The organism is Carnobacterium sp. ISL-102 (assembly GCF_018612935.1).
GTDB classification, from domain to species: domain Bacteria; phylum Bacillota; class Bacilli; order Lactobacillales; family Carnobacteriaceae; genus Carnobacterium_B; species Carnobacterium_B alterfunditum.
This window is the reverse complement of the sequence record NZ_JAGGRF010000006.1, coordinates 1-55,262: the sequence shown is the minus strand read 5'-3', so window position 1 is coordinate 55,262 and position 55,262 is coordinate 1. Positions and strand designations below refer to the sequence as shown.

Sequence of the window (55,262 nt, the reverse complement as noted above, 5' to 3'; positions counted from 1 at the left end):
GCGATACTTCTCAATCATTGTTAGAATATGACCAAATTGATAAGGATCATATGCAATTACTTTTACATTTAATTCATGGTTGAACACAAAGTTTTCTAGCCAATCATAAACAGCATCATAATCAATAACGCCACTCTCTAATGCAGTTATTTCACATTCGCCCTTTTCTGATAAACGAATATAATCTACACCGTCACGTTTGATTTTGGTATCTAGCCCATATTTAGTTGCAATAAAAGAATAACTATCGGAATACCAGTAACCATCCATCCTAACTAACCAACTAATAGACATAAGGTCACTTGAACGGCCTACATCAACACCAAACCAAGTATCTTTACCTGTAATATCTGGAGCTTTCTCTACAAAACCAGTCTGCCATTGATTACCAGACATATAGGATTCTTCACTAGCTTGCCGCCACATATTGAAATTTTTAATCAATATCTTGTTTAGTTCGCCAGTTTCTTTACCAACACGCAATCTTTTTCTAAGATAGGTCATTACTTTATTGTAAAGAGATTCAACTTCTAAAATAGGATTACTCTTTATCCAGGTTTTCTCATCTTCTACTTCTTTTTCTGAATCCTGTTCAGCAATAAAAGCAAAATACTCTTCATCCTCTATTTCTCCATTTAATATCTTATCTGCTCGTGGATACTCTATAGTATGCATTGGAGCATTCAAGTTATTACCTGCAGTAGAAATGATTAAGATTAATGGATTATCTAGTTGTCCTTGACCTGATTCAAGTAGTTCAATCATTTCTGTAGTTTTAGAAGCAGCATACTCATCTAGTATTCCAAGATAAGGTTCAAAACCATCGACCGCTCCTGTTTCTTTTGAAAGAGGCATTACATATGATTCGTCGTCTAAGTTTTTTAGTTCTTCACGAACTCGCTTAGTCATTTTCCGTATGTCTTCATACTTTCCTCGTAACGCATCTAGTTGTTTCCTTGCCATTTCAAAAGCAATCTTTGCTTGCTTCTTATCATTTGCTGTACAAAATATCTGTCTACTAAACGCTGGATTTTGACCAAACAACAATTCATAAAGAATGATACCAGCGACCAATATTGTTTTACCTGACTTACGAGCCATGCTAATAAATGCTTTTTTAAATCTCCTTAGTGACTGATCCTTCTTATGTTTCCATCCATAGATATTTCCAATAATGAATTTTTGGAATAATGCTAATGGGTAAGGTTCTCCTGTTTTAACATCGGGAAGTATTTCTAAAAACCCTACTACCTTTTTAGGGTGATCAGGTACATATGTGAATGGAAAGCTATCATCCGACATCTTCAACAAGTCTCTCAAATGTCTCCGACTTGCTTTTATAACTTTTAAACTTGCTAAAAGCTTTCCATCTAAAACCATTCTTGCATATAGATAAGTGGGATCCCTTAAACTTTTAGGAATGTCATTATAATTAATTTCTGTTTCTAACACATACACATGCTCCTTTTAAGATTTATTTGACAAATAATTTTTAACGTCCTCTATAGATTCTTTAGTAAAGCCTAAATCGTAACTTATAGTGATTATTCCGTTTTTAATATCTTGAAAATCTTGAACAAACTCTTTCTTATTAATTTCTAACATTGGAGCAATATCTAAAAACTCTTTTGTGATCATTCCTACTTCATTAATTGCAACAATATTAAAATGGTAAAAGATCAATGTTTGAATTTTCAAATCAATTTCTCGAGATATTTTTTTTGCTTCTTCATCAATATTTCCTCTAAAGTTCATTTCTTCATCTCCTATCCAAACATGTCCTTAAGAGTTTGTTTCTTTTCTTCTTTTTGCGGTACATGAATTCTCATCCGACTATCAACATTTAATCCTAAGTTGCTGGCACATCTTATTAAATTGCTACTTGCATCATTCATAACTCCAACAGCAGGGTTCTTTTTGGACTTATCAATGTAATTAACTAATTCTCTTTGACAATTCCCATTACTGTCCTCTGATTCATTCATGTAACTAGCAGTCATAAAAATACCATTTTCATTCACATCTTTTTCAGCTTCTCGGTAAAGTGAGTACCATGTACAATACAATTCTAAAGTTGCTCTATCCAAGTTTTTTACAGGGAGGGTACTAAGACCTTCCCATACTCTTTCATACTCGTACCTAGCAATAGGATTTAGGTGTCGAGGAGCTGACTTTTGTAATTCATCCAAACCGCCTGAAGCTTGTTCCTGCAACTTTTTTCGTTCTGCAATCTCATTTTTTGTAAAGTTCTTTTTATTGTTTTCAACGACTTTGAATTTCCGTCCAGACATCCTTTTCCACCTCCTTAAAAATCTTCAAAAAGGGAATTTTGGTCACGGAAAGGAGCAGCGTTATTTTTAAAACCAAAAACCATGGCCGTTAAAAAGAAAAGGGGGTACTTGTCCCCAATTTCGCCCCATATACGTTAAAATTCCCCACTTTGAAAATAGATATTTTATAGATTATATTTCTTTTTATCTTCTTTTGTCTTGATTGCATGACAATCAAAGCATAATGGTTGAGTATTGGACCACTCAAGCCTCTTAGACCAGTCCACTCTTACTGGTATGATGTGGTCAGCAAGCGTTGCATCTCCCTCACATCTACGACACACATAGTATTCCTCGTTAAGTGTTTGCTTACTTAAGTTCTTCCAAGCTCTTGAGTTATAGAACTTGATGATCTCTGGTTGATACTTATACCTTGTCTTATTGTAGTCGCTGTACTCTTCCTTACGGGAATCATGATCAACCAACACTCTGCGTCCATTGACTACTACTAAGCGCTGGGGCTTCATTGTGCTACCTTATCTAGGTAGGCAGTTAACAGAGCACGTTGTACTTGAAGTACACCCTCAACTCCTAATGAATCTATATCAATGTTAAACTTATCCGCAAGCATCTTCTTATTAGCACCTTCATGCAGTATTGCTCTCATAGTGCTGAATAACAATGCAGCAACTTCATCAGTAGTTAATCCATACATAGAGAAGATAGATAAGAATAGATCTTGCAGTTGATCTAAGTCTTTCTCTTCGCGGATAGACTTCAACAGCTCTAGGTATTCATGCTGAGTTGGTTGTTTCTTATTAGGCTTAGTTTGTTTCGGCTTACGATCTTGTGGTTGTTTCATACCACTACCTCCTTTCACTTAAATATAAATAGTCCATTTGCATCTTAGAAGCAAAAAGACACTCACATAAGTGAATGTCCTTTAACATATGAATAGGATATTGCGGAATCGAACCGCAACGTTTGAATCTCGTAGCCTTTTATCCTACTTGCTCAAGAGAGACATATCGAATAATTAAATGGAATAATGTGATTTCCTACGCTCTCTTAACGATACAATTATACCACCTCATTCATGGAGAACTCGGGCGAACTCGGGCATCTTTTGATGATTGTCTATCAAACTCTACAATAATCTCACATCTCCAACGGTACAAAGTCTTTACATCTACGTTCAACTTAGCAGCGCAACGCTTAGGATGACCTCTATAGTGGCCCTTCCTGTTTATGTAGAACTCCATCATAGCTTCTTGTAGGTGCTCAGGAAGCACAGCAAAGGTTCTTTCAATCGTTTGTCCAATCATAACGTACTCATTTAGATCATCATTCTCATCAATTTTAATTAGTGTTCTCAATGCCCCATCCGTATCTCCTCCAGATGATTTACCTCCACCAACATTACCATCATTCAGTTGATAAGGATGACGAATAGATAACTCTATCAACTTTGCTTCTTTTAAATACCATTTGTATTTAGATAGTTTAACCTCAAGCTCTTTGAATTTGTCAGTCAATACAGTCACCTCTTATTTTTTAGTTTCATATACTGCTCTTGATTCATCAATATCCCTAAGACGTGCTGCTTACTTGCAAATGCTTTGTGTCCAATTGATTCTGCTTCTTGATAGTGATCATTGCATAGGCACATCAATTCATGTCTACCTTCTACTTTCTTTGCTCCTGTAGTGCTTACCTGATAAACCATACCCGGCTTCCAACAAACAGCACACTTTCTTTCGTATAAACATTTAATCAATTGATGCTTAAGGTCCTCAGCTAACTCAACTGGAGGATCAGATAAAGGTACGCCGTATTCTAAACAGAAATTTAAAAGGAAAGTAATGAATTCACTTGCTATAGTTACTGTACAGCTACCTGTTAACTCACTGGTGCTGAAGTCATCAATTCCTTTCAAATCGCAGAATATCAATTTCATATCTTCTTTAATCGATTCAACATCATAAGTATTTTTTATCCCGCTTGTGCTCTTCACTATGTCGGATAAAATAGCATGTATCTTCTTTCTTTGTTGAGCAGTGATGATTCGGTTGTCAAATAATGTAAACTCACCATACAGCTCTCCTATTCCGTTCGTATAACGTTCTAATTGATAACCAATAATAGATTCATCTAGAGTTATCATAATTTCTTGTTGGCCTTCTTTGTTAAATCGAGTAGCTGTTACTTTAGCTAGGATGTTCTTTGCATTTTCCACTTTCGTTTCCATTACCTGCACCTCACTTTAAAACGGTAAATCATCATCACTCACATCAATTGGCTGCCCTGATTGTTCAAATGGATCCCTGTTACTTGATGCATCAATATTAGTTGATTGATTCGATTTTGGTTCATCGCCATATTTATTATTAGAATAACTATTAGATTGATTATTAGTTTGATTAGATGATTGTTGATTATAATCCTTGTTCTTTGCTTCAAGTACAGAGAATGAACCAAGTACGACTTCTGTTACATATACCCTTTGTCCTTGTTGATTGTCATAGCTTCTTGATTGAATAGTACCTTCAATTCCAACTAAAGAACCTTTATGTGTGAAGTTTGCCATATTTTCGGCTGCTTTGCGCCATATAACACAATTGATGAAGTCTGCATCACGCTTGCCCTCTTGATTAGTGAAGGCTCTGTTTACTGCCATAGTAAAGGTTGCTACTGCTGTTCCATTTGATGTGTACCTTAAGTCTAAATCTTTTGTTAATCTTCCAACTAATACCACATTATTAATCATTTATGTCCTCCTACTTTTACGTTTCTTTTTGCTTCCTAGTTAATTACTGCTTCACTATTCAAGACTATTTAAAACCAGACCCTTCATATTCAGCAAAGTACTCATTTATGTACTTACCACAATCAACGCAATAGAGGTAACGTTTCTCACCTTAGATGTTATGAAACAATCCTGCCTCTTGGACAAACCATTGCGTATTTTTATGTTTACAGAAGTATTGACCAATTTTTCCTTTTAAATTTATACCTATTGCTTGGGCTGCTTCTTTTTCATTTATCATTCATCCCCACCCCATCCTTCATCTTTATTTATTAAATCTAATTGCCATTTATAACCATGAGCTAGGTTTTGTGATTCAACTAATTCATTTCTGACATCATCTAATTCAATTACTTTTTTCTCTAAAGCATACTCACTCGAGTTTATAACAAAGGTTTGGCGCGTATTTTCTATTAAAAGGTAAATAATTGACCCCAGCATTATTATTACAAGCATTGCTGGGAGTATAGAGAATAAACTGTTTATGACTTTTTTTTTCATCAATTAGCCTCCAGGAATTCGATTAACTCTCTTGCTGCATCTTCAGTTAATTCGGTTTTATATTCTTCATTATCAAAGAATTTAACGAGTACTTGACGTGTTTTTGGTTGTTCAATTGAGTGATTTTCATTGGATACCTCTTCTGCAAATGCCCAGTAACGTTCATCAATCGCTTTGATTTCTTTTTCAGTGAATAAATAAACATCAGGGTATTCATTTTCTATGAATTCTTTTTCACTCCAATCGATTGAATAATTTCCGCCTTCTTCATCATTCTTTTCTAAATACATTTCTCTACTACTTCTTATTGCTTTAGCAAATTTAACTCTATACAGCTTCTCTGGTTCTGGTTCAATGGTATGACCATCAAACTGCGGAATCACTGGTATTTTTGGTTCGTCTAATTGGTCGATTATATCTAGGACGATATTATATACATCTTCTGCATATAATTCTCTAGCCATATTTCTTTCTTTTTTCACAACGGTTTTCAACCATTCTTTATCCTTTTTCATTTTATTTCTCCTCCAATTCAGCAACCCGGTGTCTCACTTCTGCAAACATTGACCCTAATTGCATTAAAGCTCGAACTGGAGCTTGTTCAATAGATATCTCCCATTGTTTTAAACATTTTTTCAAAAATTCTTTTTCTGTTTCTTCTCCAGTAAAGTTAACAAATTCCATTTATTTACCCTCCTTACCTTTTACAAATCTTTTAGCAAATCTTAACTGTTGATGGATATATGGATCATCTTCTTTACCACCTGGAGCCATCCAGTCCATGCATCGTTGATTAACATCTTTTAATACTTCAAGAGGTAGCAAATGAGCTATACTTGCTATTTCTTCTAATGCTGTCATTTTGATTCCTCCTAAAATAAATTAATCTGTTTAACATCCATGTCATAAATTAGGTCAATCCATTCGAAAATTGTTTACTTGCTGCGCGTAGTATGATTACATTTTTCTATCTGTGTTGAACGAATGAACAGTTTTTTATGCTGTCCATCATCAAACTTTACATCCCATCCATATTGTCGACGTTCCATACTGTTTGCCAAATCTACAACTTTAAGTATTTCTTCATAGCTGTATGTTTGTTTTTTATCATTGACTAAAATGTTTTTAGCATCGCCAATTTTTTGCGTTTTAAATGTCCAATTTTCATTAAGTAGTACTGTATCGAAATTATGATTCATTCCTCATCATCCTCCAATAGAGTGGCTACCATTCGATTTCCTTTATTCCTTTTTTTATGTGTTTGAGAAGCATAGAAATAAATAGTTTTAGAATCGACGTGCAATTCTTCACCACATTCTTTTGCAGTCCCCATTGTTAGTAGGTCTTCCCCTTTGTATACCGCATATTGTTTCATCAATTTTTCCAGTTCATATTAGCTTTGTACTCCCACTCAAACCCACCACTAGTTTTTTGTTTCTTTTTTGCCGCTGCAGTAATAGTACTTGGGTTTATTCCTAATGCTTTTGCAGCTTCTCTAATTGATGCATATTCATTGATGACTAAACCATTTTTGATTTGTAAAACACTTTTACGCATATGAGCGTTATCTCTTTTTATAGGTTCTATTTTCGTAAACTCTTCACCTGAATACTTCCATCTGTAACCCATTGATGAATTGGATAATTTTCTTAAACAATGGCCTATTCCTGATTTTGGTTTATCAAAATGATTGTTTGCTGCAGTAATCGATTCAAAAGAACCAATATATGTACCATCCATGGTCCATTGTTCAACCCGTCTTTTTGATATAATTTTTACTTTCTCTTTCGAAATAGAGTGGTGATTAGCAGTTTGATTTGGTTTAGTATGCGTTCTTTTTAAAAGTTTTTTATAAATCTTTATTTTTTTACCATCTTTGCTCATATTTTTAAATTGAACGACCGTCTTTTCTCTTTTACCAATTTCAACTACAGCACTTAAATCATAAATAATATCAATTTTTGCTTTGAACGTTCCTTTCGAGGTAGTACATTCTACTACGTCGCCTACAGTAACGTCAGCTACTTCAATTTTTCTATCAACATTTATATGTGTATTTTGCATTGGCCATCCTCCTGATAATCAATTTATGGTATTCCATATAGCATGTTTAAATACTTTGATTTCGCCTTTTGGTGTGATTCTAAAATAATCTGTCGATCCAAATTCGTTTTTAGCATCCATTTGAAGCTCATCATCAATTGCATAAGATGTTACCGGAGTATAGATATTAAGTATTAGATGATCTGTTAGCGTCTCTTTCATTTCTTTTACTGATAAAACCATTATTCTATCTCCTTCAGCTACATCAATTAATTCAATTCCTTCTTGTTTGATTTATAAATAAAATTGATGGTACCATTTTCAAATTTCACTTTGTATTCTTGTAAATCACTTTCTTTTAAGTGTTTACGACCATATAGTTCTTTCATATCTCGCCAATTGACCCAAGGTACGCGATAGAAATTTTTGAAGTTAAAGCTCACCAGGATAAAGCAAACAGCTCCGAATTTGTCGTAACTTCTCAGATTATCAATTTGTTCTATGGAAAGTCGTCCATAAGGCAATGTTGCTGTATCTGTATGTTTTGCTTCAAACATGACTGATTTACCGCCCATCAGGATGCCTTTGTAATCTGCTTGTGCTTGTTTTACAAAGACTGCGATAAATTTACCTGGTTGATTTGGTACTTGTCTTAATGGCTTCATTGGCTCAGGTGTCTTTTGAATATCTGCTATTCCTAATCTTCTATAACGTTCTAATGCTGCATCAATGTATGATTCGAATGCGGCTCCTTTTGCTTTTGATTGACGGCCTTTTATGACTCGTTTAGGATTTTTGAATTTAGTTAATGCTGCATGGGCCGTTGGATCCGGATAATGTTTTGCATTGAATCTATCTATACTCATTTGATTACCTCTCAATTTCTAAGATTTTTTTGATTTAATTATTCTTACAAGGATCAAGTTGTGTGTTTTACAATAATCATCTTCAAGTATTCTTGTGAAGTGGTGGACTGCGCCATCTAAAGAGCAATAATAAACATATTTCATGGTTATCTATTGCCTGCAATAGGACTTTTAAAACTTTGAATTTTCTTTAAGCGTTCCTCAAATTCTTTTTTATCTTCTTCACTCATCGGAGTCTCTTTAATTTTTTTATTTTCATCTTTTGCCCAATCAGGTAATGTTTCTTTTCTTAATGGTGCTTTGTTAAATTTATTTATAGATACTGCTTTCTTAGCTTGAACCTCAGCTTCACGTTTCTTTTCTAAAGCATCAATATCTTCAATTGATTTAACACCTTTGACTTCCCAGTTTTTTAAGATTGTATTTACATATGCGTATTTTCTAACTCCTTGATCGCTTGCAACTTCAATTGCTTTAACAATGATTGATTCATTACCTTCAAAGTCTGTTACCCAATGTTCTAATTTCTCAATTGTCAAAGGTGGAATCATACCAAATCCGGTTTGTTCCCAGGTAGTGATGAAATTTGGCTGTTTTTCTGAAGCGGGTTGTTGTTGTTTATTTATAGAACTGTTATTAATAGAACTGTTATTATTAAGACTGTTATTATTAGTCACGTCATTATCCATGCATGGGCTATCCATCGTTGGGTTATCCATGCATGGGTTTTGACGTGTTGGTTCAACCATCACGTCATTTTGAAGTGTTGGTTGATAATTAATAACACTATTAATCGTATACACATTACTACCCCAAGCACCTTTATTAGTGCGTTCTCGCTTAACTTCAATGTACCCTTTTTCAATCAAAACCTTCTTGTGCTTATGAAATCTGTTCTCCCCTATATCTAGGTCTGAACAAATTAAACTTACACTTGGAAATGCTGATGATCCGTTACCTGCATAAGAGCTTATGTAAGCATATATAGCCTTTGCTTCTACAGTTAGGTCCTTATCCTTCATGACTAGTTTAGGTATGATTCCATAACCTAGAGATAGCACTCCTTCAGTTCTTAGTTTGTCTTCCATTTTTATTTCCTCCTTTTAAATTAACCAAACTAAAATCAAAATTACTAAGCTAAAAAGTGATCCTAATGCGAATAAGCCGTACCAAAACTTGCTTACTTCATCTACTTCTTCTGTACCCCAAAAGTACATGTTGCTTGCGATAATCAGCTTTTTAATGATCTGCATGTTCATTCGATTCCCACCCTTTGTCAATAGTTTCTAATATTTCTTCTGCTAGCTGTACTTGTTGACTTTTATACTCTTTATTTGAGAAGGCCATTCTATGAATTTGAACGACCTTCATACATGTGCTTTCTACTTTTAGCAAAGTGCCTAACATCTTTTGTTCTGACTTTAGTAAAAAGTTATTTGCTTGTTTGATTTTATCCGTTTGTTTGCTCATATTAGGTTCCTTTCAAACTGAATATTTAATACCTCTTTTTTTGCCCGCCCGGCAGTTAATTAAATTTAGTGTTTTTTCGAATCCACTCTTCTACTTGCCTTTTTGGATACCGTCTACCGTTCTTTCCAAACTCAACGAAAGGAAAACCTTTCTTGTATAAAAAGAACTCATCAGCGGTTTTGGTATCACATTTAAGGATTCTTTCACATAAATCTTTCTTAGTTAGCAACTCATCATCACTGTATTTAGTTTCAATTGAATTTTTAATTTGAGGTAATGACACTTCCAAGAACTTACTAGCCATCCATTCAAAGAATTTGTTGGTAGACATGGAATCAAATTGAATTTGCATATCATCCCTCCTCTGGTTTATCTTCAGTTCTAAATTCATCTAAACTAATTTCTAATGCATCTGCTATCTTACAAACTGTGCTGAATCTTAAATCATTTGCTCTTCCACTCTTTAGTTCGTAAAGAGTATTTTGAGCAATATTAGCCTTTTTTGTCAGTTCATAAATAGTTAAATTTTTTTCTTTTATATGATTGTCTATTTTTTCCCACAAATTCATAGTTCTACCTCCAAAAACCACTATATATAGTGGTCACTTTATTGATTACTACAATATAATGTGGTATATTGTTTTTGTAAGGAACGTCTTCGCCAAAATTGATTCCTTCCAATATATTTAAAATCAAAATGAAAAGTGGTGAATAAAATTATGGGAAAGAACCAACATGTAGTACCTGATCCTAATGGTGGTTGGAATGTTCGAGGTGAAAATAACTCTAAAGCCACAAAACATACTGAAACTAAAGCTGAAGCTGTAAATCAAGCTAGAGAAATCAGTAAAAATCAAAACTCTGAATTACTTATACATGGTAAAAACGGACAAATTCAAAGTAGAGATAGTTACGGCAATGATCCATTTCCACCAAAAGGATAGTGCTATATTTAAGCAAAAACTTAATGAAAGGAGATTTTAATTCATGGTTCAAGTTCCTTATGTTGAAAGTACAGGTACGGTTTCTGTAAAAGTCCATTTAAAGAATGCTGCAGATGTTTTTTTAGTAAATCAATCTAATTTCCAAAAATATAAATCTGGTCAACGTTTTCAATATTCTGGTGGTCATTACACTCAGACCCCTGTTGTTATTACTGCAAATGGCATTGGCAGATTTTATTTAGTTGTTAAAAATGGTGGTGAATATCGCTACAGCTTCTTTTAAATTTGAAAGGCTACTAACGAAAGTTAGTTAGTCTTTTTTAATTTCTGCGTTATCCTCCATGTATGAATAAACTTTTTGCATCAGTTCTTTTGTATTAGTAATTGTCAATCCATTTTCCTTTACTAATTCAATTATGTTCTCGATCAACACATTATCTACATTTGTTGTAACTACTTTTTTCTCCATTTAAATGCCCTCCTTTGCTATTGGAAAGGCCTCTACATTTTCTAAGTTATGGATAAGCATCCTTGTTGCTGTTGAAGGATCCCAATTATCAATCAAGTCCATCACATCATCAAAATGCTTTTCTCTTAATTGGGACCTTGTTCTTACTCCAGATACCTCAGCTACCGCTTTATTCAAATCTTTATAAAGTAAAGCTGCTTGCTCTCTATTCATGGTCCAATTTCTTTCCTTACCTACTTGTCTAACCTTTTGAGAAATACGTCTACCAATGTAGTTGTACTTACCTGGATCAATTGATACATTTTCTTCCAAATTTACAACTCTATTTTTAACGTCTTCCACTTCTTCTTTATTCTGCGTTGTTGCTTCAAACATTAATTTCAAAGCTATGAATGGATCTTTTGGAATTTGAATCTGATTACTTTTAATGTGATCTTCCATTTGATCAAATGCATCAATATAATCTGATTTAAAAGTCAATGCTTTTTTACCGTTATATCCCATTGCCAAAAGCACAAAACCTTTTCTGTTCATGTAGTAAACTTTTCTATCACGATTGTAATAATCTGGTTCTAAACCTTCAAAAAACATAAGTCCAAAATTGGGCATATCTTTTTCCAATTCTCTTATATCTCTCATGACATGTTTATGGTCTTTTTCAAAATCTTCAGCAATTTTTACTGAAGTAGTTACCGCTTTGTGGTTCTTCATAATTACTAAATTATTCATGCTATTTTCCTTTCTCTATTTTTATTTACTGCTCCTAGTTACTTACAATAACTTGAAGCATTTTTTTATTTTTTGAAATTTTACTGCTACTTTTCTTACCTGAATTTATTTTTTGTATAACTTTAAGTTGACTTAGAGTTAAAAAAAATATGATCTTTAGAAATGTCGTAGATTTGACTAAATGCATCTGCATATTTAATAGGAGTTTCTTCGGGTTTTTTTTCAAAATAAGCCACACGTTGTCTGGTGACTTTCTCATTTAATATGTCATCAAGCTTTTCTGCAGTTTCTTTTTGGGTTAGCTTTGCATTAATCCTTGCAGCTTCCAAAGTTATTCTCAGCATTATTATCACCTCCATATATATAATAATAATATAACTTACAGTTATAGTCAACAACTTTATATAACTTCTTTTTAACTTTTTGTTGTAATATTAACACTTTGGGTTATACTAATCATATATTATAATTCTTACAAGGGGCGACAATATGACTAACGAAATAGAAACTAAAATACCACAACAAATCACCTTGCTGCGTTCAAGATTTGGATGGACGCAGCAAGAATTAGCGGATAGAATTGGGTTTTCTAAACAGACCATCTCTAACTGGGAAACGGGATTAAAAGTACCACGTATGGGTGCTATTCAAAGAATGTCTGATTTATTTGGTGTTTCTATAAGTTTTATTATCGATGGAGATGATATTACTCCAGATTGGGCAGATGAAAACGATATTTTGGATCTAAAAGAAATGCTAGAAAATAATGTTAATATGGCTTATGGAGGCGAAGAATTAACTGACGAAGAAAAACAAAGAGTGAAAGATGTTTTAACAGGTATATTTTGGGAGAAAAATAAACAAAGAAAGGATAAATAATTTATGGATCACCGATATGCACAAATTATCAAAGAGTTATACTTAAAATGTGGTTCATATAATCCCTTTGTTATATCCAACGCTTTAAATATTGAAATTAAATACGTCCCTTTTGGAAAAAGTCCCCTTGGTCAAGTTGCTTATGTATATGAATCGCCAATTATACTTCTAAACGAATATTTGAGCGAAAGTAACGAAAGATTTTTTGTATGCGCTCACGAGTTATATCATGCTTTAGAACACACATCCTTATCCAGTTATTACATTTCAAATAGGGTTGCTAAAAGTAAAATGGAATCGGAAGCTAATTCTTTTGCTACATTTATTTTGTTTAATGAATTCATAGAAATCAATTCATCTCTGCCTGCATCATTTGATGAACTCAAAAATTCTTATGGTTTTCCTGAAAGTTCTAAAATGATATTAGGTATATGAAGCAAAATAAGATTTATTTACGCTTAAAAAAATTTCAATACATAGTAATTAGGAGGAATTAAAATGACGAAGTTTAAATTATTGGCTATAGTTGGTTTGAGTGGTGTTTTTTTAGTTGCATGTGGTGTGGATAATTCAGAGGAAGCTGCACAGAAAACATCAATTGCAACATTAGTTGAAACTACAAGTTCGGTAGAAACAGACCCTAATTTAGTAATTGATGGACCTTTGTTAAAAGTTGGACAGTACATAAATGATGAATCCTATGGAAAATTACAACTCGAAAAAATAGCTAGTCCTGGTAATCAAGTAGAAGTTGCTACTGGAGTTTTTGTAACGGTTAGTGAAATAAAAATTATAAACTTCACCAACATTCCGGAAATTGCACAAGAAGATGCTAGTATTTCATATGGGTTTGAAGGAAATCAAGGTTATGACTTACAAGTGGTTTATTCTATCGAAAATAAAAATGATTTTGAAGTAAGTAATACTATTATTGATAAAATTGTTTTATCTGATGGGGAACAAATTTCAAAAGAATCTTATACAGAAGATGAAGAATTTTATCTTGAGGCAGGTAGCAAAGCATCTGATCAGTTATCACATTTCTCTATCCCTCATGCTAATGTTGATTCTATTAAATTTTATTTTGAAATAGCAAATGCTGAGTCGTATGCTCCTTTAGAATCTGAACCAATAGAAGTAAGTTTTAAATAAATTAAACATAAATATTTTCATGATATTAATATTTTAAACAAAAGGAGTGATCATATGCCTGATAAAAAAATAATACCTTTTGACATAACAAAAAAATACAAAACTTATGATGACTTATCAAATGATGATTATCGCGAAGTAGGCGGTATTGTTGCACCCTTTTTTGATTCTATATATGTAGATAAGTATGATAATACTATAGGTAAAACTAAGTCTGGCATAGAAGTATTAATACCTACAAGTAAAAAATAGGCAGAATAAAATTCTGAATCTAATTAGGTTAATTATTGCATGTCGTTTTATTACATGAATAAGAAAATATATTCAGAATAAAAAAAGAACACTCCCCTACTTTCGACGGTTAGTTATGTGTCCAATACTAAGAAAACTTCATACAGTTAAATATTTAAGAAAATACCTTTATCAATATTTAATTGCTTTAAATAATAAAATAATCAGTAGAAAATATTCTTTAATTAGTAGATTTTTTTATTAAACATCGATATGTCAACATTATTTCAATATTTTAATCGGTAGAAATAAAAACGCTAAGGGGTTATAACATGTCTGAAGAAAGAAAATTTTCATTAAAAAAAGAAGGAAAACATATTGAATATAAAGAAGGGAAAAACGCCTTACCTAAAGATTTTTGGGAGACATACTCCGCCTTTGCGAATACAGATGGAGGCATCGTAGTTTTAGGTATAGCAGAAGGAGAAAGAGGGCATTTCGAAATTATAGGCGTTAATAATGAAGATAAGATTTTATCAGAACTATTTACAAGTTTAAATAATAAACAAAAAGTAAACTTTAACTGCATAAATGAAGATAACGTTAATGTTAAAATTTTCAATGGTAAAAAAGTAATTGAAATAGTTGTTCCACAAGCCCCTCAGAATAAGAAACCTATATACATTAACCAAAATATAAAGAAAACATATATGCGCGAATACGAAACTGATCGACATGCATCTGAAGAGGAATTAAAATATATGATTAGAAATTCTAAAGATGACCTTGATAATGAGTTGCTGGACAACTATGGTATAAAAGATCTAAGTAGAACTTCAATTGAAGAATATAGAAGAATATTAATTGGAGAAGATGAAAATTCGCGTTTTATTGAAATGCCTATTGAAGACTTACTAATTGAAGTAGGTGCCTATAAAAAAGATAGAAATAGTTCTTCAGGAGAATACAAATTGTCTGTAGGTGGGTTGTTATTTTTTGGGAAATATAATTCCATAACAGATTTAATACCCCATTTTCATTTAGATTACCAAAATAAAGCTATGTCTAGTGATAGATGGATTGATAGAGTTGCTACAGGTGACCCTTCCTACCCTAATATAAATGTTTTCGATTTCTTTAGAATTGTACTTCAAAAATTAAAGATAACACTTTCTGAAGAGTTTCATCTAGATAGCGATTTATCAAGATCAAGCGTAACTAGTGATTTTGAAATAGCGCTACGAGAAAGTTTAGCAAATGCTCTAATTCACGCTGATTACAATCACAATGAGGCTATAAAAATTGAAACATATGAAGGATACTATCTATTCTCTAATCCAGGTAATATGAAAATTTCTATTGAAGAATTTGTACGAGGTGGTGATTCAAAACCAAGAAATAATACTATTGTTACCTTATTTAGACGAGTAGGCTTATGCGAGAGAGCTGGTTCTGGTGGTCCTAAGATATTTCAAGCAGCTCAAAAAAACAAATTAAAGCTCCCTGATATAAAAATAGATCCTTATAAAACAACTATACGATTATGGAAACTTGATATAGCAGATTCTCATCCCAATCTAGGTGAAAATGAAAAGAAAATTTTAAGATTCGTACTTAAAAATTTACTGTCTGTTTCAAGTTCACAGATACGAGAAAATTTAGATATTTCAAAATATTACTTTGATCAAGCTATCAAAACATTAATAGAAAATGATTTAATTGAACAAGACGGAAAAGGTAGATCAACTAAATATTCACTTAAGCAGTCTACATCAGAATATATTGCTCAACTGCAACATGCATACAAACAATTAGAAGAGTATTATGTAAATAAATAAAAAAAGCACCACTCTCCCCGACCAAAGTTTGAGTGGTGCAAAGATTATGAGCCTCTACTAAAGGTCTTTTTGTCTTAAATTTATATTAGCATAAAAAAGAAGTTGAAACCATCCTCTTTTTGTAAGCCCCGCCCGGCGATCGAAAGGAGAATAAAAATGGTAAAAACTATTAAAACAAAACATCAAAATATTTTTAGATACGAAACAAAAAAAGGAATTAAATATCAAATACGCTTCAGTACTTTAATAAATGGAGAAAAGAAAGAATTCTCAAAAGCTGGTTTAAATAGTATAACAGAAGCAAAGTCATTTTATAATGATTGGATTTATAAAATTGAAAATGATTTATTAGATGATTTAAGGTCTATCAAAAAGTTTACCTTGAACGAATATTACGAAAAAATGAAAGAGTTTAAATTAGCAGCATCTCTTTGGAACGCTAATACGCTAGAAACAAACGACTATAGGTTCAATAAAGTAGTTGAACCATTTGGAAATAAAAAGCTATCTGAAATCACAAGAATTGATTACCAAAACTGGATCAATGATCAATATAAAGAACATGATTATAGTCAGGAAACAATATCTGGATTTCATAGAGTCTTTATGTCTGTATTAAATGATGCAGTCGCTGAAGATTACTTAGATAAAAATAGGTTACTCAAGGTCAACTTAAAAAAAGAGAGCTATACTCCTAAGAAAAAAATCGTAAATATTGAAGATTACTATACGTTCATGGAGACTGCTAGAAAAATTCTTTCTAAAGACAAATATACTATGATTTATCTGGGAACTTATGGCGCACGACGTGGTGAAATATATGGGATAAAATTAAACGCCATTCACTTCTTTGAAAGAGATGGTGTTGAAATTGCTCAAGTTGATCTATTTACTTCTAGAACCAAGAAATACAAAGAAGGTAATAAACCTAAATCTGAAAAGGGCGAACGAATAATCATAGTAGATTCATATGGATCCTTGTTGTTGAAGACTCAAATTGATTACGCTAAAGAAATTAAGAGAAATTTGAATACTATAATGCATCAAGATGACTTTATTTTTATTGATGCAGAAACAGGTAAGCCTGTCCACATGGATAAAATGAATGATGCAATGAAAATCGTAGCAAAAAAGTGTGGTATTAAGATGCACCCACATATGCTTAGACATTTATTCGCTAGTGCTTCAGATATCGTTGGAGTTGAAGGAGAATCGCTTAGGGATTTTATGGGCCATGAAGATGAAGCAATGACGAAACATTACACTCACGCTACTAAAGAATCTGCTATTAAAGTAATGGAGCAAACTTCTTCAATATTACACCCAAATAGATATTAATTTTCTAAGTCGGAACTTTATCGTAACTTTTTCAAAATAAAAGACATCTAAGAAGATTAGAACTCCTTAGATGTCTCGTAAACCTTGATATATCAATGCGGCCGAGAAGACTCGAACTTCCACGGGAGAAACTCCCACCAGCCCCTCAAGCTGACGCGTCTACCATTCCGCCACGGCCGCCTTTTAACAACAACTATTATTATATCAACGTTTTGAAAGATTGTAAAGATTATCTGATAATCCATATTTAAAAAAAGTCCAAAAAAATTCCGAGCCTCATTTTTTTATGAGAGGATATATTACTATAAAAGGATTGAAGTTATATTTGTTGGGTTTATGAAGCTCTCCATTCTATGACTAAAAACGAAATCTCCTTCTTGTTTGAACTGGGATCCATCAAAGGATAACCATTCTACTATTTAATTGTTTTCAATAGGTACTTTTACCTTCCGAAAGCTTTCTATTGCTTTATGCTTTATGGTATGATTAAAGGTAACTACTATGCTTTTTTAAGAATGCTATAAAGGCATGAAGAATATAAATTCATCGACAGAACTAGGTATTAAGGTTTAAAAAACGAGTTATAGAAAGGTGATAAAATTGAATTTCAAAGAATTTGAAGAATTTTTAAACGCTAATTTGGGAAGTAAAAGTATCTTTTTTGAAAAAGCTATGGAAGACCAGATAAGAAGAAACGCCAGAAGAGCTCCCGCAAAAAGATGGAATGAAGCAAAATTAGAGCGAGCTGTTGACAAAATGTGGACGGACATGGCTACAAGTATTTACAATAAGTTTAAAATATCAATCAAAACTAATTCATCTGACCCTTATCAATCTTGGATCGACTTTATTGAAAAAAATGAAGCTTTAGAAAACTTAGATGAAATGATGACCGAGTTAGAATTTGGATAAACGCTCATACTGGAATAATTTATTCCATGAGGCTTGGACATACGTCCAAGCCTATTTGCCTATCTAGCTATTCATTCTAAAGATACTTCTAAAAGTAGCCTCGTCAGCATAAAAATGTAAAACTATACAACAAAAATAGACCCTAAATATTTTATGATTCAAATATTTAGGGTCTATAATTTTTGGTGTCAACAGTTCAGTTTGATCACTCACTTGAAATTTCTGTCGGAATAGGAGTTGCTTGTAGCCATGTAAAGAATCCAATGCGAATTACAAATCCTTAACGCTTTAGCGATTAAGCTTTGTTTGAGGCTTGGAAGCCTGGAAGACTTGCTTTTTAGGCTTCAGGCGTTTCCATGGCTCTCCACAAGCAAATCCGTTATTCCAGAAGAAATTTTCTTTTAAAACACCAACACCATGTATTGAATAATCGATATATAACAAAAAAAGTATCTGTTTATCAGTTTCCTGATAAACAGATACTTTTTCCTATTCTCGGCTGGTTATATCCCAACCTTATCATTTTATTCGTTTTAAGATAATAGGGTTACATCATGCCGCCCATGCCAGGATCCATTCCCATTCCGCCCATTGGAGCGTCAGGTTTTGGTTGGTTTGCAACAACTGCTTCAGTTGTTAACAATAGAGCTGCAACACTTGCTGCATTTTGTAAAGCAGAACGAGTTACTTTAGTTGGGTCAATAATACCAGCATCGATCATATTTACCCACTCATCAGTAGCCGCGTTATACCCTACGCCCAAATCAACGCCTTTTAATTTCTCAACAATTACTGAACCTTCAAGACCAGCATTTGTGACGATTTGACGAACAGGCTCTTCAAGAGCACGTAAAACAATTTTCACACCAGTCGCTTCATCGCCAGTTGCTTCAATTTCTGAAACTTTACGTTGAACATTGATTAAGGCAGTTCCACCACCTGAAACAATTCCTTCTTCAATAGCTGCGCGAGCTGCATTTAGAGCATCTTCAATACGTAATTTAAGTTCTTTCAGTTCTGTTTCAGTAGCAGCTCCAACTTTGATAACAGCTACTCCACCAGAAAGCTTAGCTAAACGTTCTTGTAATTTTTCTTTGTCAAATTCTGAAGTTGTTTCAGCTGCTTGAGCTTTAAGTAAAGCTACACGATGTGAAATGGTTTCAGTTGAGCCGGCACCTTCAACAATCGTAGTAGCATCTTTTGTCACAACTACTTTACTTGCATGTCCTAATTGTTCAATAGTTGTATCTTTTAATTCTAGACCTAGGTCTTCAGTGATAACTGTTCCGCCAGTTACAATAGCAATGTCTTCAAGCATCGCTTTACGACGATCGCCGAAACCTGGAGCTTTAACAGCTACAACATTAAATGTTCCACGCAATTTATTTAAGACTAATGTAGGAAGTGCTTCTCCATCAACATCATCAGCGATAACTAATAATGGACGTCCTTGTTGTAAGATTTGTTCTAATAATGGAAGAATTTCTTGAATATTAGAGATTTTTTTATCAGTGATCAAAATATATGGGTTTTCTAAGTTAGCTTCCATTTTGTCGTTATCTGTTACCATATATTGTGATAGGTAACCACGATCAAATTGCATTCCTTCAACTACGCTTAGTTCTGTTTCGATCCCTTTAGATTCTTCAATCGTAATAACACCGTCTGTTCCAACGCGTTCCATTGCTTCTGCGATCAATTCACCTGTTTCGGTATTTCCTGAAGAAATAGCAGCAATTTGAGCAATCGATTCTTTTGAATCTACTTGTTTAGAAATAGCAAACAATTCTTCTACCGCAACTTTTGTAGCCAATTCGATCCCACGACGAATCCCAACAGGGTTTGCTCCAGCCGTTACGTTTTTTAAGCCTTCACGAACGATTGCTTGAGTCAATACAGTCGCTGTTGTTGTTCCGTCTCCAGCAATATCATTTGTTTTAGAAGCCACTTCTGAAACAAGTTGTGCTCCCATATTTTCAAAATGATCTTCTAATTCAATTTCTTTTGCGATCGTAACGCCATCATTTGTGATCAATGGTGAGCCATAAGATTTTTCTAAAACAACGTTTCTTCCTTTAGGTCCTAATGTTACTTTAACAATATCAGCTAAAATGTCTACGCCACGTAACATTGATGCACGAGCGTCTTCAGAAAATTTAATATCTTTTGCCATTTTTTCCTTCACCTCATTAATTTAGTTTGTTCAAGTTTTTGCTTATTTTATTTAATCTATGACTGCTACGATATCGTGTTCTTTTACCACTAAATATTCTTTCCCGTCATATTTCACTTCTGTTCCAGCATATTTTTCAAATAGCACAGTATCTCCTACTTTTACTGACACTGCTACTGTTGAGCCGTTTTCTAAAATACGACCTTCCCCAACAGCTATGACTGATCCTGTTTGAGGTTTTTCTTGCGCTGAACCCGGTAAAACAATACCGCTGATTGTTTTTTCCTCTTCCTTAGCAACTTCAATAATGACACGATCTCCTAATGGTTTTAACACGTAAATCCCTCCGTCTAAATTATTTCTTCCATTTTAGCACTCAGACAATCCAAGTGCTAAACTACTTCTTTATAATAACAAATATAGAAAAGAATGCAAGAATTTTCATCTCACTTCTAATTCCTTTTTGATCACATCATTTTTATCGAAAAGGATTTTTTGTCTTCTATATGTTGTATTCCTTTTATGGTATACTATAAAGCGAAGTTATTTTCAGTTTAGTTAAATTTGAGTTGGTTCCTATTATTTTATTAGTGAGCTTTCTATCGTGTACTGATAAAATTATTTACTAAACTATGTAAAAATGAGAATCATTTATTTCGAAAAAAGAAGGTTTTGATCACAATGAAAAAAATAGTCAGTCACACATCGATTTCAATGCTATTGTTTTATCTGATAGCACAATTTCTACCAGTGCTCATCATTTCGGCAGCTCCAAAAAATCTTCAAACAGAAGCTTCGATTTATGGAACGATAATCAGTTTTTCTTTAGGAGCAGTTGCTATGCTTTTACTGAATCGGAAATCCAACATAAAAAATTCGTTGACCTCAAGTCCATCCTTACCCTTAAAAAGTGTTTTTTACTGGGGGATCGTTGTTGGGATACCTTTGGTACTTTTAACGCAATATTTTGCAAATATCATTGAGATTTTGGTATTGGGACTTCCAATCGATTCTACTAATACGCAAAATATTCTTTTGATTGTAGAAAGCTATCCTATCTATATGATCATTGTTTCTATTATGGGACCGATCATGGAAGAATTTGTTTTTAGAAAAGTGATTTTTGGTTTCCTATACGATATTACAGGTGGAATAGGTGCTGCGGTGATCAGTTCGCTTACCTTTGCTTTTATGCACTTTGATGGACATATTTTACTCTATTCTGCTATGTCTTTCGTTTTTTGTTTTCTATATAGTAAGACAAAAAATATTGCTACCCCAATTATTACCCATATTGCTATGAACACACTAGTTATGTTAGTGACCTTCTTTTGATGGATCACTAAATATTAGAAAGGAATTTTTAATTGATAAAAAATCGTAATTTTATAACACAAATCATCATTACCTACTTGATGTCGGGAGTTTTCATCTGGTTTGCTATTGATTCTGTAGGTAACTCTGGTTGGACATTTTTCTCTGTACTTTATGTCCTATTTTCTACAAGTTACTTTATTAGGGCTTCAAAAATACTTGAAGTTTACTATAAACTAAAAAAAGGAAACAAACCTTAAAAAGTTTGTTTCCTTTTTCATTCAACTATTCTTTTGTTGACTCGTAATGATCCAAGAAGTAAATCAACGTTTGAAGTTCATTTGTTAGATCAACATTTTGTACCCTTACAGTATCTGGTACAGAAATTCTAAATGGAGTAAAGTTTAAAATGCCTCTAACATTTGCTTCAACTAATCGGTCAGCTGTTGCTTGCGCTACAGTTGATGGAATAGTAATAATAACAACTTCAATTTGTTGAACTTTTAATTGTTCGATCATATCGTCCATGTGATAAATAGGTACACCACTTAAAATGGTTCCAACGATTTCTTCATTTATATCAAAAGCTGCACTGATACGCATGTTATTGCTTTGATGGAAGTTGTAGTTTAATAAAGCACGACCTAAGTTCCCTACTCCAATAAGAGCAACATTCGTTAACTGGTCTTGTTTAAGTGTTTTACTAAAAAAATTCATCAAATCTTCAACGTCATATCCGTATCCTCTTTTTCCTAAAGCCCCAAAATAAGAGAAATCTCTTCGAATCGTTGCACTATCAACTTTGATAGCTTCACTTAATTCAGTTGAAGAAACACGTACCTTTCCGGAATCGTATAAGAATCGCAAATAGCGATAATAAATAGGCAATCGTCTAGCTGTTGCATTGGGTATTTTCTTTTCTACCATTCTTTTTTTCCTCCATCGGTCACTTGTTTTTTCACAAACAATTCGTTATATTTTTTTCTTCACAATCTTTTTCTAACTGACTTTTTTATTATATCATTTTTTCGGTATAATACTAGCACTTTTTTTTAATTCTATGCATTTCAATATACTTACTAATAGTTATATTGTAAAAATTCACAAGAACCTTTGTGAATCAGCTTCTTAATAGTTAGCTTTTAATGGATTGTAATTTCCCTCGACCTAAATCTATGCTAAACTAATACTGAGAATGATGAAATGAGGACCAAGACTATGATTCTATTACAAGCACAACATGTTGCCCGCCATTTTGGAGCAGATGTGTTGTTCGAAAATATATATTTAGAAATCCAAGAAAGCTCTCGTATCGCTTTAGTTGGACGAAACGGCACAGGTAAATCAACTCTTTTAAAAATGATTGCGGATATAGAACAACCTGACGCAGGAAAAATCGTTAAAGGAAAACAAGTTAGTATTGGCTATTTAGCTCAAAATACTGGTTTGACTTCTGAAAGAACCATTTGGGATGAAATGTTAACCGTTTTTGAATCGGTCATTCAACTTGAAAGAGACTTGCATACTATTGAAAAACAGCTTGGAGACCCTGAGCTGCTTTCTAATGAAGAGTTATACCATGCAGCCTTAAACCGCTATGACCATATCCAAAATCGTTTTCGTGAGGAAAACGGCTTTGGGTATCAAGCTGAGATCCGTTCTGTTTTACATGGTTTTCGTTTTTATGAAGCCGATTATACTAAACATATCAGTCAACTTTCTGGTGGTCAAAAAACGCGATTAGCTTTAGCAAAATTACTATTAGAAAAAAAAGACTTATTGATTCTAGATGAGCCTACTAACCATTTGGATATCGAAACATTGAGTTGGCTCGAGATCTATCTACAATCTTATGATGGCGCATTACTGATTGTTTCCCATGACCGTTATTTTCTAGACAAGGTCGTAAATGAAGTTTATGAGATCAGCCGTAAAAAAATCTCCCATTATAAAGGAAACTATTCAAAATATTTGGATTTAAAGGCTGCACAACTGGAACAAGAATGGAAAGAATTCGAAAAGCAACAAGGCGAAATAGCCAAGTTAGAAGATTTCGTCAGCCGTAATTTAGTGCGTGCTTCAACAACTAAACGTGCCCAAAGCAGACGTAAACAATTAGAAAAAATAGACCGTATCGGGAAACCTCAAGGAGACGAAAAATCAGCCCATTTTTCTTTTAAAGCAGAAAAAGAGAGCGGTAATGCTGTTTTGACCTTATCTAACGGTGCAATCGGTTATGACGATACTATTTTATCTAGCCCTGTTAATTTAGATGTTCGAAAATATGACTCTATTGCATTAGTCGGACCAAACGGGATTGGAAAATCTACATTATTGAAGTCACTTATTGGACAACTTCCATTGATCCAAGGTGAGAAGCACATTGGTACAAACGTATTACTGGGTTATTATGATCAAGAACAATCTGATTTAAATTCAACAAAATCAGTTTTAGCAGAACTTTGGGACGATCATTCAACTACTCCTGAAAAAGATATTCGTTCTATTTTAGGCAGTTTCTTATTTTCAGGCGAAGACGTAGAAAAAGCTGTTTCTTCATTGAGTGGTGGAGAAAAAGCGCGCCTAGCTTTAGCTAAACTAGCAATGAATAAGGATAATTTCCTCGTTTTAGATGAGCCTACGAATCATTTGGATATTGATAGTAAAGAAGTTTTAGAAAATGCCTTGATCGATTTTGATGGGACGCTGTTATTTGTTTCTCATGACCGTTACTTCATTAATCGAATCGCGACAACTGTCGTTGAGCTCTCTGAAAATGGCAGTACTCTTTATTTAGGTGATTATGACTATTATCTTGAAAAGAAAGCTGAACAAGAAGAACTTCGTTTATTGGCTGAAGCTGAGACCTCTAAAAAGTCTAAAGTTGAATTGCCTCCAACGATTAAAGCAAATCGAGAAACCAACAAAGCTGAACAAAAAATGCTTCGTCAGTTAACACGTCGTATTGAATCGATCGAATCGGAAATGGAGGTTCTTGAGACTGCCATTACGAACTACGAAACCCAATTAATCGATCCAGAGGTATTTGGAGACCATCTGCGTGTGCAAGAACTGAACGAAGAGATGACGGTTGCTCAAGAAAAATTCGATAATTTAGTGAATGAATGGGAAGAAAAAAGCTTGAAATTAGAAGAATTACAATAATTTAAAAAAGCAAAAAGGAAATTGGATCATTATCCCAATTTCCTTTTTTTTAATGGCTGTATAATTTTTAGTGTTGATAGACTTAATCTAATGGCATTACTTACCCCGAAATTCATGGAGGAATAGGATTGCTTGTAGCCATGTAGAGGATTCAATGAGAATTACACACCGTTGCCGCTTCAGCGATTACGGTGTGTTTGAAGCTTGAGAGCCTGAAGAATTTCTCTTTAGACTTCAGGCGTTCCCATGGCTCTCCACAAGCAAATCCGTCCATTCCAGAAGAATTTTTTTTGAAGCATCCATACCATTTGTTGTAGCACCTTTTTAATTAAATGTTAGACCAGGCTTAGCATTCAATGCATAATCTGTGAATTGATTTTTTTGATATTGGATGGATGCAGCTGCTCCAATCATAGCTGCATTATCCCCGCAAAACGCTAAAGGCGGAATAACTAATTCCACATCTGGCAATTCTTCAGCCATTACTTTCGTTAGAGTATCACGCAAACCTTTATTTGCAGCTACTCCCCCAGCTAAAAGCAACTGCTTCACTTTGAATTCTTTAGCCGCTCTAAGCGTTTTTGAAACTAAAACTTCAATGACACTTGCTTGAAAACTAGTTGCTAAGTTGATGTCATTTAGCGGTTCTCCCTTTTGGTTTGCGTTATGAACCGTATTGATAAAAGAACTTTTTAGTCCGCTAAAACTAAAATCATAATTATCTTCTTTCATCATAGCTCTTGGAAAATGATATGTATCTTCTCCAAGTTGAGCCATCTCATCAATTTTCTTCCCGCCAGGATAAGCTAAACCTAATACTCGTCCGATTTTATCGTAGGCTTCTCCTGCTGCATCATCTCTGGTTTCTCCAATGATCGTGTAATCTCCATCTTCTTTCATATAAACTAATTCAGTGTGTCCTCCACTAACAACAAGTGCTATCAGTGGGAAAACAAGCGGTTTGATCAAACGATTAGCATAAATGTGTCCTGCCATGTGATCAACAGCGATCAATGGCAATTGGTGTGCATAAGCAACAGCTTTAGCTGCATTAACGCCTATTAAGAGAGCTCCCACTAGGCCAGGTCCTTGTGTAACGGCTACTGCTGAAAGTTCTTTATAACTAACGCTCGCTTCAGTCATAGCTTCCTCAATGCATTGGGTGATTTGTTCTACGTGATGGCGACTGGCAATCTCAGGTACTACACCGCCAAAACGCATATGGCTCTTTATTTGTGATGCAACAATATTTGAATGAACGGTCGTCCCATCTTCAACCACGGCAACGCTGGTTTCATCACAACTAGATTCAACAGCTAAAATTAAATTTCTTTTTATAGACATACTTTCACTCTTTCTTTAATAGACTCTTTTTACATACTTAATTGCATGATCAAGGCATTTTCTATTGGATCATGGTAATAATTTTTACGAACAGCAATCGTTTTAAAACCTGCTTTTTCATAAACGGTAACTGCAGCCTTATTCTGCTCTCGCACTTCTAAAAAAATCATTTTAACTTCTTTGTCTTTTAAAAACGCTATAAATGACTGTAAAAACAATTGACCGATCCCTTGGTTATTAAATGCCTTCAGAATGCCAAATGTTGTTATTTCTACTTCATCAAAAAGCTGTGTATATCCTATAAAACCAACTTTTTTTCCTTGTTGTAGAACGATCCCGTATTCACTGTAGGTTTCTGTTAATTCACTCTTATACGTTTCAACAGGCCAAGGACTTCCGTTTGGATAACTATTCTCAGCTAATTGAAACAATTCATGTTCGGTTAATCGTGTACTTTGATTGAACAAAAAAACAGCTTTTTCATTTTTATACTGCTCGTTCATTAGTTGATCTGTCATAAAATTTTACTCATTTCCAGTGCATCTTCTAAATCACCAGTATAGTAGTCTTTTTTTATCTTTTCTTTTTGAAACCCTAACCTGTCATAGAGGCGTTGGGCCTTCTCATTTGAGATACGAACCTCTAAATTAATTTTTTGCATGCCTTCATGTTGAGAAATTTTTTGCAATTCTGTGATCAAGAAAGTAGCGACACCTCGCTCTTGGCAGCTCGGAATGACAGCTACATTTGTGATATGTGCTTCTTCTTCGACTAACCAGGCACCAATAAACCCGATAGCCTTATCAGACTCTCGAACGATCAAATAAATAGCTCGGGTGTTGTTTTTTATTTCATCTTCTAATGCTTTTTTATTCCAAGGCGTTTTACCATTATAGCAAAGTGATTCGATCTTTAGAATATCTGCAATATCGGATACTGTGCCGATCGATGCCTTCAAAAAAGAACCATCACTTAATTGAATAGTTTCTCTTTCTAATCTTGATCGTTCAGCTAAATTTTTGCTAAACTCAGGTTGACTAAGTAAATCAATTTCTTCATTTCTAAACCACTGCTTAAATTTTTTCAACATAAGCTTCCTCCAGTTGATCTGGGTGTTCTTTACGCCAATTTTCCTCCGCTTCTGCTAATTTCAAATAATCAGGAGTAAACGTGTGAGCATCGACAGGCTCTTCCTTTAGGCCTAACAAACCTAATACACTAGCTTTTGGAAGGTGATCCTTTAATGGAGCTTCATACACCCGGTTCATTAGATAACGTTCAAATGTATCTTTATATAAGAAACGATCTTCTCCAATCAATTCGAATGTTCCTTCTTTATTGCTTAAATATTCAGCCCATTGTTCTGCAGAAATATGTTTGTCTGCTTCTATTTGAATCAATTCTCCATTTTGCCATTGATACAAACCAGTATAAATATTTTTACGGCGGGCATCAAATAAAGGCACCAAATAATGTGGTAAAGCTTCGCAATTCCCAGCTAACATTTTCAAACTAGAGATTCCTACTAGTTCGATCCCAAGCGTCCAAGCTAACGTTTTGGCGATCGTTACTCCAATTCGTAACCCTGTATATGATCCAGGTCCTTTAGCTACTACTATCCGATCTAGCTCACTGGGTTGCCATTGAACATCTTTCATTAATTCGTCAATCGCAGGCATTAAGCGTTCGCTGTGATTGCGTTTGATATTTGTTGTGATTTCCCCTATAACTTTTTCTTGATCTAATACTGCAATACTCATTGCTTGATTAGATGTATCTATTGCCAATACCTTCATGAAACGGCTCCTTTTTTATACGACTAGTCCATTATAATAATTTTATTTTAGCACATATTTCGTAAAAACTTAAATCTCTAATTTTTGGCTAGTATTTTGAAAGCGTATTAGTTGATTTTCCGTTTTCAAAAAGTTATGCTTCACTTGTAATATAATTTCTATTTAATTTCCAAATACTAAATCGTTCTGATGAACTATTTAGAAAAACACTATTGCTACCGCAAAAAAATTATTCTTATAGGAGGAATTGAACATGGAAAAAAATGATGGAATAAAAGATAAAGCTAAAGGCATGAAAGATAAGGTCGTTGGTGAAGCTAAAGATTCTTATGGTGACGTTACAAACGATCGCAGCAAACAAGCTGAAGGTAAAGCTCAAAAAGCTAAAGGCGAAGTTGAAAAAAAGGTCGGCGAAGCAAAACACGACTTTAATGACAAGAACGACAAATAATTATTAATTCTGTTTCCCCCAAAGGGTACTGCTAACGTGGTATCCTTTTTTAACTTAGCTACTTTAATTTCATTAAGGAGGTTCTAGCATGGCTAAAATTTTGATTACTGGAGCTGCAGGAAGGATCGGCAGAGTATTAACGACTCATTTAAAAAAAGAACATCAACTAACCTTAGTCGATATTGCTTTTTCTGATTCTGATAAAGAACTTGTAAAAGGTACCGTAACAAAAAAATTGGATTTATCTGTTTTAGAAAATTGGAAAGATCTATTGAATGAGATTGAATACGTCATCCATTTAGCTGGCGATCCTAGTCCCGAAGCAAAATTTTATGACAGTCTTTTAGATTTGAATTATAAAATTCCGCATAACCTTTATCTGGAAGCTTCAAAAAATAATTTCATCAAACGCATTATTTTTGCCAGTTCGATCCACGCTGTCGATGCTTATCCACAAAATGTGCAAGTTGCTACAACTGATCCGGTCCGGCCCGCAGATCTCTACGGTGTATCTAAAGTTTACTTAGAAGGGTTAGCCAGTCATTACGCTTTTACAACTGGATTAGAATCGATTGGTATTCGAATTGGTGCCTTTAGAGATGATGATATTCCTGCAAAAGATGACCCTGGAGCAATGTCAGATTACTTATCGAGCAGAGATATGTGCCATCTCGTTGACTGCTGTTTAAGAGCAACCTTGAAACAACCTTTCTTACTAGTCAATGGTGTTTCAAATAACACTTTCCCGCGTTTAGATATCGATCAAGCTAGAGTAGATATTGGCTATCAACCTAAAGATGACGGCTTTAAAATGTACGGATATTTTAAGCAAGATTAATATCTCTCGGTAAAGGAAAAGTCTTCGTCCTCATTTAAAGAAAACGATTGTTTAACCAATTTAGTCACCTGTCCCTCAAACAAAGTATGATCGCTAAAGCTCTGTCATTCACATTGAACCCTTTTCACGGCTACAAATAACCCCCCTTCCTACAACAACTTACAAGTAAGCGAGTAGACCAATCTATTTTTGGTATAAAAAACAGGTGTAGATGAATTTCTTCATCCACACCTGTTATTATACAATTAGAGAAAAAAGTCATTTTCTTTTTAGTTTTTCGGTTCACTCGAATCACTTTCTCGAATCATTTTCACCTCATAAATGGCCTTTATAATGATGGCTGCCGCTGCTCCTACTAGTGCTCCTATAGGTCCAAAAATCAGCATACATACAGCCGTTGAGATAAATGTATAAAGCGGACTTACACCAATCTCTCTTCCTGTAACAAACGGCTCAGCGATTTGGCGAATCACAGTAATGATGATATAGACTAAACCTAATTGCCAAGCAATTGTTGCATTCCCGATCAAGAAGTGGATAAGTGCCCACGGAATCATGATGATTCCACTTCCTACTATAGGAATGATGTCTACCACTGCAATTCCTAATGCTTTTATTCCCCAATAATCGACCCCTATAATGAAAAAGCCGATACATAGCAAAACAAATGTCAATGCAGCTAATTTTAATTCTGCTTTAAAATATCCTTTGATCCCCTTTATCGATTTAACCAGTATTTCATTTAAATCATCCATTGCCATTCCCCATTTTCTATTTATTTCGTTTATTGTACAAGAAATCTAAAACTTTGCCATCCAACTTGAGAAGTATTTTATACATCGACAAAAAATCACCTTGATCAATACAGTTTTCTACTGCTTTGATCAAGATGATTTTTTTATCTAACTGTTTATTTTATACCAAGTTTTAGAGGCAAAGACGAATCACTTTATCATACTTCGTTTAAATGAAGGCCATGATCAAGAAATTCAAAACAAACAATCCTGTTGAGACCCATAAAACTGGATGGATGTCTTTTGTTTTCCCTTTAGACACTTTGACAATAACATAGAAAATGAATCCAGCAGCAATACCATATGAGATACTATAAGATAATCCCATAAAAATTGAAGCAAAAAATGCTGGAATAGCTTCTTCTAAATTATCCCAATTGATTTCTAAGAATGATGACATCATCATTACACCAACTAGTATCAATGAAGCAGAAGTTGCTTGAGTTGGTACAAGTGCTACAAGTGGTGAAAATAAGCTTGTCAATAAGAATAATACAGCTACCACTACACTTGTTAAACCCGTTCTTCCACCAGCTGCAATACCAGCTGCACTTTCAACATAAGTTGTTGTATTAGATGTTCCAAAAAGAGCTCCTGCAGAAGTTGCAATCGCATCTGCAAATAATGCTTTGTCCATTTTTGTTTTGAATCCTGTACTGTTGTCTAGTGCTAGTTCATCTTCTGCAGTAAATATGCCTGTTTTGCGACCAGTCCCAATAAAAGTTCCAATCGTATCAAATATATCAGACAAACTAAAAGCAAAAATCGTCATGATGACTAACGGTAAGCGAGCTGCATCAGTGAATAATGAAATCATTCCTTCATTACCGAAAGCAGCACCAAACGTTGTTCCTAATTCAGAAAAAGCATTTCCTAATGAATTAGCTGGGTTAGATACGACTGATACATCAACAACGCCCATTGGGATTCCAATAATAGTTGTAAGGATGATCCCAATCAAAATAGCTCCTTTAACATTTTTCACTAGTAAGATCATCGTAATGATCAAACCTATCAACGCTAATAAAGATCCGGGATTTGTAAAGTTAACTAAGGCAGGAACAATTCCTCCACCCGTTACAATACTTGAGATACCTTCAGAGTAAGAACCTGCTGCATCAAAAGGCGTATTATTAATACTCTCGATGTTTCCAGGTTCAGAAGTAAATTGAAGAAAACCTGCATTTTTAATTCCAATATAAGCAACAAAGACACCGATTCCGGCACTAATAGCATGTTGTAGACTTTCTGGAATGGAATGAATGATCAATTTACGTACCTTTGTTACTGTAATCAGAATATTAACTATTCCACAGATAAAGACCATTGCTAGTGCTTCTTGCCATGAAAAACCTAAAGCAAAAACAACTGTATACGTAAAGAAGGCATTTAAGCCCATTCCAGGAGCTTGCGCATAGGGTACATTTGCAAATAACCCCATCACCAACGTACCAACAACAGCAGCTATTATGGTAGATAAGAAAACAGCCTGTGTAGGCATACCAGTTAGAGATAAAATTGCCGGATTAACAAAAATAATATAAGACATTGCGAAGAAAGTTGTCAGCCCTGCCATAATTTCAGTGTTTACTGTCGTTCCATTTTCTTTCAGCTTAAAAAATTTCTCCATTTTACTATTTCCCCACTTTTTTTATATTACAAAGTGAACCTAATTATTTAAGTTAATGAGTTTTAGTTTTTCTACCTAACCGCTAGTTAAAAATATAAATACAAAAATTGAAAATAAAAAAATTGCAGTTATTCCAATGTGTCTAATGAATCTCTAAATAAACCAAAACGAGTTTATTTAGAACCAATAGTCTGAACATTTACGGTGTCCGGTAGAAACTTAAAGCCCATATCGCTTAATTATATTCGGTTCTAAACATTGCAAGTTAATTATAAAAGATATTTTTTTGAAAATCAATAAAAATAAGAATATTATATTAAATTAATCACTTTATAGTTCGTGTTTCCTTTCAAAAAAGCAGATATATCTAACAATATTGAATAGTTGATCAGTATTTGCTCTTATTTGTTTTTAATTATTAACCGCTCTCTTTTTAGGCGATTTTCATTTTAACTATAAAAACAAATTACCTTTCACTCCCACTAAAGACATTTTTTTATTTTCACTTGCATACGTTACAATAGATTCAGATTGCAAAGGAGGGATCAACAATGGATTTCACACAGGTAAAGGGATACAGTGATTTAGATACAAATCAAATCAGTTGGTTAACGCATGTTTACGCACAACATATGGATACATTGGATGATCCCATTAAATATGCCAAAGAAAATATTAAAGAAGTCATATGGAACAATGTTCTTCAAACAATGGACATTTGTTTTGACAACGGCGAAATCGCTCATTATAGCAGCAATGGAGAATGGGCTTACGCATAACTTGCGTGAAGCTATCTTATCAATAGTGATATTGATTAAAATTTTAAAGTTTACAACAAGAGTAATTCTCGGTTGTAAACTTTTTTTATTTTTCAAAATAAAAGATATCTGAGACACATTTTTTTATTTTAATTTTGATTGATAGTATAATTATAGAATAAGAAATAGGTGATTAGGAGGGATCGTTATGTTATCAAAATTAACTCAAGTCAAAGGCTATTCTGATTTAGATGAGGAACAATTGCAGGTTCTTAGTTTAGTTTACGCTCGTCACATGGATACATTACAGAACCCACCCGAGTATGCGGTAGATAATATTATTGAGATCAATGATAATTCTAAACAAAATTTCGTTTCGATCACTTTCAAAAACGGCAAAGTTTTCCATTATACTCCTAATGGTTCTTGGTACTGACTAATTTTATTCCCTTAAGATCTACTTTTTCCAGCATTTTTTAGAGAACGCACTCTCATTTGATGAAGCATATCATCAAATAAGAGTGTGTTCTCTTTGTTTTGGCTGTTTCCCCAACTTTTCCGATTATTAGAAGCCCCACTCTTCCATGAAACGACTTTTGATGAACAAGTAGAACCAAAAAAAAGACTTACTTCTACGTGAAACGGCTCTTCATGTAGAAGTGGAGCAAAAGAAAATCCTCACTTGTTCGTCAAAGCTGGTTTGACGAACAAGTAAGGCACAAAAAAAACTCACTCTTCCGTGATGGAAAAGTAAGTTTCAAAAATAGTCATGCCTAACCTAACTAGGTCATTGTAACGAATTCTTCAGCTCCAGTAGGATGGATAGCCACCGTGTTATCAAAATCTGCTTTAGTCGCACCCATCTTAATGGCTACAGCGAAACCTTGAAGCATTTCATCCATTCCTGTTCCCATTCCATGGAGGCCTACAACTCTTTCTTCCGGTCCACAGCAAACAAGTTTCATATAAGTCTTTTGTCTGTTTTTTGTAATTGAACTGTGCATAGCGGTAAATCTTGTCTCATATGTTTTTATTTGTATTTCACCGAACTTATCAATTGCTTGTTCTTCTGTCATACCTACTGTCCCAATTGGTGGGTGGGTAAAAACAACTGTTGGTATATTATCATAATTTAAATGCTCTAATGGTTTATGATTAAACAAACGCTCAGAAAGACGTCTTCCTGCTGCAATAGCAACTGGTGTTAGTTCAACACGGCCGGTTACATCTCCGATTGCATATATCCCTTTTGCGGTTGAATTTTGAAATTCATCCACAACAATATATCCACCATCATTAACGCTAACATCCGTCGCTTCTAAATTTAAATTTTCTGTATTTGGCTTACGACCGATTGCCCAGATAAGCGTGTCAGTTTCATGAGTTGTTCCATCTTCTAAATAAAGAGTCAGGCTGCCATCATCATTCTTTTCTACTTTCTCAGGAGTCGCATACGTATGAAGAGTAGCCCCTTCTCGTTCCATAGTTTCTAGCAATCCCTCAACTATGATCGAATCAAAATTTCTTAATGGTGCGTGCTGGCGAACAAATAAATGCGTATCAGATCCTAATCCATGCAATACACCTGCTAATTCTACTGCGATGTAACCTGCTCCTACGATTGCTGTTCGTTTTGGCAATTCTGTTAGTTCAAAAAAGCCATCCGAATCTATACCATATTCAGCTCCTGGAATAGTTGGAAATTCTGATTGTCCACCTGTCGCAATTAGAATGTGGTCTGCCGTATATTGTTTCCCGTTTACTTCAACGGTTTTATTATCAATAAACTTCGCATAGCCGTTTATTAAATCAACATCATTACTAGCTAACCCATTCTCATAACTACCGTGTAATCGTTCAATAAAGGCTTCTCTATTTTCAACTAACTTAGAAAAATTAAAATTTTTCGAAGGTATATCGATCCCATAATCAGAAGCATATAAATTCATCTCATCCATCATTTGTGCTCCGTGCCACATAATTTTTTTAGGTACACATCCTACATTGACACATGTTCCACCGATAACATTGCTTTCTATTAGCGCGCCTTTAGCCCCATGCATTCCTGCACGATTGATAGAAGCTATTCCACCACTTCCGCCACCGATAGCAATATAATCATACTTCTCGATCATTTTATCTCCTACTTTCTTTCAATGTACTTACTTAAGTATAGCTATTTGTTAACCATAAAGAAAGGAGAAGCTTTCGCAAAATTAATATATCATTATAGTTACTCAGATCTATAATTTTTAGTGTTGATAGACTTAATCTAATTGCATTGCTTACCCAAAAATTATGGAGGAATAGGGTTGCTTGTAGCCTAAAATGAAGCACTGTAGGCAAATAACGCCCAAGTGTATCATGTTTGTAAGCTGCTAAAGCAGCAACAACCATGATACACTTTTGGTTTTAGGCTTCTGGCTTTCCCTTGGCTCTCCATATGCAAACCCGTTCATTCCAGAAGAATTTTTTTCAAGCATCCACACCTTTTGATGTAGAAGCAATTATTCCTCATGATACTTCATTCCTTCTTTAAAATTCATTTTACAAGTTAATTGTTTAACTAGTTAAATTTCAGCCTTTGTCATGGGTTCTGCAGGCATAATAATATTCAAGCCTAAAGCCACTAAACAAGCTATTACAATAGCTGATTCGCCAAATAAAGCTGCTAAGAAATCTGGTAAACCTGCCATTGCTTCAGGAACTTGAGTCAATCCTAATCCAAATACTAAAGAAAGACCAATAATCACTTTTGAACGATCAGTTAAAGGCTCTGCCGTTAATATACTAATTCCTGTTAGAGTAATTTGAGAAAAGATGATAATAGAAGCTCCACCAATAACTGCTTGAGGTAAAGTAGAAATCATCGCCCCAAATTTAGGTATCAACCCAGCAGCAATTAAAAAGACTGATCCAACCGCTACAATATAACGACTCATCATCTTAGTAAAAGAAATCATCCCTACATTTTGACTAAAAGAGGTGTTCGGTAAAGAATTAAACATAGCTGCTAAAGCAGAAGTCACTCCATTTGCTATGATAGATCCAGATAATTCTTTATCTGTTGGCTCTCTATCTGATCCACCCATCGTTATTGCGGTAACATCTCCAACTGTTTCTACTGCTGTAACAACAAACATAATCAACATAGGTGCGATGGCGCCCCATTGAAACGTCAATGGAAAATAAAAAGGTTGAGGCAATGAAAACCAAGTTGCTTCTCTTATTGGGCCAAATTCTACCATGTTAAGTGCAACCGCCACGATATATCCTATAACAATAGCAATTAAAATCGATGATGTTTTAGCCATACCTTTACCGAATTGATTTAGAAGTAAAACTAAAAACATGACAAACAAAGAAACCATCCAATTTTTCATTGAGCCAAATGTTTCAGACCCATTCCCACCAGCCATAGCCTGAATACCTGTTGGAAGTAAGGATAAACCAATCGTCAACACGACTGTTCCCGTAACCACTTTAGGGAAAAAACGTCTCAAGGGTTGTAAAATAAATCCTAATCCGGCACAAAAGAGCCCACCGACGAATGTAGCTCCTAGTAGACCAGAGATTCCGTATCCACTAGCGATTGAAATATTCGTTGGCAAAAAGCCAAAACTGCTTCCCATTACAACAGGAAGCTTAGCTCCTACTTTCCAGATTGGGTAACATTGAATCAACGTCGCTACTCCAGCCATAACCATTGCACTTTGGACTAGCACGGTCAAGTCTCTACCTGAGATCCCAACTACTTTTGCTACGATTATCGGAACAGCTATATTGCCTAAAAACATGGCGAAGATATGTTGCAACCCTAACGGAACAGCTTCTCTTAAAGGGGGAATACCATCTACATCATACTTGCTTCTATTAACGGGTTCATTTCTCTTTATCGAAGAAAGAAAGTTCATTTGATCAGCTCCTAATTTATACTTATAATACACACTTAACGTTTAGTTCAGTCAGATAGATCCAACTTTTTATTTTTTAACAGTTCTCTAATAATTGTTGACCGCAAAATCAGGCCCTCTATCTTTAGATATTTTGCTCCAATACGCTATCTCTTTATTATCTTGCTTATTTATTTTTAAAAGAGCTGCCAACAATTTTTCTTCTGTGAACGTGTTCGGATCAAGTATTTCAGCTAACTGTCTTTTTTCACAATCATAGGCAATATTAAATTGATCGCTTGAAAAAGGTAAAATGATCATTGGTTTGCCATAATACAATGCCTCTGTAAAGGTATTGCAACCTCCGTGAAAAATAACGTTATCCATATAAGGCATTAGAGCTTTTTGTGGAATGAATTCTTCAATAATAACAAAATCAGAGCGATATTCGTTTAATTTTTCAGCGTTGCTTCCTGCTGAAACAATCAAAAGGGAATCTTGATTTGCTTTTTTTGAGCCTATTATAAGTTTTTCAAGTACATCTACTCGATTAGATAAGAATGTTCCTAGAGTTATTAATATTATATTCTTTTTACCTTTTATTTTGTTTAACCACTCTTCATCTAATGACTCTTCTTCAAAACAATTACCCATAAAGATTTTATTGGGCAGTTGCTCAGCATCTTCAATAGAATCAAAATCAAAATAATTATAAAGGATCGCTCTATCTGAAACTAAACTAAAAGCATTTTCTATTTGTTTACGATTGCTCGAACTTTCTTCTATCATCGTATTAAAAATTGTTGTAAATTCATTTTGCGTTTTTTTCGAAACTTGTTTTAATTCTTCTAACTGTTTTTGATCCACAGGTATTGCAGAAGGCCAATTTTTTGGAACACCATAATGCTCATTCCTCATTGGGATCGTTCGTGGATGAGGTGGGCAAAATGTTACAAAAGGAAGGTCTAAAGAATACAATCCTAAAGTGACACCATAGGATAAAATATCCACCACATATAAATCTATTTCTAAAGAGTCAGCTATTTTTTTGATTTTCAAAATGAGTTCTTCTGGTTTATAAAGCATATCTTTTTCTCTGTGCTTAGACTGTGTAATGAGCGTTTCGATAGCTCCTTTTCTTGTTGATTCAAAAAAATCATCTAATCTGTCTTTTTCTGAATCTGGATGGTTCGTGATCTCAGCTTTGCCAACATTTTTATTTTTACTGATATCTATCTCGTAGAAAGATAAATTTGCTTGTTCGACTTGAACTCTAAACTCACTGCTGCATCCAAACGTCACATCTTTTCCAAGTTTTTTAAAACTCTTCGCAAGAACTAATAGTGGAGTAAAATGAGAATAAAACGGAGGACTTATAAAAAATATATGGTTAGTATTCATTCACTTTTCCCCTTTCTAAAGATAAATAAAACAATAAAAATTCTTTAGCTATTTCTTCCATAGAAAAACGGTCTTTAACTGTTTTTTCTCCAGCATCTTGTATCCTCTCAAAAGCTATCGGATTATTTTTAAATCGCTGGATAATTATTTCTGTTTCTTCAGAAATGGTCTGCCAATTGGATGTATCAATTAAAAATCCATTGATATCATTTTCCAAATAACTTTTTACGCCTCCTCTTTCAGGTCCCAATACTAAGAACTTCTGAGATAAGGCTTCTAAAATAGCTATTCCAAATTCTTCTTTTTTGCTTGAACAAAGATAAATTTGCGGATAGTTTTCTTGATGCTCCATAATTTTCTTTTCAATCATTCTTATTTTTTCATTTGACAAAGCACCCATATGATGGAATTTATCTTTTAGATGCGGGTGTTCAGTGAGGTATTCTTCAAAAGAATGAATCATTTTCATTTCGTCATTACTAGGATTTTCTAAATCTCCACCAATCAACAATAAATTATACACATCCGAAATACTCGAATTCCCCCATGCTTTTAACAACTCATCTTGAGATTTTAGTTGCTCTAATCTACCTACATTTAAAATGATTGGTCTGTCAAAGAATTCTTTTTTTAAATTAATTCCCTTTAATTCTTTGTAGCTATTTAATTTCTCATCAGTATTTTCTGGATTTCCACCTGCTTTTATTCCTTCACTGATCATCCACAATGCATCTTTTTTATCTTCTTTGAGTAATTGTGGAAAATAGGATTCTAGTTCTTTTCCTACTGTATGATCACCTATTCCAACTATTTGATCACTTTCAGAAATTAATTCGTCGCCTATCTTTATTTTATTTAGTTTTTGAAAATATTCATTTGCATCAAAAGCTTTTAACGTCCCATCATTATTGGTCATATTACGATGTGGATCCGGTGTTAAGGTAAAAACTAGCCTCTTACCTAATTGCTTACTTAAAAGTGCTACTGCTCTAGACGCGTTATCTAAATAGCGAACATGAAAAATATCTGGTTCAATCTCTAATTTTATTAGGAACCTATCGATAGCTCTTTTAATAAATTGTTCCTTTTTAAAAAAAGGATCTTTATTTGTTGCATCTATATAAATAGGAGCTCTCAGAAATAAATGGTTATCAGAGTAAAAATTCATAAGTGATTGATTATGTGACCATTCATTTGTGATCGTTAATGTCACAACTAACGAAACTTCTTTTGAGTTAGACAACTCATTTCCTAACGTCTTCAAAAATACTGCCATCCCACCATTGTTGCCTTTTCCACTGTTTTCAAAATCGCCATAAAACATTGATTGTAAAATCGTCAACCCATTATGCTGAATGGGCTGTTCCTTATTGAGAATTGCCATATAGTCAGTAAATAATTTTTTATTCGCTTGAAAAGGAAGCAAATTTTCAATGTTTTCATAGTTTAGATTTTCTAATGAATAAAGTTCTACCAATAAATCGATCAGCTGTATCTTAATATTAATTGGATAATCTTCTTTCAGCCACTCGTATATCGCTTGTTCGAATCCCTCTACTTTAAAATAATAAAGATAGTCTATCACTATCGAGAAAACATCCAACTGCTTTATATGATATTTTAATACGTTTTCCAGCGTTTCTTTAGTCAATACATCTCTATCGCATTCAATGCAACTATCTACTAAGTCGTAAACAACTGATTCGTCTGTTTTTTCTTTAGACAAAAGCTCGATCACTACTTTATCGAAACCTTCTTTAGTAAAAAGGAGATGGTTGTCCATAATTAAATTTACTATATACCGATCTAGGTAGTCATTTTGGCCTAAATAAGCAAGACTTTTAACAATTTCGCTTTCTTTTATCTCTTTTTTTGTAGCGAGTTGCATAATCTCTTTAAACTGATCTAAAATTGTTTCTGAATTTAACGTCCCAACAAGATTCTCTTCTTGATATTTTTTTAAAAAAAATAAAGGGAATGAAGGATCTTGTTCTTTCTCAAAATAATTATTCCTCAATTCAATAAACTTATTCATGGTTTACCACCTTTCTAAAAGAAATCGTATTCATCTTAATTCATTTAAATCCTTATAATTTTCGATTTCATATTTCAAAAATGCTGTTTTAAAAAAACTGGTAGACAATATTATAACATAGTAAAAGTTAAAGAACCGTCTTTATTTATCCAGCTAGTGTCTGCTCAACTACCCTAATGAATCTAACAAAAAAACTTAGGAAACGACAATAAATGACTATTGCAGTCCCTTAAGTTTTTGAAATCTGTTGCATCACTTACTAAATATTTTTTTATCCCGCAAGTTTATCTAGTCTATCTAAAAATTTATCTATTTCGTTATTCCTTTTTTTCTTGATTAATTGAATAATCTAATTCATTTATAACGCATATAACTTTAGCGATTTTCCTTCGATTATACAAAGAATCTGCACCCATTTGCAACTACTACTATACGTTTAGATAATAGCTTTTTTCTTAAATTTAACTATTTCTTCCAAATCAGTTGCTGCAGTAACCGATCCACCTACAATGATCAATGCAAAAATAACACTTCTTAGAGATACTTCTTCATTCAAGATAATTGCTCCAAAAACAATTGACCAAGCAGAATACGTTATATTCAAAGCCATTGCTTTAGAAGCACCAATTTTGTTAATGGCTTTATAATAGAATAGATACGAGGTAGTTCCAAATAATGCAGCCAACAAAATAATGGCCGCTGTTTTTGTTGATAGTATAGATAAGGTGAATGACCAACCTCCAACAACTGGTATAATAATTGCTCCATAAAAGATTGCCGATGTCAGCTGTCTTATCTGAAGAGCTAAACTATCACTAATTTCTTGCGTCTTTAATCCATAAGCGATGATAACAGCTTCCGACGACCATCCAATAACACACATAAGTGCGAAAAAGAATCCTAAAAGCATATTCGTTGATTCGTTGCCACCTGGTGAATACCCTAAAGCAATAACACCCAAAATACTAGCCGTTAATCCAGCTATTTGATAACCTTTCATTTTTTCTTTTAAAAAGATATAAGATAAGAGTGCACCAACTCCTGGAAACAAAGCCGATATGATTGCTGTGTATGCTGCTCCGATATAACTTATCGATAGAACATAACCCGTCATCCCGATTGGACCACCCATTAAAGCTGCCAGAACAATTACTTTTCCACTTCTAGTTTTTAGAGCAGCTAGTATTTTTCTTGATTCCTTTTTGATACCCATATAGCACAACATCCATAATGACGAGCAAAAATCGTGGATAAATGTACTGATGAACGGAGCTAACAAAATCGCTTGTTCAGTTGATAAAAATGGTGACATAAATAAAGCAATCCCCAATATAACTGTGTCTAACCCCCAAAAAAAACCTGCTAATAAACCATATGTCATAGGTCATTCTCCTAAACAATTTTATCAAGATCTGTATATTAATAATTCTCTTGTTTCATAGAAATAGGAATAAACAGTATCTTTTATAAAACAATCAAAACCGATCGTTTCGCCATCCTCTCTTATTGGAGAGAGACGTGTAATATCACTTTCTTTACAATTCAACTGCTCGCAAATAGACTTTAAAATTATTGAGCCTGTAGAGTCAATGTAATGAGGGTCAAATGTTCTCAACTCATCTAATGTATCAAATTCAAATATGATTTCCTCAGAATATTCGCGAATATATAGATCTAACTCGTTAACATGTTCTAAATAAATGCTTTCCCATAAAAGATTCTTTGTTTCAGGATTTTCATAGACATTTTCTAAAATCTCTACAAATTTCTTTGAAAAATCACGAGAAAAAAACACATGTCCTAACATGATCCACTTATCTTTTCCGCCTATTTTCAAATCCGTTATTAGACCAGTTTCATCGGTTTCGATGCACCATTCATTCGTTTCTCCTTCTTCATAAACAGATGAATAATAGGCTTTATTGACATAGGTCTCAAAAACATTTTGAGTAAAGTAGTTATCTGCTGAACAGATATAGGTATTTCCAAGTTTTTCTCTTACAACGTAGATCGTTGAATGATTGTTACGGCTAGCATAATCAGGGTTTTCAACTAACTTCACCTGAAATTTATCAATTAGATAATAAAATAGTTCTTTTTTATACCCCACAACAATCGTGATATCATCGATTCCAGCTTCTTTTAATTGAAGAATCTGTCGTTCTATCAAAACTTGTCCTTTAACTTTTATTAAAGACTTTGGATATTCGTAAGAAATTGGTGCGAATCGAGAAGAAAGTCCTGCAGCCATAATGATCGCATTCTCGACTTTAAGTGGTGCTTCTTCTTTTACTTTCATTTCATTTATCCCTTCATTTTTCTAACTCACATTATTTTAATTTAGCATTTGCCTTTGGTAAAAATTCATTTACAACAATGGCGTAATAATCCTTAGCAAATTCATATTGTTTTAAAGCATATTCCCCAAAATCTACTCCTAATGCACTCTTATACTCACACCAGTTACTCCAAAGCAATCCGCCTACTGCCATATAACTATAAATTTTCATTCTTGTTTCAGTTGTGCAGTTGCCAGAAAAATAACGATCAATTAAAAAATCAGTTTGTTCTCTGCTGTATAGTGAATAAATAGCAAACATAGCTACATCGAAGTGTGGATCTTGCATAGCAGCATATTCCCAATCAATGACGAATACCTCATCCTCTACAAATAAAAAATTATCTGAAACAGAATCTATATGAGCTAAGACAAGTTCTTTAGATAATTGATCGATTAGTTTTTCCAAAGACATAACTCGTTCTTTCACTTTAACGTAGTCTTCAAACATCGATGGTTTGCCCTTCCATAAACTTTCGTAAAATTTAATTTCTTTAAAAGGATCAAAAAAATGAGAAACTTTTAAGTCGCTGTTGTGAAATTCTCTTAATTTAGCCATACAACGTTCTACATCCTGTTTATCAAAAGGATCGCTCACTCTTGCTGTTTCCCAGAACTCCGTTATTTTGATACCGCTATCATTCGAGATATAAATAATGTTGTCGCTTATCTTTTTTCCTTTTAACACTCCATACACATTGTATTCATTTGATCGATTGATTAGTTTATCCGTACCTGCACCTGGAACTCGAATAATATAGCTCTTGTCTTTGACTTCAAATTTAAACGAATCATTTGTCATCCCTTTTTTTAGGTGCGTAATATTCTTTATTTCTTCAGGTTCAATAGCCATTACTTTAGTAATAACTGACACAACTTTTGGATTTAAAACTTTTTCCTTTAATGCTCCATCTTGATTTTCCATAGTTTGCTTCCCTTCTTGTTGTGCAATAAATCTCGCACAACGTTTTTATTCTTTTGTATTGAAATTGATTTCAATAATCCCATGATGGGGCTCTTGTTCCTTTAAAGACGGTATTTCCATATAATTGCCATAATTTTTTGTTAAAATTTCATCGTATGCTCGTGGTACAGGAAATTTGTGTCCCTCAAAATCCCAATCAATTGAATCATAAAAAAACTCTTTTTTTATGATAAATGAATCATACATCCGTTTGCCCGTTGAAATACTTAATTCCCCTACATATTTTTCATCTTTATGGTTAAATGCACGGACAAGTTTTGTAATAAGACGATCCATTTTATTTTTAGGGATAGCTTTTAATAAATAATATGTAGCTTTTTTAGTTAATCTTAAACCTTTCTTCTCTTCACTATCATTCACCCGCATAACTCTACAATAATTCATCATTTTTAATTGATCTATCGCAATTCTTTGAGCTCTGCCTTTTAATGTCTGAGGCCTTACATGATCATAAGGAAATACATCTATAAAAATCCCTTGGTGCATATCCACATCTTGAACGAGATTTTCAATATAGCGTGTATTATTCTTTTTGATTTTTGAATACTGTGATTGGAAATTTTTATCTGTATGGTAATTTTGTAAGAAATAGCTTTCATTTAAATCTTTTTTACTGGCTTCTAAAAATCGATCGTACTCTTCTCTTAACATGCAAACATCAATATCGTCGTCCCAAGGAATAAAGCCGTTATGTCTGATTGCTCCAATTAATGTTCCTGAGAATAGCTGATACTGGATTTTATTTTTTTTGCATAATCGATCAAACTCTAATAGAATTTCTAACTGCACGTTTTGCGCCTCTTTAATGCTGACATTTAGCCCTGGAAATTTGAGTTCATTTTTTTGCATTAATATACCGCCTTAATCGTTGATTTTAATTTTATAGTTTTTTATTTTTTAGAGTAAAGGGATTTAGGTGATTCAATCTAGAGGTTGCTTCTTATTATTCATTATTCTCAATTTTTTTGCAAATTAAAGTGCATTTTTTTATTTAAGAGTAAAAAGACAAAAAAATTTTCCGGTTTTTTTCGATTTGCAAATTATTCTTCATTTCAGATTGGATAAGGTATAATAGGGTTGTATGATTTTTTAGGAGGGATTTATTGAAAAAAGATGCAACCTTTTATTGGACCTTATTTTTATCCACTTTTACTTTGAGTACCTTTACTTTTGGTGGAGGGTACGTGATCGTTCCACTAATGCAAAAACGTTTTGTAAATGAATTGAAATGGATCGACGAAGAGGAAATGCTTGATTTAGTTGCCATTGCTCAATCAGCTCCAGGCCCTATTGCTGTTAACGCTTCTATTATCATAGGGTATCGGATGGCTGGCATTCGTGGAGCTCTTTTATCTGTACTCGGCACTTCTTTACCTCCATTGATCATTATCACCATTGTTTCCTATTTTTATTTGGCTTTTCGCGATAATCCAATTGTGAATGCTGTATTATTTGGTATGCAGGCTGGTGTCGCTGCTGTTATTGCAAATGTTGTCATCACTATGGTGAGTGGCATAACAAAAGACAAGAAGATTTTACCAATTGTCGTTATGGTGCTTTCTTTCTTAGCAGCCGCTTTTACTTCGATCAACATTGTCGTCATTTTGTTTATTTGTGGAGCAATAGGGGCTTATACGACCTATAAAGAATCACAAAAAACCAAAGGAGGACTAAAATAAATGATTTATTTGCAATTATTTTGGAGTTTTTTTCAAGTTGGTGCTCTAAGTTTTGGTGGTGGTTATGCCGCGTTGCCTTTGATCCAAGAGCAAGTGATCGAGAAGAACGACTGGTTGACGAACACCGAATACATTGATGTCTTAACGATCTCACAGATGACACCTGGTCCAATTGCTTTGAACGCTTCTACTTTTGTCGGCACAAAGGTAGCTGGAATACCCGGATCGATTTTTGCTACCTTAGGGTGTATCACACCTTCTGTTATTATCGTTTTAGTGCTAGCTGTTTTTTATTATAAATACAAAGGGCTTTCTTTAGTACAAGGAGTTATCAAAGGCTTACGCCCTGCCGTTGTTGCTTTAATTGGTTCTGCTGGACTGTCAATTTTATTGACTGCTTTATTTAATAAAGATACTCTTCCGATTGAATGGGCTAAATTAGATTTAGTTTCTTTGGTTTTGTTTATTGTTGGTTTGGTTTTGCTGCGAAAAACAAAGATCAATCCTATCTATGTCATGCTTGCTGCTGGACTAGCTCGTCTGATTATTTACGGAGCCGCAACACTTTGAACTACCTATTTGATTTTTAGCTACAGACTCGATTCATTCGGAAATGAATGAGTTGTGATTTTTTTGTTTCCTTCATACTAAATAGAACAATCTCATTTTGCATTGTTCTTCCAGAAAGCAGGTAGTTATATGTTTGAATTGGAATACGGTGAAATTATTCTTCGCTTAGTAATGGCTGTTGTCTTCGGGAGTATTATCGGATATGAACGCGAAATAAGAGGTCACGATGCTGGCTTGCGAACGCATATATTGGTGTGTGTCGGTGCCTGTATCATCACTTTAGTCCAATTACAGGTAACTTATAATACGATTGAAATGGCCTTAAATGAGCCAAGTTTAAATCAAGTTTTAAATACAGATATGACACGGATGCCGGCTCAAATCATTAGTGGAATTGGTTTTTTAGGAGCAGGTACGATCATTGTAACTAGAAAGAGTGTTGTAGGTTTGACTACGGCTGCTTCTATTTGGACAATTGCCGGTTTAGGCATAGCCGTCGGAATGGGAAGTTATTTTTTAGCACTAATGAGCAGTTTGATTATTTTACTTGTTCTACGTGTCATCAAAAAAATATTCCGGGTCCAAACTTCAAAAAGAATTGAGATTTATTATATCAATCGCGAAGAGACTAAAAAGTTTTTGACTAACTACTTTGCCAACATGAATATCAATATATTAGGCTTAGATTACAGTGTGAATACAAAAAGTACCGAAAAAAACAGTTACATCAACTTGTATACGATCAGCTTGCCAGATACGAAATCTATTGCTTCTGTAGTAGAAGACCTCTCAGAATTTGAATACATCCAACGGGTCCATACGTTAAGAGAAAACTAAAAAGAACAAAAGTGAAAAATACTCACTTTTGTTCTTTTTTCAGCCTTTTTTAATGTTTGTTCCAAAATACGTGGTTTGCTGCTAATGCTATTGTTCCTACTAAAGAAAGCCAAGCCCCTACAATCAAAAATGGTGGTTGATACGTAAACGTGACTGCTGAATTTCCAGGTTCTAGAGGAAGTCCAATAAACCCTTCATTAACAAGAATCGTTTCAACCTTTTTACCATTCACTTCTGCTTTCCAACCCTCGGTATAGGGAATCGTTGTGGATAAGATAGAAGATTCGGTCATTGTCACTGAGCCGCTAACCATTTTATTCGTAAATTGTTCTATATTTAATTGATTGGCTCTTTTTTCTGCAACTCTAGCTGAATAACCTTCATCTTTCGGAACGACAAATACCGTAATGTCTTCCAATGCGTATTCTCCTGCTTCAGAAAATTGAAGCGAAATCGTTTCTTCTTTGCTATTTCCATCTTGATACCCCATATTAAACAACATTTCTGAACGTTTGATATAAGAACTAAAACTTAAAACATCTGATTGGCGAATCGCTTTTTTTCGTTCGCCTAATGCTACCTTAGCAGTAAAACTAGTCGGTGTTCTTGTCAAAGGATCACTTGTACTTGGCGTAAAATCTAATCCTTCTAAATAAACATAGACTTCAGTATTTTGTAGAGCGGTTGGGTCATCTACTATTAGTTCAACTTTCCCGTTACTCTCTTTTATTATTATTTCCTCTTCTTCAACACTAGCTTTACTTGGATCATTTGAGACCAATTGATAGTCTTCACTTTTGACCTCTAATGGCTGATCAAATAATGTTAAGTCGGTCGTATCTACTTCTTCTGACTCTACAATAACTCCATACGATAAGAACTGCTCTTTCTCAATGGGGTTCAGTTGTCTAAACGATTCATAAGTTAAATAAGTCGTATTGGCATAGGCAAAAGGAAAGTAATTTTTTGTTTCAGCTACAATAAAAGAGGAACTCTTATCAGAGAGGTCTTCTGCTACTTCATACCCGTATGGAAGATAGGCTTCATTTTCTTTTTCTGTAAGAATGTAACGAACGCCTAAAAAATTATTGGCGATTTGGCGATCATCAAAACCACTCCTTAAGGGCTGAATAAGTTGAAATTGCCCTGTTTCTAATTGTTGGGCAAAATTTGAAATAAATCCATTTGAAACCGATAAATATGAATTCAATCCCATTTCTTCTAGGATGATCATTTGATTTTTTACATGATTATCTTTACTCGTGACTCCAATACGAGAGATTTCCTTATCTTGTGGCAGTTCTTGCTCTAGCCCATCAAAGGTTGATAAGTAATTTTCATCTACCGTTCCGTAGTCTAGCGATAATTCTATCTTATTTTGTCCCCATGGATAATAGTAATCCATAGCACTAAAACCTAAATCAACCATAATAACCACCAATAAAGAGGCCGAATAAAACCACTTAGAACGTCTGGTTAATGGCTTTTTAGCCTTCTGTTTATTTGCTAAAACTAGCAACAGCCACATCATTCCTGCAAAAATCAAGGGAGCAATATAAGCTATTTTAAAGCCGACAACTTGCATGATTAGAACAATTGCTCCGCTGTATACTAGGAGCAACGCTCCCATTGCTGAATATTCTTTTTCCTTTAATTTGAAGCGACTATTGAAAAGCATCGCAGCTCCCAATGAAATAAATAAAGGAATAGCAAAGGTCCATCGGTTATATGGACCAGCGAAGCCATTCATTATGGAGCCAAATGCCGGCAATAGCAATATTACGGCAAATAAAGCTAGGCTTCCAGAAATAAAACCGAATTCTTTACGCTTCATCCACAACATCGGCAGCAATAATAAAGCAAAGGAAGAAAAGCCAAATACTGTCCATAAATACCGTTCAGAAACGAATACATTTAAAATTAATGACCAATAGTATTTAGTAGGATAAATCAGCAATCCGCTTGCGAATTCCCCTGGCTCTCTTGAAGATTGTAAGAATCCCCCTACGATTGGGACGAATAATACACTTGAGAGCACTAATCCTATCAGATAAGAATAAATGGATGTCCAGACATACGTCAGAAAATGTCTGATGGTCTTTTTGCCATAAAGCTGAAAATACCGTATAACAGCATAGATAAAAATCAATACACTTAACATATAAAAAAAATAAAAATTACTGCACGCACTAAGAAAAATGGCGACTATGAATACTGTATTTGATTTATTGTGGAGAATCTTTTCGATCCCAATACACAATAACGGGAAAAACAGCATTGGCATAAGAAAAAAAGGATGCCGCGTGACATTTAAAATGACATAGAAAGTAAAGGTATACATCATTGAACCAACTAAAGCACCTGAACTGCCAATTTTCATCTCACGGCAATAAAACAAAAAGGCCATACCTATAAAATAAAGACGCAGCAGTATCAAAAAATGAAAAGCAAGTTCAGTCATACTATCAGGAAATAGCAACCCAAGATAAACAAACGGATCACCGATAACATAATACCCGTAAGCACTTAGTACGTCTGCACCCATTCCATTTGTCCAATCCCAAAATGGTAACCCAACTGAGGGGTCTGCGAAGTAGTCTTTTATTAATGCGAGATAATCTTTGAAAATTAAATAGTGCTGTGAAAAACCGTCTCCTTGCCAAATAAACGATTTTTGCATCACCACAAAGTAACTGTAGATCCCGACGATCATGATCAAGAACAACCCAGTAAAGAGAGCAAAAGTCCGTTTAGTGATTTTCTTTTCTTCAAATAGGTTCTCGCCAAGGTCTTTTAACAACTGATTCACTCTCCTTGTTTAAAAATAAAGAATTTACTGAACGCATAATTCAATACCACAACAATAAATTGTGTGATGATTTTTGCCCAGTTCGCATCCAGATCCAATCCATCAACTAGCAGCCACATACTTCCCATATCAAAAACAGCTGACAATAAACGAAAAGAGACAAACAAACTAAATTCTTTCAGCCACAATTGAAAAGTTGGCGTGGCTGATTTGAACACATATTTTTTATTGGTAAAAAAAGCAAATAAAATTGAAACAATAATGGCGATGGCATTTGCAAACAAGTAATGTACTCCAAGAATAGAATCAAATAAATAGAAAACAACAATATTTACAACGGTTGTCAGACCTCCGAAAACCAAATAACCAATTACTTCATCGTATTTACTAATGAGCTTTTTTATCTTTGTCATCTCTTACATCCATCGCTTTCTTTGCTTCTTTTAGTTTATCGGGGACTGCTTCATCCTTTTCAGTTTCTCCTTCTGAATATTCTTGAATAAAGTAAACTGGTCGTTCCTTCGTTTCGATAAAAACACGGCCCAAATACTCACCAATAATTCCAAGTGAAATGAGTTGGATGCCGCCTAAAAATAAAATACCGGCAATTAAAGAAGGGTATCCATCAACATTTGTTCCAAATAAAGTTGTGCGAATAATTTCAACGGCCAGATAGATAAAGGAAAATATTGAGATACTGATGCCAATAATTGACCAGATTCTTAAAGGGATCGTGCTGTAGGAGGTGATCCCATTCAATGCTAAATTCATCAAATCTGAGATTTTCCATTTTGTTTCTCCACCAGCTCTAGCTTCTGCTATATAAGAAATTTCTTTCTTTTTAAAACCTATCCAGCCATACATTCCTTTCGTGTAACGCTCATGCTCTCTAAGTTGAGTCAAAGCTGAAACACATTTTTTATCCAGCAATCTAAAATCACCAGCCTGAGGGTAGACTTTTACTTTAGCAACTTTTTGTAATACCCGGTAATACATATCAGAAGTCCATTTCTTTAACCATGTCTCCCCTTCACGTTCTTTACGGACAGCATAGACATCATCATAGCCTCCTTCCCACCAATGGATCATTTCAGAAAATATTTCTGGCGGTTGCTGAAGATCAGCATCTATAATGATCAGGGCATCGCCATTAGCGTAATCAAATCCTGCTAACATAGCTGGTTCTTTTCCAAAATTACGGGATAGATCAACATACTGTACACGTGGATCATTTTGTTTAAAAGCTTTTATCTGCTCAAGTGTTCTATCGGTACTTCCATCATTAACAAATAGAAATTCAAATTGATACTGAGGTAAACCTCCACAAACGCTGTCTAATTTTCCATACATTTTGTCAATTACTGCTTCTTCATTATATGCGGGAATCAATATCGTAATAGTCTTCATTTTATCTTACCTTCCATTTCGTACATCGAACTCACTATCCTACGAGTCCGTCTCTCAACTAGTATATCCTACCGAAAAAACGACGTCTATTTTTGTTACTTCTAAATGAGAAAATTCTCTTAAATAGCCAAAAGTATGCGGTTTCGTTACATAAATTACAAAACCGAAACAGAAAGCTGATTCCACATAACAGATATCAGGGTGTTCCACGATTGTTGAGTAAATGAGGGTGCTAAGGAGTAGTCTGATTTCCATTACATAATCGGATCCTCAAAAGATGATTACTTTTATCCATTTATAACATCTATAAAGTCCTTAAAATATCCTTTTCTTTCTACCCTTAAGAAACAGATAGTGTTAAACTCTTATTAAGTAAACTTCTAAAGGAGATGATTGGAAATGACAGAAAAAACACTTGTATTGATCAAGCCAGACGCGGTAGAAAGAAACCTAATTGGGAGTATTTTAGTAGAATATGAAAGAAATGGTTTGAAAGTTCTTGATATGAAATTAATCAACGCTTCTACAGAAATGGCAGAACAACATTATGCAGAACATACTGGGAAACCGTTTTTCAACCGTTTAGTTTCTTATCTTACAAGAAGTCCATTGGTTGCTCTTGTTTTAGAAGGTGAAAATGCCGTCAGTCGCGTTCGGGCATTGAATGGAACAACTGATCCTGAAAATTCCCAAGACAATACGATTCGTGCTCTGTATGGTCTTAGTATGGCTGAAAATACTGTTCACGCTTCTGATTCACTTGAAAGTGCTGTTAGAGAACGTTCTATCTGGTTTGACTAAAAAATTTTGAAACAAAAAGACTTACCTAACTTTGTAAAGTGTACCCTTTGTAAAGGACATTTAAAAAAGCTTTAAGCTACTTGAAGAAGATGGCATCTGTATCGTGCAGGCGTCATCTTTTTTGAATTACATTGACCACGATAAAAAAACATGTGTTTTAATTGATGCTTTTTTATTGTATACTAAACAAATGAAATAAATTATTTTTTTAATTTAGATACACTATTATTATAAAATACTGTATTCATTACTGTAAGTTATCTCTAATGAGGATTTAGTGACATCTAAGGAGGTGTATAAATGAATAAGCTTAAATTATTAGCTGTTTTAGGTCTTTGCAGTTTTGTTTTAGCAGCTTGTAATTCTGAAGAAACTAATAATAATGATTTAAATACTAATAAAATAGTATCAAGTGAATCAATTGCTCCTGAAGAACCTGGGTTAGATGAATTAGATCAATCAGTTGCTGATGAAATTGCTAAAATTGGCAGCGAGGAAGCAATCAATTGGGAAAAAATCAACCTTAACAAACGTCAATTTAAAGAATACATAGATTCTTTAGATGAGCAAGAAACTGAAACTTCTGAAGAATCTATTAGCATTATTTCTTCTTCGATGCCTGATAACAATAAAATAGAAATTATTATCAAAAACCCAGATACATCCGGGATGAGAGAATTAACTAATGGGTTCTTCAGTATTATGATAGATAGTTTTAGCAGACAGCTCTACTTAAACTCAGATTATTCTGACGGGTCCACTCACCCAACTATCTTAATCAAAGATGATGCTGAAAATATTATTTCGGAAGAAACTGATTTTATTGAAATGGAGGAGACAAAAGAATGAAAAAAATTAAATACATAACTTTATTAGGACTTTCAAGTTTGTTATTAGTTGCATGTGGGGAATCATCTGATGTTACTGTAGAAAGTAGTAATTCTGACTCTACTACTGCTGAAGTATCTAGTGAAGCAAAATCAAGTGAAGAAACTAGCGTACCAGGCAAAAGAAGCAACCCTGTCTCAATTGGAGAATCAGCATCTTGGGATGTATTATATAGCGATGCTGACTATGTTCAATTAGAAGGGACAGTTACTACTACTATTTCAAATTTAGTTCGTGGAGAGGAAGCTTTTAATTACTTAATGGAGGCTAATGAATTCAACGAAGCTGCTCCTGAAGGATATGAATGGATAATTTTCGATATGTCTCTAGTATTAGATGAAGGTAGTGAAGACGATCCTTTTAATACTTCAACTATTTTAATTACACCTATTTCTTCAGATGGTAGTGAAGTTGCTCAATCCGCTTATGCTACTTTTGAGGATGGTACTGATTTTGGTTGGAAAGACTTGTATAAAGGCGGAAAAGATTCTGGGAAAGTTGGCTTGATTATTCCTCAAGGCGATGAAACTCTTATTGAAATTTCAGATATGAATACTAGTGTTTTTTACAAATTGAACTAAACTAATAAAGGTTCCTCTAATTTTTAAGGTCAGTATATTATTAGACATTACTTTTATTACTCATTGTTATACTCCATTGACAGAGTATGTTCCATTTATCTACCTATCTTGTGATTTTATCTATTGGTTAGATAAAGTAAGAAGCTCACTATTTTTAGAGAGCTTCTTACTTTATCCTGATTATTTCACAGTTGTGTGAAATCCTTGAAATTCTAATTAAAAAAAGCTGATATATTTAACCAATCATTTTATACTTTGTCAGCTGACTAAAAAACCATCAAACTCTGTTTTGTGGTTTTTTGTCTAAATTTATAATTTGCACTTACATTTCAACAAATCCAGTATAATTCTGACTAATAATATGAACATTTTTACCATTTTTTTGATCATTGCTGATTCGTTCTTCGCCCCAAATAGACATGGCAATCAAAACTTCTCTTAATGACTTTCCTTCTTTTGTTAAAGAATAAATAACTTTAGGTGGAACTTGGTTAAACACTTCTCTAGAAATAATATCATCTTCTTCAAGTTCTCTTAATTGTTGCGTCAACATTTTTTGCGTAATTGCAGGGATTCTTCTTCTCATTTCACCCGTCCTTAGGGCTCCGTGACCTAAATGGCATAAGATAATGGGTTTCCATTTACCACCAATCACCTCAAGTGTTGCTTCCACACCAAGATTATAAATTTTCCCCATTTTATTTCCTCCAATTTCTCTTATAGGTACTTTTAGGTACCTATAGCACTTAAAAGTGCGTACTTATATTATGTATTAGTAGTATGTATACTAACATATATAAGTATTGCTGGGAAGAACTCATTTCCCAAAATAAATAGTTGGAGGAATACAAATGACTAAATATGATTTTTTAGATAGTTTTGAATTTAAAAACGGTCAGCAGTTAAAAAATAAAATTGTTATGGCGCCAATGACAACAATGTCTAGCTTTCATAATGGAATGATTACTACAGATGAAATCAATTACTATGCTGCACGAGCTGGAGGTCCTGGAATGATCATTACTGGCGTCGCTTACGTGAGTGATGGTGGTAAGGGATTTGAAGGTGAATTGTCCGTTGCAGATGACTCTATGATCCCAGGTCTTGTAAAATTAGCTACAGCAATAAAACAAAGAGGCACAAAAGCTGTTCTCCAAATTTTCCATGTCGGTAGAAAAACTTACGCAAGAATATTAAAAGGAGATCAACCTGTAAGTGCAAGTGCTATCGCAGCTCCATATCCAACAGATTCTGAAATGCCAAAAGAATTGACGAATGATGAAATCGAGCAAATCATCGTTGATTTCGGAGAAGCCACACGTAGAGCAATAGTTGCTGGTTTTGATGGAGTTGAGTTGCATGGTGCTAACACTTATCTTTTACAACAATTCTACTCAGAACATTCAAATAGAAGGACTGACAAATGGGGTGGATCAAGAGATAAGAGACTTACCTTTCCTCTAGCAGTCATTGACCATGCTTCTGATATAATTAAACGGTACTCAAAAAATCCATTCATTTTAGGTTACAGAATGTCTCCAGAAGAAATTGAAACTCCTGGAATTCGTTTAGCAGATTCACTCTATTTTGCAGATGCTATTAAAGAAAAAGTGGATTACCTTCATTTATCGATCGCAAGTTATAAACGCACATCGTTAAATGATAAAGCTGATGTCACTCCGATTTTAAACCAATTTGCTAAAATAACAGAAAACTTTGTCCCTTTAATTGGTGTTGGCTCAGTAGAAAATCCTAAAAATGCAGATGACGTATTAGCAAATGGTGCTGATTTGGTTGCAGTAGGAAGAGAATTGATCCGTGAACCTCAATGGGTACAGAAAGTTGCTTCCAATGATGAGGAAAGCATACGAAGAGAAATTAGCCCTTCTGATCTGGATGAATTAGCTATCCCTTCCGTAATGCAAGTATATCTAGTTGAATCGTTTAGTTCTGTCATGCACTTCAGTACAGATTCAGCTAATGTGAATGATGATTACTCAGGGCAATTTGCTCCAATGGAAGGCTACGAGAAAAAACTATAAAAATATTTTTATGTTTGTCTATTATTTAATAGTAAACAGCTATTTGATAAATAGTGTTGATACTTCAAAATAAAATTTCATCTGGAATAAGTAATTGGATCAAAGCTATTAACATTAAAAAAATATCGACCAAAAAGGACATTCTTCAGATAAGAGGCTGCTGAAAAAGTAGTTTTATCTAGCGGAGACTAACTTAATAGTAAACAAGAAAGCGGAAAAATGGGAGTGCCCATTTTTCCGCTTTCTTAGTTTAATCCATTTTAGTCCTCTTTGAGGTTTATTATC

General features: G+C 34.0%; 69 protein-coding genes, 1 tRNA gene and 1 riboswitch (1 of these 71 running past the window's edge). Of the genes, 22 read left to right on the top strand and 48 right to left on the bottom strand.

Going from position 1 to position 55,262, the window contains the following annotated elements; translation table 11 throughout:
- The 23 genes from J7E16_RS05710 to J7E16_RS05605 form a co-directional block, all read right to left on the bottom strand.
- On the bottom strand, nt 1–1,380 hold the 5' portion of the coding sequence (locus tag J7E16_RS05710) for a terminase large subunit (protein ID WP_214889879.1). The gene continues 303 nt to the left of window position 1, outside the view; the window shows 1,380 of its 1,683 coding nt (coding positions 1–1,380); the start codon lies at nt 1,378–1,380; the stop codon falls past the left edge of the window.
- Between the two features lie 87 nt (nt 1,381–1,467).
- The gene (locus J7E16_RS05705; protein WP_214889720.1) at nt 1,468–1,755 is read right to left on the bottom strand and encodes a hypothetical protein; all 288 of its coding nucleotides are present in this window, start codon (nt 1,753–1,755) and stop codon (nt 1,468–1,470) included.
- Between the two features lie 11 nt (nt 1,756–1,766).
- Nucleotides 1,767–2,291, bottom strand: a complete 525-nt coding sequence (locus J7E16_RS05700) for a phage terminase small subunit P27 family (protein WP_214889718.1) — start codon at nt 2,289–2,291, stop codon at nt 1,767–1,769.
- Nucleotides 2,292–2,455: 164 nt separating this feature from the next.
- Nucleotides 2,456–2,797, bottom strand: a complete 342-nt coding sequence (locus tag J7E16_RS05695; RefSeq protein ID WP_214889716.1) for an HNH endonuclease — start codon at nt 2,795–2,797, stop codon at nt 2,456–2,458.
- A complete protein-coding gene (locus J7E16_RS05690) occupies nt 2,794–3,132 on the bottom strand; it encodes a hypothetical protein (protein ID WP_214889714.1) in 339 nt (112 codons plus the stop codon). The genes J7E16_RS05695 and J7E16_RS05690 overlap by 4 nt, the downstream gene beginning before the upstream one ends.
- Before the next feature lie 232 nt (nt 3,133–3,364).
- Entirely contained in the window at nt 3,365–3,805 is a 441-nt protein-coding gene (locus J7E16_RS05685; RefSeq protein WP_214889712.1) for a hypothetical protein, read from the bottom strand.
- Between the two features lie 5 nt (nt 3,806–3,810).
- Nucleotides 3,811–4,518 (bottom strand): putative HNHc nuclease, encoded by a 708-nt coding sequence (locus J7E16_RS05680; protein WP_214889710.1) that lies wholly within the window; start codon nt 4,516–4,518, stop codon nt 3,811–3,813.
- A gap of 15 nt (nt 4,519–4,533) precedes the next feature.
- Nucleotides 4,534–5,037, bottom strand: coding sequence for a single-stranded DNA-binding protein (gene ssb, locus J7E16_RS05675; RefSeq protein ID WP_214889707.1), 504 nt, complete (start codon nt 5,035–5,037; stop codon nt 4,534–4,536).
- A gap of 151 nt (nt 5,038–5,188) precedes the next feature.
- Nucleotides 5,189–5,317, bottom strand: a complete 129-nt coding sequence (locus tag J7E16_RS11510; RefSeq protein ID WP_285439377.1) for a hypothetical protein — start codon at nt 5,315–5,317, stop codon at nt 5,189–5,191.
- Nucleotides 5,314–5,577: a hypothetical protein gene (locus J7E16_RS05670; protein ID WP_214889705.1), complete on the bottom strand. Its 264-nt coding sequence runs from the start codon at nt 5,575–5,577 to the stop codon at nt 5,314–5,316. Before J7E16_RS05670 ends, J7E16_RS11510 begins: the two co-directional genes overlap by 4 nt.
- The gene (locus tag J7E16_RS05665) at nt 5,577–6,092 is read right to left on the bottom strand and encodes a DUF1642 domain-containing protein (RefSeq protein ID WP_214889703.1); all 516 of its coding nucleotides are present in this window, start codon (nt 6,090–6,092) and stop codon (nt 5,577–5,579) included. Before J7E16_RS05665 ends, J7E16_RS05670 begins: the two co-directional genes overlap by 1 nt.
- Nucleotide 6,093: 1 nt before the next feature.
- Nucleotides 6,094–6,261: a hypothetical protein gene (locus tag J7E16_RS05660; RefSeq protein ID WP_214889701.1), complete on the bottom strand. Its 168-nt coding sequence runs from the start codon at nt 6,259–6,261 to the stop codon at nt 6,094–6,096.
- On the bottom strand, nt 6,262–6,438 hold the full coding sequence (locus tag J7E16_RS05655) for a DUF6877 family protein (RefSeq protein WP_214889700.1): 177 nt from the start codon (nt 6,436–6,438) through the stop codon (nt 6,262–6,264).
- Nucleotides 6,439–6,512: 74 nt separating this feature from the next.
- Nucleotides 6,513–6,776: a hypothetical protein gene (locus tag J7E16_RS05650; protein ID WP_214889699.1), complete on the bottom strand. Its 264-nt coding sequence runs from the start codon at nt 6,774–6,776 to the stop codon at nt 6,513–6,515.
- Nucleotides 6,773–6,952: a hypothetical protein gene (locus tag J7E16_RS05645; RefSeq protein WP_214889697.1), complete on the bottom strand. Its 180-nt coding sequence runs from the start codon at nt 6,950–6,952 to the stop codon at nt 6,773–6,775. The genes J7E16_RS05650 and J7E16_RS05645 overlap by 4 nt, the downstream gene beginning before the upstream one ends.
- Nucleotides 6,952–7,641 carry an NUMOD1 domain-containing DNA-binding protein gene (locus J7E16_RS05640; protein WP_214889695.1) on the bottom strand — a complete coding sequence of 230 codons (690 nt, stop codon included), beginning with the start codon at nt 7,639–7,641 and terminating at the stop codon, nt 6,952–6,954. Before J7E16_RS05640 ends, J7E16_RS05645 begins: the two co-directional genes overlap by 1 nt.
- An 18-nt stretch (nt 7,642–7,659) precedes the next feature.
- A complete protein-coding gene (locus tag J7E16_RS05635; RefSeq protein WP_214889693.1) occupies nt 7,660–7,863 on the bottom strand; it encodes a hypothetical protein in 204 nt (67 codons plus the stop codon).
- 26 nt (nt 7,864–7,889) lie between these two features.
- On the bottom strand, nt 7,890–8,486 hold the full coding sequence (locus J7E16_RS05630; RefSeq protein ID WP_214889691.1) for a Holliday junction resolvase RecU: 597 nt from the start codon (nt 8,484–8,486) through the stop codon (nt 7,890–7,892).
- Nucleotides 8,487–8,632: 146 nt separating this feature from the next.
- Nucleotides 8,633–9,574: a DnaD domain protein gene (locus tag J7E16_RS05625; protein ID WP_214889690.1), complete on the bottom strand. Its 942-nt coding sequence runs from the start codon at nt 9,572–9,574 to the stop codon at nt 8,633–8,635.
- Between the two features lie 15 nt (nt 9,575–9,589).
- Nucleotides 9,590–9,745: a hypothetical protein gene (locus tag J7E16_RS05620; RefSeq protein WP_214889688.1), complete on the bottom strand. Its 156-nt coding sequence runs from the start codon at nt 9,743–9,745 to the stop codon at nt 9,590–9,592.
- Complete coding sequence (locus J7E16_RS05615; protein ID WP_214889686.1) at nt 9,726–9,956, bottom strand: hypothetical protein; 231 nt, start codon at nt 9,954–9,956, stop codon at nt 9,726–9,728. Before J7E16_RS05615 ends, J7E16_RS05620 begins: the two co-directional genes overlap by 20 nt.
- 55 nt (nt 9,957–10,011) lie before the next feature.
- Nucleotides 10,012–10,308 carry a hypothetical protein gene (locus J7E16_RS05610; RefSeq protein WP_214889685.1) on the bottom strand — a complete coding sequence of 99 codons (297 nt, stop codon included), beginning with the start codon at nt 10,306–10,308 and terminating at the stop codon, nt 10,012–10,014.
- Nucleotide 10,309: 1 nt separating this feature from the next.
- Entirely contained in the window at nt 10,310–10,525 is a 216-nt protein-coding gene (locus J7E16_RS05605; protein ID WP_502756790.1) for a helix-turn-helix domain-containing protein, read from the bottom strand.
- Between the two features lie 150 nt (nt 10,526–10,675).
- Between J7E16_RS05605 and J7E16_RS05600 the strand changes: the two genes are divergently transcribed.
- Together J7E16_RS05600 and J7E16_RS05595 are read left to right on the top strand one after the other, a co-directional pair.
- The gene (locus J7E16_RS05600) at nt 10,676–10,900 is read left to right on the top strand and encodes a DUF2188 domain-containing protein (protein WP_214889684.1); all 225 of its coding nucleotides are present in this window, start codon (nt 10,676–10,678) and stop codon (nt 10,898–10,900) included.
- 43 nt (nt 10,901–10,943) lie between these two features.
- Nucleotides 10,944–11,183 carry a DUF1883 domain-containing protein gene (locus tag J7E16_RS05595; RefSeq protein ID WP_214889683.1) on the top strand — a complete coding sequence of 80 codons (240 nt, stop codon included), beginning with the start codon at nt 10,944–10,946 and terminating at the stop codon, nt 11,181–11,183.
- A 27-nt stretch (nt 11,184–11,210) separates the two neighbouring features.
- On the opposite strand, the gene J7E16_RS05590 is transcribed toward J7E16_RS05595, so the two are convergent.
- From J7E16_RS05590 to J7E16_RS05580, 3 genes are all read right to left on the bottom strand, one after another.
- Entirely contained in the window at nt 11,211–11,369 is a 159-nt protein-coding gene (locus J7E16_RS05590) for a hypothetical protein (protein WP_214889682.1), read from the bottom strand.
- The gene (locus J7E16_RS05585) at nt 11,370–12,098 is read right to left on the bottom strand and encodes a Rha family transcriptional regulator (RefSeq protein WP_214889680.1); all 729 of its coding nucleotides are present in this window, start codon (nt 12,096–12,098) and stop codon (nt 11,370–11,372) included.
- A gap of 122 nt (nt 12,099–12,220) precedes the next feature.
- Nucleotides 12,221–12,442, bottom strand: coding sequence for an XRE family transcriptional regulator (locus J7E16_RS05580; protein WP_214889677.1), 222 nt, complete (start codon nt 12,440–12,442; stop codon nt 12,221–12,223).
- A gap of 145 nt (nt 12,443–12,587) precedes the next feature.
- Here J7E16_RS05580 and J7E16_RS05575 point away from each other — a divergent pair, with 145 nt between their 5' ends.
- The 6 genes from J7E16_RS05575 to J7E16_RS05550 all read left to right on the top strand — a co-directional run bounded on the left by J7E16_RS05575 (nt 12,588) and on the right by J7E16_RS05550 (nt 17,536).
- Complete coding sequence (locus J7E16_RS05575; RefSeq protein WP_214889674.1) at nt 12,588–12,977, top strand: helix-turn-helix domain-containing protein; 390 nt, start codon at nt 12,588–12,590, stop codon at nt 12,975–12,977.
- A gap of 3 nt (nt 12,978–12,980) precedes the next feature.
- A complete protein-coding gene (locus J7E16_RS05570; protein ID WP_214889671.1) occupies nt 12,981–13,412 on the top strand; it encodes an ImmA/IrrE family metallo-endopeptidase in 432 nt (143 codons plus the stop codon).
- 63 nt (nt 13,413–13,475) lie between these two features.
- On the top strand, nt 13,476–14,129 hold the full coding sequence (locus tag J7E16_RS05565) for a hypothetical protein (RefSeq protein WP_214889669.1): 654 nt from the start codon (nt 13,476–13,478) through the stop codon (nt 14,127–14,129).
- 54 nt (nt 14,130–14,183) lie between these two features.
- Entirely contained in the window at nt 14,184–14,381 is a 198-nt protein-coding gene (locus J7E16_RS05560) for a hypothetical protein (protein WP_214889667.1), read from the top strand.
- A 311-nt stretch (nt 14,382–14,692) separates the two neighbouring features.
- Nucleotides 14,693–16,198 (top strand): DUF8451 domain-containing protein, encoded by a 1,506-nt coding sequence (locus tag J7E16_RS05555; protein ID WP_214889665.1) that lies wholly within the window; start codon nt 14,693–14,695, stop codon nt 16,196–16,198.
- A gap of 156 nt (nt 16,199–16,354) precedes the next feature.
- Nucleotides 16,355–17,536, top strand: coding sequence for a tyrosine-type recombinase/integrase (locus J7E16_RS05550; RefSeq protein ID WP_214889662.1), 1,182 nt, complete (start codon nt 16,355–16,357; stop codon nt 17,534–17,536).
- 96 nt (nt 17,537–17,632) lie between these two features.
- Here J7E16_RS05550 and J7E16_RS05545 read toward each other — a convergent pair.
- Nucleotides 17,633–17,716 (bottom strand) — tRNA-Leu (locus tag J7E16_RS05545).
- A 411-nt stretch (nt 17,717–18,127) separates the two neighbouring features.
- Between J7E16_RS05545 and J7E16_RS05540 the strand changes: the two genes are divergently transcribed.
- Complete coding sequence (locus J7E16_RS05540) at nt 18,128–18,448, top strand: hypothetical protein (RefSeq protein WP_353049865.1); 321 nt, start codon at nt 18,128–18,130, stop codon at nt 18,446–18,448.
- Between the two features lie 547 nt (nt 18,449–18,995).
- On the opposite strand, the gene groL is transcribed toward J7E16_RS05540, so the two are convergent.
- Complete coding sequence (gene groL / locus J7E16_RS05535) at nt 18,996–20,621, bottom strand: chaperonin GroEL (protein ID WP_214889659.1); 1,626 nt, start codon at nt 20,619–20,621, stop codon at nt 18,996–18,998.
- Between the two features lie 51 nt (nt 20,622–20,672).
- Entirely contained in the window at nt 20,673–20,957 is a 285-nt protein-coding gene (gene groES, locus J7E16_RS05530; protein ID WP_214889656.1) for a co-chaperone GroES, read from the bottom strand.
- A 345-nt stretch (nt 20,958–21,302) separates the two neighbouring features.
- Here groES and J7E16_RS05525 point away from each other — a divergent pair, with 345 nt between their 5' ends.
- On the top strand, nt 21,303–21,956 hold the full coding sequence (locus tag J7E16_RS05525) for a CPBP family intramembrane glutamic endopeptidase (protein WP_214889653.1): 654 nt from the start codon (nt 21,303–21,305) through the stop codon (nt 21,954–21,956).
- A gap of 264 nt (nt 21,957–22,220) precedes the next feature.
- Here J7E16_RS05525 and J7E16_RS05515 read toward each other — a convergent pair whose 3' ends face one another.
- Nucleotides 22,221–22,862 carry a redox-sensing transcriptional repressor Rex gene (locus J7E16_RS05515; RefSeq protein ID WP_214889651.1) on the bottom strand — a complete coding sequence of 214 codons (642 nt, stop codon included), beginning with the start codon at nt 22,860–22,862 and terminating at the stop codon, nt 22,221–22,223.
- A gap of 291 nt (nt 22,863–23,153) precedes the next feature.
- Here J7E16_RS05515 and J7E16_RS05510 point away from each other — a divergent pair, with 291 nt between their 5' ends.
- The gene (locus J7E16_RS05510; RefSeq protein WP_214889649.1) at nt 23,154–25,100 is read left to right on the top strand and encodes an ABC-F family ATP-binding cassette domain-containing protein; all 1,947 of its coding nucleotides are present in this window, start codon (nt 23,154–23,156) and stop codon (nt 25,098–25,100) included.
- A 324-nt stretch (nt 25,101–25,424) separates the two neighbouring features.
- On the opposite strand, the gene tsaD is transcribed toward J7E16_RS05510, so the two are convergent.
- Genes tsaD through tsaB form a run of 4 tightly spaced genes read right to left on the bottom strand, consistent with a single transcriptional unit; the run spans nt 25,425 to nt 28,240 of the window.
- Nucleotides 25,425–26,444 carry a tRNA (adenosine(37)-N6)-threonylcarbamoyltransferase complex transferase subunit TsaD gene (gene tsaD, locus J7E16_RS05505; protein WP_034545927.1) on the bottom strand — a complete coding sequence of 340 codons (1,020 nt, stop codon included), beginning with the start codon at nt 26,442–26,444 and terminating at the stop codon, nt 25,425–25,427.
- Between the two features lie 29 nt (nt 26,445–26,473).
- Entirely contained in the window at nt 26,474–26,962 is a 489-nt protein-coding gene (gene rimI / locus J7E16_RS05500) for a ribosomal protein S18-alanine N-acetyltransferase (protein ID WP_214889647.1), read from the bottom strand.
- Entirely contained in the window at nt 26,959–27,534 is a 576-nt protein-coding gene (rimI, locus tag J7E16_RS05495; protein ID WP_214889645.1) for a ribosomal protein S18-alanine N-acetyltransferase, read from the bottom strand. The genes rimI (J7E16_RS05500) and rimI (J7E16_RS05495) overlap by 4 nt, the downstream gene beginning before the upstream one ends.
- On the bottom strand, nt 27,518–28,240 hold the full coding sequence (gene tsaB / locus J7E16_RS05490) for a tRNA (adenosine(37)-N6)-threonylcarbamoyltransferase complex dimerization subunit type 1 TsaB (RefSeq protein ID WP_214889643.1): 723 nt from the start codon (nt 28,238–28,240) through the stop codon (nt 27,518–27,520). The genes rimI (J7E16_RS05495) and tsaB overlap by 17 nt, the downstream gene beginning before the upstream one ends.
- Nucleotides 28,241–28,493: 253 nt before the next feature.
- On the opposite strand from tsaB, the gene J7E16_RS05485 reads away from it, so the two are divergent.
- Nucleotides 28,494–28,691 carry a CsbD family protein gene (locus J7E16_RS05485; protein ID WP_214889640.1) on the top strand — a complete coding sequence of 66 codons (198 nt, stop codon included), beginning with the start codon at nt 28,494–28,496 and terminating at the stop codon, nt 28,689–28,691.
- A gap of 88 nt (nt 28,692–28,779) precedes the next feature.
- The gene (locus J7E16_RS05480; protein ID WP_214889637.1) at nt 28,780–29,529 is read left to right on the top strand and encodes an NAD-dependent epimerase/dehydratase family protein; all 750 of its coding nucleotides are present in this window, start codon (nt 28,780–28,782) and stop codon (nt 29,527–29,529) included.
- Nucleotides 29,530–29,798: 269 nt separating this feature from the next.
- Here J7E16_RS05480 and J7E16_RS05475 read toward each other — a convergent pair whose 3' ends face one another.
- Entirely contained in the window at nt 29,799–30,284 is a 486-nt protein-coding gene (locus J7E16_RS05475; RefSeq protein WP_214889633.1) for an AI-2E family transporter, read from the bottom strand.
- 208 nt (nt 30,285–30,492) lie between these two features.
- Nucleotides 30,493–31,953 (bottom strand): NCS2 family permease, encoded by a 1,461-nt coding sequence (locus tag J7E16_RS05470; protein ID WP_214889631.1) that lies wholly within the window; start codon nt 31,951–31,953, stop codon nt 30,493–30,495.
- Nucleotides 31,954–32,120: 167 nt separating this feature from the next.
- A riboswitch (purine riboswitch) is annotated at nt 32,121–32,221 on the bottom strand.
- A gap of 283 nt (nt 32,222–32,504) precedes the next feature.
- Between J7E16_RS05470 and J7E16_RS05465 the strand changes: the two genes are divergently transcribed.
- Both J7E16_RS05465 and J7E16_RS05460 read left to right on the top strand, forming a co-directional pair.
- Nucleotides 32,505–32,732, top strand: coding sequence for a glutathione reductase (locus J7E16_RS05465; RefSeq protein ID WP_214889628.1), 228 nt, complete (start codon nt 32,505–32,507; stop codon nt 32,730–32,732).
- A gap of 187 nt (nt 32,733–32,919) precedes the next feature.
- Nucleotides 32,920–33,147, top strand: coding sequence for a hypothetical protein (locus J7E16_RS05460; protein WP_034545951.1), 228 nt, complete (start codon nt 32,920–32,922; stop codon nt 33,145–33,147).
- 346 nt (nt 33,148–33,493) lie between these two features.
- Here J7E16_RS05460 and gorA read toward each other — a convergent pair whose 3' ends face one another.
- From gorA to J7E16_RS05420, 8 genes are all read right to left on the bottom strand, one after another.
- Complete coding sequence (gorA, locus tag J7E16_RS05455) at nt 33,494–34,846, bottom strand: glutathione-disulfide reductase (RefSeq protein ID WP_214889625.1); 1,353 nt, start codon at nt 34,844–34,846, stop codon at nt 33,494–33,496.
- 435 nt (nt 34,847–35,281) lie between these two features.
- Nucleotides 35,282–36,625 carry a uracil-xanthine permease family protein gene (locus J7E16_RS05450; RefSeq protein ID WP_214889623.1) on the bottom strand — a complete coding sequence of 448 codons (1,344 nt, stop codon included), beginning with the start codon at nt 36,623–36,625 and terminating at the stop codon, nt 35,282–35,284.
- 87 nt (nt 36,626–36,712) lie between these two features.
- Entirely contained in the window at nt 36,713–38,005 is a 1,293-nt protein-coding gene (locus J7E16_RS05445; protein WP_214889621.1) for a glycosyltransferase, read from the bottom strand.
- Nucleotides 37,995–40,040 carry a glycosyltransferase family 4 protein gene (locus tag J7E16_RS05440; RefSeq protein ID WP_214889619.1) on the bottom strand — a complete coding sequence of 682 codons (2,046 nt, stop codon included), beginning with the start codon at nt 40,038–40,040 and terminating at the stop codon, nt 37,995–37,997. Before J7E16_RS05440 ends, J7E16_RS05445 begins: the two co-directional genes overlap by 11 nt.
- A gap of 436 nt (nt 40,041–40,476) precedes the next feature.
- Nucleotides 40,477–41,421, bottom strand: coding sequence for a DMT family transporter (locus J7E16_RS05435; RefSeq protein ID WP_214889616.1), 945 nt, complete (start codon nt 41,419–41,421; stop codon nt 40,477–40,479).
- A 24-nt stretch (nt 41,422–41,445) separates the two neighbouring features.
- Nucleotides 41,446–42,339: an NTP transferase domain-containing protein gene (locus tag J7E16_RS05430; RefSeq protein WP_214889614.1), complete on the bottom strand. Its 894-nt coding sequence runs from the start codon at nt 42,337–42,339 to the stop codon at nt 41,446–41,448.
- A 31-nt stretch (nt 42,340–42,370) separates the two neighbouring features.
- Complete coding sequence (locus tag J7E16_RS05425) at nt 42,371–43,303, bottom strand: choline/ethanolamine kinase family protein (RefSeq protein WP_214889613.1); 933 nt, start codon at nt 43,301–43,303, stop codon at nt 42,371–42,373.
- Nucleotides 43,304–43,348: 45 nt separating this feature from the next.
- Nucleotides 43,349–44,212 (bottom strand): LicD family protein, encoded by an 864-nt coding sequence (locus J7E16_RS05420; RefSeq protein ID WP_214889612.1) that lies wholly within the window; start codon nt 44,210–44,212, stop codon nt 43,349–43,351.
- Between the two features lie 254 nt (nt 44,213–44,466).
- Here J7E16_RS05420 and J7E16_RS05415 point away from each other — a divergent pair, with 254 nt between their 5' ends.
- The 3 genes from J7E16_RS05415 (at nt 44,467) to J7E16_RS05405 (ending at nt 46,449) form a co-directional block, all read left to right on the top strand.
- A complete protein-coding gene (locus J7E16_RS05415) occupies nt 44,467–45,042 on the top strand; it encodes a chromate transporter (RefSeq protein WP_034545966.1) in 576 nt (191 codons plus the stop codon).
- Entirely contained in the window at nt 45,043–45,612 is a 570-nt protein-coding gene (locus tag J7E16_RS05410) for a chromate transporter (protein ID WP_214889610.1), read from the top strand. It abuts the gene before it with no gap.
- Between the two features lie 129 nt (nt 45,613–45,741).
- Nucleotides 45,742–46,449 carry an MgtC/SapB family protein gene (locus J7E16_RS05405; RefSeq protein ID WP_214889608.1) on the top strand — a complete coding sequence of 236 codons (708 nt, stop codon included), beginning with the start codon at nt 45,742–45,744 and terminating at the stop codon, nt 46,447–46,449.
- 49 nt (nt 46,450–46,498) lie between these two features.
- Here the strand turns inward: J7E16_RS05405 and J7E16_RS05400 are convergent, their stop codons facing one another.
- From J7E16_RS05400 to J7E16_RS05390, 3 genes are read right to left on the bottom strand one after another with little or no spacing between them, the layout of a single operon-like run.
- Nucleotides 46,499–49,258: a YfhO family protein gene (locus tag J7E16_RS05400; protein WP_502756789.1), complete on the bottom strand. Its 2,760-nt coding sequence runs from the start codon at nt 49,256–49,258 to the stop codon at nt 46,499–46,501.
- Complete coding sequence (locus tag J7E16_RS05395; RefSeq protein ID WP_214889869.1) at nt 49,255–49,662, bottom strand: GtrA family protein; 408 nt, start codon at nt 49,660–49,662, stop codon at nt 49,255–49,257. Before J7E16_RS05395 ends, J7E16_RS05400 begins: the two co-directional genes overlap by 4 nt.
- Nucleotides 49,646–50,665 (bottom strand): glycosyltransferase family 2 protein, encoded by a 1,020-nt coding sequence (locus J7E16_RS05390; RefSeq protein WP_214889603.1) that lies wholly within the window; start codon nt 50,663–50,665, stop codon nt 49,646–49,648. Before J7E16_RS05390 ends, J7E16_RS05395 begins: the two co-directional genes overlap by 17 nt.
- Before the next feature lie 399 nt (nt 50,666–51,064).
- On the opposite strand from J7E16_RS05390, the gene ndk reads away from it, so the two are divergent.
- From ndk to J7E16_RS05375, 3 genes are all read left to right on the top strand, one after another.
- Nucleotides 51,065–51,466 (top strand): nucleoside-diphosphate kinase, encoded by a 402-nt coding sequence (ndk, locus tag J7E16_RS05385; protein ID WP_214889601.1) that lies wholly within the window; start codon nt 51,065–51,067, stop codon nt 51,464–51,466.
- Between the two features lie 300 nt (nt 51,467–51,766).
- Nucleotides 51,767–52,315, top strand: coding sequence for a hypothetical protein (locus J7E16_RS05380; RefSeq protein ID WP_214889600.1), 549 nt, complete (start codon nt 51,767–51,769; stop codon nt 52,313–52,315).
- Entirely contained in the window at nt 52,312–52,935 is a 624-nt protein-coding gene (locus J7E16_RS05375) for a hypothetical protein (protein WP_214889598.1), read from the top strand. Before J7E16_RS05380 ends, J7E16_RS05375 begins: the two co-directional genes overlap by 4 nt.
- Nucleotides 52,936–53,257: 322 nt before the next feature.
- Here the strand turns inward: J7E16_RS05375 and J7E16_RS05370 are convergent, their stop codons facing one another.
- On the bottom strand, nt 53,258–53,632 hold the full coding sequence (locus J7E16_RS05370) for a winged helix-turn-helix transcriptional regulator (RefSeq protein ID WP_214889596.1): 375 nt from the start codon (nt 53,630–53,632) through the stop codon (nt 53,258–53,260).
- Between the two features lie 154 nt (nt 53,633–53,786).
- Here J7E16_RS05370 and J7E16_RS05365 point away from each other — a divergent pair, with 154 nt between their 5' ends.
- On the top strand, nt 53,787–54,977 hold the full coding sequence (locus tag J7E16_RS05365) for an NADH-dependent flavin oxidoreductase (protein WP_214889594.1): 1,191 nt from the start codon (nt 53,787–53,789) through the stop codon (nt 54,975–54,977).
- Nucleotides 54,978–55,262 lie beyond the last annotated feature (285 nt).

Bases quoted from the DNA above. Each gene is read 5' to 3' on its own strand.
- J7E16_RS05705 (WP_214889720.1), bottom strand. From the start codon at position 1,755: ATGAACTTTAGAGGAAATATTGATGAAGAAGCAAAAAAAATATCTCGA.
- J7E16_RS05700 (WP_214889718.1), bottom strand. From the start codon at position 2,291: ATGTCTGGACGGAAATTCAAAGTCGTTGAAAACAATAAAAAGAACTTT.
- J7E16_RS05695 (WP_214889716.1), bottom strand. From the start codon at position 2,797: ATGAAGCCCCAGCGCTTAGTAGTAGTCAATGGACGCAGAGTGTTGGTT.
- J7E16_RS05690 (WP_214889714.1), bottom strand. From the start codon at position 3,132: ATGAAACAACCACAAGATCGTAAGCCGAAACAAACTAAGCCTAATAAG.
- J7E16_RS05680 (WP_214889710.1), bottom strand. From the start codon at position 4,518: ATGGAAACGAAAGTGGAAAATGCAAAGAACATCCTAGCTAAAGTAACA.
- ssb (WP_214889707.1), bottom strand. From the start codon at position 5,037: ATGATTAATAATGTGGTATTAGTTGGAAGATTAACAAAAGATTTAGAC.
- J7E16_RS11510 (WP_285439377.1), bottom strand. From the start codon at position 5,317: ATGATAAATGAAAAAGAAGCAGCCCAAGCAATAGGTATAAATTTAAAA.
- J7E16_RS05670 (WP_214889705.1), bottom strand. From the start codon at position 5,577: ATGAAAAAAAAAGTCATAAACAGTTTATTCTCTATACTCCCAGCAATG.
- J7E16_RS05665 (WP_214889703.1), bottom strand. From the start codon at position 6,092: ATGAAAAAGGATAAAGAATGGTTGAAAACCGTTGTGAAAAAAGAAAGA.
- J7E16_RS05660 (WP_214889701.1), bottom strand. From the start codon at position 6,261: ATGGAATTTGTTAACTTTACTGGAGAAGAAACAGAAAAAGAATTTTTG.
- J7E16_RS05655 (WP_214889700.1), bottom strand. From the start codon at position 6,438: ATGACAGCATTAGAAGAAATAGCAAGTATAGCTCATTTGCTACCTCTT.
- J7E16_RS05650 (WP_214889699.1), bottom strand. From the start codon at position 6,776: ATGAATCATAATTTCGATACAGTACTACTTAATGAAAATTGGACATTT.
- J7E16_RS05645 (WP_214889697.1), bottom strand. From the start codon at position 6,952: ATGAAACAATATGCGGTATACAAAGGGGAAGACCTACTAACAATGGGG.
- J7E16_RS05640 (WP_214889695.1), bottom strand. From the start codon at position 7,641: ATGCAAAATACACATATAAATGTTGATAGAAAAATTGAAGTAGCTGAC.
- J7E16_RS05635 (WP_214889693.1), bottom strand. From the start codon at position 7,863: ATGGTTTTATCAGTAAAAGAAATGAAAGAGACGCTAACAGATCATCTA.
- J7E16_RS05630 (WP_214889691.1), bottom strand. From the start codon at position 8,486: ATGAGTATAGATAGATTCAATGCAAAACATTATCCGGATCCAACGGCC.
- J7E16_RS05625 (WP_214889690.1), bottom strand. From the start codon at position 9,574: ATGGAAGACAAACTAAGAACTGAAGGAGTGCTATCTCTAGGTTATGGA.
- J7E16_RS05620 (WP_214889688.1), bottom strand. From the start codon at position 9,745: ATGAACATGCAGATCATTAAAAAGCTGATTATCGCAAGCAACATGTAC.
- J7E16_RS05615 (WP_214889686.1), bottom strand. From the start codon at position 9,956: ATGAGCAAACAAACGGATAAAATCAAACAAGCAAATAACTTTTTACTA.
- J7E16_RS05610 (WP_214889685.1), bottom strand. From the start codon at position 10,308: ATGCAAATTCAATTTGATTCCATGTCTACCAACAAATTCTTTGAATGG.
- J7E16_RS05605 (WP_502756790.1), bottom strand. From the start codon at position 10,525: ATGAATTTGTGGGAAAAAATAGACAATCATATAAAAGAAAAAAATTTA.
- J7E16_RS05600 (WP_214889684.1), top strand. From the start codon at position 10,676: ATGGGAAAGAACCAACATGTAGTACCTGATCCTAATGGTGGTTGGAAT.
- J7E16_RS05595 (WP_214889683.1), top strand. From the start codon at position 10,944: ATGGTTCAAGTTCCTTATGTTGAAAGTACAGGTACGGTTTCTGTAAAA.
- J7E16_RS05590 (WP_214889682.1), bottom strand. From the start codon at position 11,369: ATGGAGAAAAAAGTAGTTACAACAAATGTAGATAATGTGTTGATCGAG.
- J7E16_RS05585 (WP_214889680.1), bottom strand. From the start codon at position 12,098: ATGAATAATTTAGTAATTATGAAGAACCACAAAGCGGTAACTACTTCA.
- J7E16_RS05580 (WP_214889677.1), bottom strand. From the start codon at position 12,442: ATGCTGAGAATAACTTTGGAAGCTGCAAGGATTAATGCAAAGCTAACC.
- J7E16_RS05575 (WP_214889674.1), top strand. From the start codon at position 12,588: ATGACTAACGAAATAGAAACTAAAATACCACAACAAATCACCTTGCTG.
- J7E16_RS05570 (WP_214889671.1), top strand. From the start codon at position 12,981: ATGGATCACCGATATGCACAAATTATCAAAGAGTTATACTTAAAATGT.
- J7E16_RS05565 (WP_214889669.1), top strand. From the start codon at position 13,476: ATGACGAAGTTTAAATTATTGGCTATAGTTGGTTTGAGTGGTGTTTTT.
- J7E16_RS05560 (WP_214889667.1), top strand. From the start codon at position 14,184: ATGCCTGATAAAAAAATAATACCTTTTGACATAACAAAAAAATACAAA.
- J7E16_RS05555 (WP_214889665.1), top strand. From the start codon at position 14,693: ATGTCTGAAGAAAGAAAATTTTCATTAAAAAAAGAAGGAAAACATATT.
- J7E16_RS05550 (WP_214889662.1), top strand. From the start codon at position 16,355: ATGGTAAAAACTATTAAAACAAAACATCAAAATATTTTTAGATACGAA.
- groL (WP_214889659.1), bottom strand. From the start codon at position 20,621: ATGGCAAAAGATATTAAATTTTCTGAAGACGCTCGTGCATCAATGTTA.
- J7E16_RS05525 (WP_214889653.1), top strand. From the start codon at position 21,303: ATGAAAAAAATAGTCAGTCACACATCGATTTCAATGCTATTGTTTTAT.
- J7E16_RS05515 (WP_214889651.1), bottom strand. From the start codon at position 22,862: ATGGTAGAAAAGAAAATACCCAATGCAACAGCTAGACGATTGCCTATT.
- J7E16_RS05510 (WP_214889649.1), top strand. From the start codon at position 23,154: ATGATTCTATTACAAGCACAACATGTTGCCCGCCATTTTGGAGCAGAT.
- tsaD (WP_034545927.1), bottom strand. From the start codon at position 26,444: ATGTCTATAAAAAGAAATTTAATTTTAGCTGTTGAATCTAGTTGTGAT.
- rimI (WP_214889647.1), bottom strand. From the start codon at position 26,962: ATGACAGATCAACTAATGAACGAGCAGTATAAAAATGAAAAAGCTGTT.
- rimI (WP_214889645.1), bottom strand. From the start codon at position 27,534: ATGTTGAAAAAATTTAAGCAGTGGTTTAGAAATGAAGAAATTGATTTA.
- tsaB (WP_214889643.1), bottom strand. From the start codon at position 28,240: ATGAAGGTATTGGCAATAGATACATCTAATCAAGCAATGAGTATTGCA.
- J7E16_RS05485 (WP_214889640.1), top strand. From the start codon at position 28,494: ATGGAAAAAAATGATGGAATAAAAGATAAAGCTAAAGGCATGAAAGAT.
- J7E16_RS05480 (WP_214889637.1), top strand. From the start codon at position 28,780: ATGGCTAAAATTTTGATTACTGGAGCTGCAGGAAGGATCGGCAGAGTA.
- J7E16_RS05475 (WP_214889633.1), bottom strand. From the start codon at position 30,284: ATGGATGATTTAAATGAAATACTGGTTAAATCGATAAAGGGGATCAAA.
- J7E16_RS05470 (WP_214889631.1), bottom strand. From the start codon at position 31,953: ATGGAGAAATTTTTTAAGCTGAAAGAAAATGGAACGACAGTAAACACT.
- J7E16_RS05465 (WP_214889628.1), top strand. From the start codon at position 32,505: ATGGATTTCACACAGGTAAAGGGATACAGTGATTTAGATACAAATCAA.
- J7E16_RS05460 (WP_034545951.1), top strand. From the start codon at position 32,920: ATGTTATCAAAATTAACTCAAGTCAAAGGCTATTCTGATTTAGATGAG.
- gorA (WP_214889625.1), bottom strand. From the start codon at position 34,846: ATGATCGAGAAGTATGATTATATTGCTATCGGTGGCGGAAGTGGTGGA.
- J7E16_RS05450 (WP_214889623.1), bottom strand. From the start codon at position 36,625: ATGAACTTTCTTTCTTCGATAAAGAGAAATGAACCCGTTAATAGAAGC.
- J7E16_RS05445 (WP_214889621.1), bottom strand. From the start codon at position 38,005: ATGAATACTAACCATATATTTTTTATAAGTCCTCCGTTTTATTCTCAT.
- J7E16_RS05440 (WP_214889619.1), bottom strand. From the start codon at position 40,040: ATGAATAAGTTTATTGAATTGAGGAATAATTATTTTGAGAAAGAACAA.
- J7E16_RS05435 (WP_214889616.1), bottom strand. From the start codon at position 41,421: ATGACATATGGTTTATTAGCAGGTTTTTTTTGGGGGTTAGACACAGTT.
- J7E16_RS05430 (WP_214889614.1), bottom strand. From the start codon at position 42,339: ATGAAAGTAAAAGAAGAAGCACCACTTAAAGTCGAGAATGCGATCATT.
- J7E16_RS05425 (WP_214889613.1), bottom strand. From the start codon at position 43,303: ATGGAAAATCAAGATGGAGCATTAAAGGAAAAAGTTTTAAATCCAAAA.
- J7E16_RS05420 (WP_214889612.1), bottom strand. From the start codon at position 44,212: ATGCAAAAAAATGAACTCAAATTTCCAGGGCTAAATGTCAGCATTAAA.
- J7E16_RS05410 (WP_214889610.1), top strand. From the start codon at position 45,043: ATGATTTATTTGCAATTATTTTGGAGTTTTTTTCAAGTTGGTGCTCTA.
- J7E16_RS05405 (WP_214889608.1), top strand. From the start codon at position 45,742: ATGTTTGAATTGGAATACGGTGAAATTATTCTTCGCTTAGTAATGGCT.
- J7E16_RS05390 (WP_214889603.1), bottom strand. From the start codon at position 50,665: ATGAAGACTATTACGATATTGATTCCCGCATATAATGAAGAAGCAGTA.
- ndk (WP_214889601.1), top strand. From the start codon at position 51,065: ATGACAGAAAAAACACTTGTATTGATCAAGCCAGACGCGGTAGAAAGA.
- J7E16_RS05380 (WP_214889600.1), top strand. From the start codon at position 51,767: ATGAATAAGCTTAAATTATTAGCTGTTTTAGGTCTTTGCAGTTTTGTT.
- J7E16_RS05375 (WP_214889598.1), top strand. From the start codon at position 52,312: ATGAAAAAAATTAAATACATAACTTTATTAGGACTTTCAAGTTTGTTA.
- J7E16_RS05370 (WP_214889596.1), bottom strand. From the start codon at position 53,632: ATGGGGAAAATTTATAATCTTGGTGTGGAAGCAACACTTGAGGTGATT.
- J7E16_RS05365 (WP_214889594.1), top strand. From the start codon at position 53,787: ATGACTAAATATGATTTTTTAGATAGTTTTGAATTTAAAAACGGTCAG.